Genomic DNA, 54,407 nt, shown 5'->3' on the forward strand with positions numbered 1-54,407 from the left:
CCCCTTATCCCCTACTCCCCTACTCCCCTACTCCCCTACTCCCCTACTCCCCTACTCCCCTACTCCCCTACTCCCCTACTCCCCTACTCCCGGCTTTCCAAACCGCGCTGTCGCCGCCAGCAGCACACCGAGCATCAGCCCGTTGAGGATGTGCCACAGGAAGTGCGTGCCGAGCGGGAAGCTGCCGCAGACCAGCGGATCGATCATCCGGCAGACGACCGATACAACGAAGATCGCCGAGCCCGCCAGATTGTACCAGCCGGCACGGTTGCCGCCCGCCGCCACCAAGGCGCCGAAGAAGGCGAGCGCCAGGAAGGGCGGCAGATAGCCGGTCGTGCCGTTCGACGCCTCGCGCAGCCAGTCCGGCACGGCAAAGGTCACCAGCCCGGCGACGGCATAGAAGGCGACGAAGATGGCGATCGCCTTGCCCCATTTCATGCCGAGAAAACGCCGCAGGTTGAACAGCGTGTAGGCCAGCGTGAACCCGGCGATGGGCAGCACGTCGGCCCAGACCGTGCCACGGTTGGCAAAGGTGTGGAACAGCGACGAGCCGACGCCAATCGCCACCACCCACCAGGCCAGCACTTCGGCGAAGATACCGGTGCCGCGCTTGCGCACCTGCCAGACACCCCACAGCCCGGCGGCAAAAAAAGCCAGATTGCTCAGCGCATTGAGCGGTTCGGCCCAGAGTTCCGGCCCGGTCCGCTCGCAGTACAGGTCGACCGGCGCCAGGAGAGATTGCCACATGCTGATTGCCGCCCGAATCGCTTCCATCGTCTAGTGCAAGTCCACCTATTGCGCCCTTGCCAGCGGTTGCAACGGCAAAATTTCACCGCAACGTGACTTCCCGTTGACTGCCGCTTCTGCCACATATTTCGACAACCAGAACAAAGCCGGCGTCACCGGCGGGATCGGAACGGCCATGCCATCTCGAAGACCATTGCGGCTTGCGGCCCTTGCGCTGGCCCTCTCGGCATTTGCCGGAAGTGCCTTTGCCGAGCCAACCGACAAGCCGTTAGGCGTCGTCGAGCTCTTCACCAGCCAGGGATGCAACTCCTGTCCGCCGGCAGATGAATTCTTCGCCGAGCTCGCCGCCAAGGACGACATCGTCGCGCTCGCCTATCATGTCGATTATTGGGATTACCTCGGCTGGCAGGACACGCTGAGCCGCAAGGAAAATACCGAGCGGCAATACGAGTATATGCGCGCCTTCGGCAGCCGTTCCGTCTACACCCCGCAAGCCGTCATAAACGGCCGCAGCCATGTCAACGGCGCCAGCCGCAAGGAAGTCGACGGCGCGCTGGCCCGCATGGAGAGGGTCGGCGAAGGCATGCGCGTCGGCATCAAGGTCAGCCGGACCAGCGATCGCGTCATGATCGATGCCGGCGACGCCGTGACCGGCCCCGCCGACGCGCATGTCGTCATCGTCTATTTCAACCCGCCGCAGACGATAAAGATCGGCAAGGGCGAAAACAGCGGCCGCAGCATGACCTACTGGAACGCCGTCTCCAGCATCCAGACCGCCGGCATGTGGCACGGCAAGGCGCAGCGCTACGAACTGCCGATGAGCGAGATCGCCAAGAAGGGCGGCTGCGCCGTGCTGCTGCAGTCGGTCGGCAAGGACGGCATGCCCGGTCCGATCCTGGGCGCAGCCTTTATCCGCAAGCCTTAGATAGAGCGCTCCTCCTTCTTCCCTGTGGGAGAAGGGATAACCGCGCTCAAGCCTCCGACGACAGCCTACTGGAGGGATCGCACCGCCACGGCTCGGGCCAATAAAAACCGGCGTCAGCTTGCTTCTGACGCCGGTCATTTAGGTTTTGGGATCGTCGCACCCGATCTTTCCAAGGAAAAACCGAGGTTGGTTCGATCCGACGCAGACCCGTGGGCGGGGGGCTTGGGGTTTACGAGCCGGTGCCGGACCGAACCGTCTCAGGCAACACCGGTAAATTCGTCGGACATTGGGGCATGAGCACGGATAAAAAAAGGCAGGATTGTGGCGAAGCATCACCAATTCCAACAGGCGTTTCGCAAACGTGACTGGACGCTGGAGAAACCGCACGGCGCTGCCCTTGCCCGGCCGGGCCTTGCAATTCGGCAACGAAAGCGCCAACTTTGGTCGGCGTACGATTCATTGCGAGGATCCAGGCATGACTGATCGCAGCAGCGGGATGGAGGATGGGGACGCATCCGCAATACTGATCCCGCTGCATGAGGCAAGACGCGAACGCCTCGACCAGCCGGTGCAGTTCGACCGGCGCGAACTGGACCAGATCCTCAGGCTCTATGGCCGTATGGTTGCCGCCAATGAGTGGCGCGACTATGCCATCGACCATCTCGCCGACCGCGCCGTTTTTTCTGTCTTCCGCCGCACCAGCGAAGTGCCGCTTTTCCAGATCGTCAAGGATCCGAAGCTGGCGCGCCGGCAAGGCGCGTTCGCCGTCATCGCCGCCGGCGGACGCATCCTCAAGCGCGGCCAGGAGCTCGGCCGGGTGCTTGGCGTGTTCGACCGAACGCTGAAGCTGGTCGAAGCGTAACCTCTTATTTTTGTTCGCGGAACTTCTGCTCGGGCAGCGACTGCGGATCAGGCGGGATCGACGCCCCGCCATTGATCGGCAACTGCATGAACACCGTGTCGAGCCAGCGTCCGTGCTTATACCCTGAGCCTTCCAGGCGGCCGGAATGACGAAAGCCGAGCTTCTCGTGCAACCGCACCGAGGCGCTATCGGGCCGGCCGTCGCCGATCACCGCGATGATCTGGCGAAAACCTGCCGCCTTGGCCGCTTCGATCAGCCCTTGCATCAAGAGCAGCCCTACGCCTTGCCCTTTGGCCTCGGGCGCGACATAGACGGAATCCTCAACGACGAAGCGGTAGGCCGGGCGCGGCCGGAACGCCCCGGCATAGGCATAGCCGAGCACGCTGCCGGCCTTTTCCGCAACGAGATAGGGAAAGCCGCCCGCCATCAGGTTGTCGAAGCGCGCGCCCATCTCGGTGCGGCTTGGTGGCTCGAGTTCGTAGCTGGCAGTGCCATTCGTCACCGCGTCGGCATAGATTTCCGTGATCCGGTCGAGATCGGCCGACGTCGCGGCCCGCAAGGTGATGCTGCTCATAATTTAGGCACGTCGTTCATCTGCCCTATATCACAGCAAAAGCCGGCACAAAAGAAAAGGGCGGCCATTGGGCCGCCCTTTCCAAACTCGCTGGTCCAGGAAACCGTATTTAGCGACGGTCGCCCATGAACTGCAGCAGGAACATGAACAGGTTGATGAAGTCGAGATAGAGCCTCAGTGCGCCCATGATCGCCTTGCGGCCGGCGACATCAGTCTCGTCGCCCTCGAAATACATCTCCTTGATGTTCTGCGTGTCGTAGGCGGTGAGGCCTGCGAAGATCAGCACGCCGATCGCCGAAACGGCGAAGGAAAGCGCCGACGACTGCAGGAAGATGTTGATCACCATCGCGATGATCAGGCCGACCAGGCCCATGACCAGGAACGACCCGAATGCCGAGAGATCGCGCTTGGTCGTGTAGCCGTAGAGCGACAGTCCGCCAAAGGCGGCGGCGGTGGCGAAGAAGGTCTGCGAGATACTGGCGGTGGTGTAGACCAGGAAGATCGACGACAGCGACAGGCCGACGAGGCCGGCGTAGACCCAGAACGTCGTCTGCGCGGCCGAAACGCTCATCGACTGGACGCGGAACGACAGGAACATCACCGCTGCCAGCGGGGCAAAGATCACCAGCCATTTCAGCGGCGAGCCGAAGATCGCGTAGCCGAACGAGGTCAGCATCTCGCCGCTTGGCAACGTCGCGACCGCCGAGGCGGGATCGCTGGTCGTGGCCAGCATGATTGTGCCGACCGCGGCAAGGCCGGTGATGAGGAGGCCAAGCCCCATCAGATTGTAGACCTTGATCATGTAGGCCCGCAGGCCCTGGTCGATGGCAGCATCGACGCCAGCGCCGGGCACGGCGCGCGTCTGATAATTGCGAACGGGATCAGCCATGGAAATCCTCATATTGCTTCTGCCCCGTCCGGTGTCAGGTCCATTTGACCCAGGCGCCGCTGGCGGGGCTCCAGCATGCCTGCGCCGAAATATGATGGTTCTTGGTGTAAAGGACAAGACCGTAACCAAACGTAATGCGCCGTGAAGTGCGGGAGATCCGGTTTTATTGGCCTTCCCGCCCGGAACATTAACGAGATTTAATCAAAACCGGCTCTGGCTCAAAGATTCCGCAGCACCGGCGCCGCCTTGTGGCCCAGCACCCGCCACGTGCCGGCAAGGCCGATGCCGACCGTGACCACCAGTGAAAAGCCGATGGTCGCCACCGCCACCTCGGGCATGAAGTGCGATGGCAGCGTCATGATGCGCGCGACGACGAACCATGCCGCCACACCGCCCGCCGCCAGCGCGAAGATCGCGGTGGCAAGGCCGATCAGCATGTATTCCAGCGAAAACGCGGCGATCAGCGTTTTCCTGGTCGCACCCAGGGTCTTCAGCACCACCGCGTCGTGGATGCGAGCCCGGTTGCCGGCGGCGAGCGCGCCGGCCAGCACCAGCACCGAGGCGATCAACGCCACGCCCGCTGCCGCCCTGATTGCTGTGCCGAGCTGCGCCACCAGCCGGTTGACGATTTCGAGCGCGTCCTTGACCCTGACCGTCGTGACCGCGGGAAAGGCACGCGTGACGGCATTGAGAAGATGAGCGTCGTCGGCTGCCGACGCATTCGTCTCGGTAAGCGTCGCCAACCAGCCGTGTGGCGCCCCGGCGAATGTGTTGGGCGAGAACACCATGACGAAATTAATGCCCATGGTTTCCCATTCGACCTGGCGGAAATTGGCGATCTTGGCCGTGATGTTGCGGCCGAGCACGTTGACGGTGACGGTGTCGCCGAGCTTCAGCCCGATCTCGTTGCCTTCCTTGGCGGAAAACGAGACCAGCGGCTCGCCGGCATAGTTCTCCGGCCACCAGCTGCCCTCGGTCAGCGTCGCATTCTCCGGCATCTTTGCGTCATAGGTCAGGCCGCGATCGCCGCGCAGCACCCAGGCGCCCTCGGCCGGAACCTTGACCTTGTCGACAGCGACGCCGTTGAGCGCCATCACCCGGCCGCGCAGCATCGGCACCTTGATCAGCCTGCCCTGCGGCGCCTCTTTGGCGACCAGCGCAGAGAAAGCATCGACGTCGCCGCTCTGGATATCGACGAAGAAGAAGTTCGGTGCCCGTTCCGGCAGGCTGCCCGAGATCTGCCGCCTGAGATTGCCGTCGATCAGCGCCAGCGTCACCAGCAGCGTCAGCCCGAGGCCAAGCGACAGAACCACCGATGGCGTCAAGGCGCCTGGCCGATGGATGTTGCCGATGGCGAGCCTGAGCGCGGTCGAACGCACGCGCGGGCTTTTCTTTGCCGCCCACTGCACCAGCGAGCCGACGACACGCAGCACCAGGAACGACACCACCGTGGCCCCAATGAAGATCGAGGCAATACGGCGGTCGTCGGAAAACAGGATCACCAGTACCGCCAGGAGCAGGGCGATGCCCAATGCCGCGGCGATGTAGAGCGGGTGGGGAAAACCGCGGCCCTCGAAACCCATTTCGCGAAACAGCGCCGTTGCCGGCACGTCGCGGGCGCGGCCGAGCGGAAGCAAGGCGAAAGCCAGCGTCACCAGCAGCCCGAACAGCGCTGCCATGCCGAGGGCGCCGGGATAGAACCCACCTTCCGCCGGCACAGGAATAACCGATTGGAGTGCGGCGCTGGCCGCGAATGGCATCAATGCGCCGAGCACCAGGCCCAGCGTGATGCCGAGGGCGGCGATCATCAGGATCTGGACCAGATAGACGGTAAAGACGAACCCGCCCGAAGCCCCTAGGCTCTTGAAGGTGGCGATGACGCCGCGCTTGCCGTCGAGATAGGCACGCACGGCATTGGCCACGCCGACGCCGCCGACCACCAGCGCCGTCAGCCCAACCAGCGTCAGGAATTGCGAGAACCGCTCGATGTTCGAGGACAACGCCGGCGCCGCGTTGCTGCGCGTGCGGATCGACCAGCCGGCCTGCGGGAACTCTTTTGCCGCCTGCTCCTGGATCGCCTTGATCTGTGCGTCGCCGGTGCCGCCGGGCAGCCGGACCTTATAGGCGTTCTCGACCAGGCTGCCCGGCTGGATCAGGCCGGAAGCGGCAAGCCCGTCGGTCGACACCATCAGCCGCGGCGCAAAGCCGAAGCCATCCGACACCGCATCCGGCTCGTTGACCAGCCTTGCACGCAGCTCGAATGTCGCGCTGCCGAGCTTCAGCCGGTCGCCGATGCCAAGGTTCAGCCGCTCGAACAAAAGGTCCGGCGCGGCGGCGCCGAAGACGCCGGATTTTTCGCCGAACAGATCCTCTCGCGACAGCACCGGCTCGGTCTCCAGCGCGCCATAGAGCGGATAGGCGCCGTCGACCGCCTTGGCCTCGACCAGCGCCTGGTCGGAGCCGTCCTCGAGCCTGGCCATCGAGCGCATGTTGGCACTGTGCGAAACCGTGCCAAGCCGGTCGAGGAAGCTGCGTTCGGCTCTGGTAAGATCGCGCTGGTTGAGCTGGAAGCGGAGATCGCCGCCGAGCAGCGTCTGGCCCTGGTCGGCAACACCGGCGGAAATCGCTTGCGCGACAGAATTGACGCCGCCGATTGCCGCGACGCCGAGCGCGATGCAGGCAAGGAAGATCAGGAAGCCGGACAGCCCGCCACGCATTTCGCGCAGCGAAAACCGAAAGGCGAGCCTCAGTGTTTGCGACAGCGGCATCAGGCGGTCACCTTGCCGGCCCTGGTGGCCGGCTCAGGCGCGTCCTCGATCAGCCCCGACCGCATCGACACCTGGCGCGAGCAGCGCGCGGCGAGTACCGGGTCATGTGTGACCAGCACCAGCGTCATGCCGCGCTCGGCGGCCTTGGCAAACAGCAGGTCGGCGACGTGCCGCCCCGTCGCCTGGTCGAGATTGCCGGTCGGCTCGTCGGCGATCAAGATGCGCGGCGACGGCGCCAGCGCCCGGGCGATAGCCACGCGCTGTTGCTCGCCGCCAGACAATTCGCCGGGGTAATGGGTGACGCGATCGCTGAGACCGACCGCCGCCAGCTCGCGCGCCGCCACGCCGAACGGATCGGCATGGCCGGCAAGCTCCAGCGGGACGGCAACGTTTTCTAGCGCCGTCATATTGGGGATGAGATGGAAAGACTGGAATACGATGCCGATGTTTCGCCCCCGAAACGATGCGATCTGGTCTTCGCTTTTGCCGTTGAGCAGCTCGCCGGCAATTCGAACCGTGCCCGAATCGACCCTTTCAAGCCCAGCCAAAACCATCAGCAGTGTCGACTTTCCCGAACCGGAGGGTCCAACGATGCCTGTCGCCTCGCCGCCCGCCACATTGAGGCTGACGCCCTTCAGCACATGGACCGAGGAGCCACCTTCACCGAGCGTCAGCGATACGTCTTTCAGCGAAATGACGGCTTCTTCCAAAATCAAATCGTCCTATATGGAGGATGAAGGCTAGAGCATCCGATGCTCGACAAAGATGAAAACCTGCCTTCGCCAACAGATGTTCCTGGTTCATATGGGGCCTGCCGCATGGCTTTCAAACACACCTTTGCCGCAGCCTTCGCCGTTTTCCTCGCCGTTTGCGGCGCCATTTCGTCGGCGCGCGCCGAACCCTTCACCATTGTCGGTTTAGGCGACAGCTTGATGGCGGGTTATGGGCTCGGGCCAGGTCAGGGCTTCACCGAAAAGCTGCAGGCGGCGCTTCGCGCCAAGGGCTACGATGTCACGGTCGCCAATGCTGGCGTCTCCGGCGATACGACGAGCGGCGGCCTGTCACGGCTCGACTGGTCGGTGCCGGACGGAACGCAACTCGTCATCCTGGAACTCGGCGCCAACGACATGCTGCGCGGCGTTTCGCCCGCCATAGCGGAAAAAAACCTGGACGCCATGCTGGCAAAACTGAAGCAGCGCAAGATCGCCGTTTTGCTTGCCGGAATGCGCGCGGCGCCCAATCTCGGCGCCGACTACCAGAAGGCGTTCGACGCAATCTTTCCGCGACTGGCTGAAAAATACGGCGTGCCGCTCTATCCTTTCTTTCTCGAGGGCATCGCTGGTCAATCCGTCCTGCAGCTCGAGGACGGCCTTCATCCGAACGCCGGAGGCGTCGACCGCATCGTCGAGGGTATCCTGCCCGGTGTGGAGAAGGCCATTGCAACGGTGCGGGGTAATTCCTGAAGGCGAGGGTTCGCCGCCGCACCACATTCCGTGGGGGAAGCTTTTAGGCAGCCCTGCGACCAACAAACCGCTTGCTCCGTTCGAATATCGATGATTCGCTAGGGCAAGAGTTCGATTCGAGGACAGGAGGCTTCCCATGCCGCGTCTTTTTACCGCCCTCGAAATACCGCGTGATGCCGCTCTTTCGCTGTCCCTGCTCAGGGGCGGCCTGCCCGGAGCCCGCTGGATCGACGTCGAGAACTATCATCTGACGCTGCGCTTCATCGGCGATGTCGAGGGCCATGTCGCCGACGAAATCGCCAACGCGCTCGACCGTGTTCACCGCTCCTCCTTCCCGCTGACGCTGTCCGGCGTCGGCGCCTTCGGCCAGAAGAAGCCGCATGCGGTGTGGGCCGGGGTCGCCGCTTCGCCCGATCTTTCCGCATTGCAGGCCGAGATCGACCGCATCTGCCAGCGGCTCGGCATCCCGACCGACCCGCGCAAGTTCATGCCGCATGTGACGCTGGCCCGCCTGCGCAATTCGAGCCCGCTCGATGTCGCCCAGTACCTGTCGGCACGCGGCAATTTTTCGACGCTGCCGTTCCGGGTCGGCCGCTTCGTGCTGATGTCGTCGCGCGATTCGGTCGGCGGCGGGCCTTACGTCGTCGAGGAGGCCTGGCCGCTTTCAGGTGCCGACAACCGCATCGCCAGCCGTTTGGTCGGCGCCGCCGACGCTTCGCGGATCATGCGGTAGGCGGATATGGCCAGGGAGAAACTAGCAAAAGAGGCGATCCGCGCCGAACTTGCCGGCCTGGAAGGCTGGTCGCTGGCCAAGGATGGCGGCTCGATCACCCGCACCTTTACCTTCAAGAATTTCTCCGAAGCCTTTGCCTTCATGACCCGCGTCGCCCTGGCGGCGGAAAAGATGGACCACCATCCCGACTGGTCGAACGTCTACAAGACGGTAAACGTGACCCTCAACACGCACGACGCCGGCGGCCTGACGGCGCTGGATTTCGATCTGGCCAGGAAGATGAACCGCTATTTCGGCGGCTGAGCCTAGCTGCACCTTGCAGCGAGGTTCGGCTTTCACCACATTTTGCCTCGTGGTCATGCGTGAAGTCACGCGACGGCCGCACGGAGAGATTGATGGTGCAAAAATCCGGTTTTGATTTCTTCGGCCTCGGCAGCAAGCCGGGCAACGAGAGTGAAGTGCGCGACAAGTTCTGGCGTACGGCGAAGAAAGCCGCCCGGCATATCCCGTTTATGGAAGAGGTGGTCGCCGCCTATTACTGCGCCATGGACAAGAAGACGCCGCTTCGCGCCAAGGGCACATTGCTGGCTGCGCTCGGCTATTTCGTGCTGCCGACGGACGTCATCCCCGATTTCATGGTTGGGCTTGGCTTCACCGACGACATCGCCGTGCTGACCGCCGCGATCACAACCGTCAGCGCCCACATCACGCCCGCGCACCGGCTCGCCGCCAAACAGGCCATCGCCGACAAGAGCTGAGCCGGCACGGCGCAAAAAATCGCGCGAGACTTTCCGGCCGTCAAACCCACCGCCGCACCCGCGCCTTGTAGCCGCGATAGGCATCTCCGAACTTCCGCTCGAGATAGCGCTCTTCCGGCGCGATGACGCCGGTATTGGTCACCCACAGCAGGGGGATGACGAGCGCGATAGCCCAAGGACTTCCGGCGGCGACGCCGAGGCCCAGATAGATGAGGGTCGCTCCCAGATAGAATGGGTTTCTGGTCCGCCGATAGATACCGTCAACGACCAGCGCCGTCGTTGGCAAGGTCGGTGGTATGTTGGTTCCAGCGGCCTGAAAGCGGCCCGCCGCCATAAAGATGAACACGAAGCCGCACACCGCGAGCACGGCGCCGGCCAGATAGCGGGCGAGCGCCTGCCCGGCCATGACCGGGAGCGGCGCGAGCACCTCAAGCACGGTTGCCGCCGCCAGGAAGCCGAGGAATATCAAAGGCGGTAGCGCAATGACCCCGGGCACGTCGGACGCGCCCGATCCGCCCGCCGCCTCTCCGCCATCCGACCGGGGCACCGCGCCGCTAGCCGCCGCGCGGGCGGCGACACGAATGCCGAACACGATCGCCAGGACGACTGTGCCGCCCGCGAGGATCAGGACTGTCTCGGAAATGGCCATGGCCAAATCTCCCGTAAGCCGCCAAGGATGGCACCCTGGCCGAGTGCCGTGGCGACGAACGCTGACATGGTACCGCCTGCAGGGAAATTCGTCACGTACCTCAAGAAAAGCGGGAATCGCCGCGAAACCTCGCTGCTTGAAAAGTCAAACTCTTGCCGTTTTCGTGGCCTCCAAGTCGCGGCAGGGACAGTGCGCCAGCCGCTTTTTCGAGCGGCAGCGCGAAGACGGCGGCGGTTTCCTGGCCTGAACATCCTTTTCTTAGGGAAATTCACCGTTTGGTAACCCAGATTAAATCAAAATGAAGCGACGGGCAGGACGCCGAGCCGGCCTGCCGCCGCACCAGTGGAATACGGGAAAAGCGATGCGCGGATTGATTGCTATAGTTTCCAGCCTGGCCCTGGTGGCCCTGACGGCGCCCGCGCTGGCGCAGTCGGCCACCAAGATCGGCCAGCATAATGCCTGGGGCACCTACAGCTATCAGGCGTCGGGCGGCGGCAAGGTCTGCTATGTCCTGACCGTGCCAACCGACAAGCAGCCGCCGACGCTCGATCACGGCGACATGTTCTTCTTCGTCAGCCAGCGGCCGGGGCAGCAGGTGTCCTACGAGCCGCAATTCATTGCCGGCTATACCTTCCAGGAGGGTTCCAAGGCCACCGTCACCATCGACAAGAAGTCTTTCTCGATGTTCACGCGCGGCAAGTCGGCCTGGGTCGAGAACGCCGCCGAGGAGCCGGTGCTGATCGCCGCGATGAAGACCGGCACGGACATGAAGGTGTCGGCCAAGTCCGGCCGCGGCAACACCACCACTTACGTCTTCTCGCTGAAGGGCATCTCGGCGGCGCTGGCCTCGATCGCCAAGTGCAAGTAGGCGGTTAGGCGCGGTCTTCCCTTCCCTCCTTGTGGGAGAAGGTGGATCGGCGCGCAGCGCCGAACGGAAGAGGGGTGTTGGACGGAACGCCGTCGGCGCCAAGCTGGAACACCCCCGACCGAGCTACGCTCGGGCCACCTTCTCCCAGGGGAGAAGGGAAGACCACCTGCATGACTCCGCCGCGAACCTGTGCTATGCGCCGCGCTTCATTTCGGGCACGATGCTGTATTCGGCCGCAAATCGCTTATATTGGCGCAACAATGACCCTTTCATTCGATCTCACCACTGAGGGCGCGCGTGACGCGTTGCGCACCCGCACGACGCCTGAAAAGCCGTCCCTGATCGGCCTGACGCGCGCCGAACTCGGGGCCGCCCTCGTCGCCGCCGGCATCGTGCCGGAGCGCCAGGCGAAAATGCGCGCCCAACAGCTCTGGCATTGGATCTATGTGCGCGGCGTTTCCGACTTTGCCGGCATGTTCAACATCTCCAAGGATCTGCGCGCCGCGCTCGACAGGCATTTCACCGTTGCCAGGCCCGAGATCGTCGAGGAGCAGATTTCCTCCGACGGCACGCGCAAATGGCTGTTCCGCTTTCCGCCGCGCGGCGCCGGCCGGCCGGTCGAGATCGAGACCGTCTACATTCCCGAAGAAGGCCGCGGCACGCTCTGCATCTCGTCGCAGGTCGGCTGCACCCTGACCTGCTCCTTCTGCCACACCGGCACGCAGAAGCTGGTGCGCAACCTGACCGCCGAGGAAATCCTCGCCCAGCTTTTGACCGCCCGCGACCGGCTCGGCGATTTCCCCGACCGCGACACACCCGACGGCGCCATCGTGCCGGCCGAGGGCCGGAAAGTGTCCAACGTCGTCATGATGGGCATGGGCGAGCCGCTCTATAATTTCGAGGCGGTGAAGAAGGCGCTGCTGATCGCATCCGACGGCGACGGGCTTTCCCTGTCGAAGAGGCGCATCACGCTCTCGACATCGGGCGTCGTGCCCGAGATCTTCCGCACCGGCGAGGAGATCGGTGTGATGCTGGCGATCTCGCTGCACGCCACCAATGACGATCTGCGCGACCTTTTGGTGCCGATCAACAAGAAGTATCCGCTGAACGAGCTGATCGCTGCCTGCCGGGCCTATCCCGGCCTGTCCAACGCCAAGCGGATCACCTTCGAATATGTGATGCTGAAGGACGTCAACGATTCGATCGAGGACGCCAAGGCGTTGGTCAAGTTGCTCAAGGGCATCCCAGCCAAGATCAATCTGATTCCGTTCAATCCGTGGCCGGGCACCAACTATCAGTGCTCGGACTGGGAAACGATCGAGAAGTTCGCCGACTACATCAACAATGCCGGCTATGCCTCGCCGATCCGCACGCCGCGCGGCCGCGATATCCTCGCCGCCTGCGGCCAGCTCAAGTCGGACTCCGAGCGCATGCGCAAGGTCGACCGGCTGGCGCTGGAAGCGATGATGATCGCGGGGCATGGCGAGGCGTGAACCGCATCGTCGCCTATCTGATCCGCTTCGCCGTCATCCTGGTCGGCTATGGCGTTGCTTCGCTGGCGGCAAGCGCCTTCCTTAACATCATGGTCCTGGCGTCTCTTGGGCTGATGACGGACGAGACGCAACCGGCGGCGCAGGCTTCGCTGTGGTTTTCAATCCCCTTCGTCGGGCTGTTCGTCGCTTATTTCGCTTTCATGCCGGCGGCGATCGCCATCCTGGTTTCCGAGATCCTTGGCCGGCGGGACTGGCTGTTCTATGCACTGGCGGGCGCGGCGGTAGCGGCGGTCTTCCTCGGCTTCGTCCACCAGACGGCCGATGCCAATTTCGAGGTTACCAACACAAGCGTCATGCTGGCGGTGATCGGCTGCGGTATGGTCGGCGGTATTTTCTACTGGCTGAGCGCCGGGCGCTCGGCCGGAAGCTGGCGCCAGATCAGCGCATGACCCCGAACCAAAGGTTCGGAAAGGATCATGCGCAAAATGAAAGTACCTATTTCGCCTGGGCCGTCAGGATCTTGAGCGCGAAGGCCGAAAAAACTCCGGCAAACAGATAGTCGACGACGCGGGTCACACGCGGGCTGGATTTCATCGCGGCCGAGAATTTTTCCGCCGCCAGCACCATCGGCGCCGTCACCGGGATCGCCAGCACGACGAACATCACGCCGAGGAGGAACAGCTTTCCCGGCGCATTGGGATCATGCGCGGAGACAAATTGCGGCAGAAAGGTCATGAAGAACAGGATGATCTTCGGGTTGAGCAGATTGACCCCGAGCCCCGCGGCCCAGCTGCGGAACAGCGAGATCTGCGGCCCGCTCTTCTTCTCCGGTGAAAACGCCGACCCTTTTGTGATCGCCTGCCATGCCAGGAAGACCAGATAGCCGGCGCCGAAAATCTTCAGCACGAAGAACGCCATCGACGAGGCGACGATCAGCGCCGAGACGCCGACCACCACCAGCGTGGTGTGAATCAGTGTGCCGCACAAGGCGCCGGCCATCGAGGCAAAACCGGTGGCACGGCCCTGGCTCAGCGTGCGCGAGACGAACAGCGTCATGTCAGGCCCGGGTGTGATCGCCAGGATGAAGGTGGCGATGGCGAACTGGATAAGCGTCGTACTGTCGGGGATGAAGGACATGGCTCGTCTCGTAGCGGCAAAAGACGGCGCAGCCATAGCGCAGGACCCGTGTGCTCGCCAGCCTCTGAGCGATACAGCATCTGGTCCAGGCATCGTTCGTCCCTTGCGCTGGCCTAAAACGCCGTGATACCTCGCCCGCGAAGAACCCCTGTCGCGGAACTGCCCACCATGTCGAAAGCAAAAGCCGTCAAGAAAGTCGTGCTCGCCTATTCCGGCGGCCTCGATACCTCGATCATCCTGAAATGGCTGCAGACCGAGCTCGGCGCCGAGGTCGTCACCTTCACCGCCGATCTCGGCCAGGGTGGCGAACTGGAGCCGGCTAGGCGCAAGGCCGAGATGATGGGCATCAAGGACATCCGCATCGTAGATGTCCGCGAGGAGTTCGTATCCGATTTCGTCTTCCCGATGTTCCGCGCCAACGCCGTCTATGAAGGCAGCTATCTGCTCGGCACCTCGATCGCCCGGCCGCTGATCTCGAAACATCTTGTCGAGATCGCCAGGGAGACCGGCGCCGACGCGATCGCGCATGGGGCCACCGGCAAGGGTAACGATCAGGTGCGTTTCGAGCTTTCCGCCTATGCGCTGAACCCCGACATCAAGGTCATCGCACCCTGGCGCGACTGGTCGTTCAAGTCGCGCACCGACCTGATCAACTTCGCTGAGCAGCACCAGATCCCGGTGCCGAAGGACAAGAAGGGCGATGCGCCGTTCTCGGTCGACGCCAACCTTCTGCACTCCTCCTCCGAGGGCAAGGTGCTGGAGGACCCGTGGAGCGAGCCGCCGGAATTCGTCCACCAGCGCACCATCTCGCCGATGGATGCGCCGGATGAGGTCACCGAGATCGAGATCGAATTCCTCAAGGGCGACCCGGTTGCGCTCGACGGCAAGAAACTGTCGCCGGCGACGATGCTGGCGGCGCTCAATGATCTCGGCCGCGACAACGGCATTGGCCGGCTAGATCTGGTCGAGAACCGTTTCGTCGGCATGAAATCGCGCGGTGTATACGAGACCCCCGGCGGCACCATCCTGATATCGGCCCACCGGGCGATCGAATCGATCACGCTCGACCGAGGTGCGGCCCACCTCAAGGACGAGTTCATGCCGCGCTATGCCGAGCTGATCTATAACGGCTTCTGGTTCGCGCCCGAGCGCCTGATGCTGCAGGCGATGATCGACAAGAGCCAGGAAGATGTCGAAGGCACGGTGCGGCTGAAGCTCTACAAGGGCAACGTCATCGTCACCGGCCGCAAGTCGAAGAAGACGCTCTATTCCGATGCGCTGGTCACCTTCGAGGACGATCGCGGCGCCTACGACCAGAAGGACGCCGAAGGATTCATCCGCCTTAATGCGCTGAGGCTGCGGACACTGGCGGCGCGTAGTCGAAAAAGCTGACATCTGAACAGCACCCTGGGGCCGCTCTACCGATCCCGTGAAAGCTGAAACGGTTCGAGAAACCCGGCGGAGACGCCGGGTTTTATTTGTTACTTCTAATATAGCAGAAAATTAAGCCACCTCAAAAGAGTTCTGTTTGACCTTTTGGCGACTTCATCTAAGTTCTCGCTTGCTGTATGGGGGCTTTTGACAATGAAAAATGGTGTTTTTATTCTGCTTGCAACGGTCACCGCCTTGACGGTGTGCCAGTTGTCAGAGGCAAGCGCGAAACGCAACCCGGGCGCGAACTTGGGCGGATGTGTCACCGCTGTCCACCTGTGGAGCATCACGCTCAAGCACGATATCGCCTCTTTCATGGGCGTCTCGCAGGAGCACATGCCGGCCCTGTTCTGCCAGCGCCTTGCCGAAGGGGTGCGCACCGGACGCATCAGCTACTCCGACATAAACAGCCTGCAGCTAGATCAACCGACCGAAATCTGGATGGTCATCAAGGGCAAGTCAAAGGCGGCTGCTAGGGCCACCCCGGCGCCGCGGAACCCCAAATTCCGTACCTGCTCAAATGTTATCACCGGCTCCTTCGAGGTTGCCGCTTCCGAGAAATGCCCCTTGGGCGGCAGCTACTCGCAAGCTACCGGAGTCCCGACGGTGATCGAGGGCAGGCCAAAGGCGGCTCCTTCAACGCCACGGAACTCCAAGTTCCGTACCTGCTCAAATGTTTACGCAGGCTCCTTCGAGGTTCCCGCTTCCAAGAAATGCCCATTGGGCGGCGGTTACGTGAACAATTGAGAGCCCAGGCGCTCGCCTCTCTTGGCATGCCACACGCACCGACAAAAAAGCCCGGCACACGGCCGGGCTTTTTGTCGAACGGACATTTCTAGTCAGCCGCCGTCGATCGCGTCGGCGATCTGGGCGATGGCCTGTTGGTAGACGCTCGCGGAATTCCAGCCGGCAATTGCACCGATATTCGCCTGCGCGCTGGCGCCCGGTCGCCAACCATGACTCTTGAGGAAGTTGGCGGTAGAAGCCAACGCAGTGGCCTTGTCGCGCAGGTTTTTGTTGCCTACGCCATATGTCAAAACATTTCCGGGCAGGAACTGCGTGTGACCAATCTCGCCATGCGCGGCACCGACCGACGAGGCGCTCAACGCTCCGCGATCAACCAGCTTCAGGGCCGCAATGGCATGCGGGTAGAAGAACTCCGGACGGCGGCAGTCATAAGCGAGCGTTAAAATGGCGGAGACCGTATTCTGGTTGCCCATGGCGGAACCGAAGCCGGTTTCCATGCCCCAGATGGCGAGCAACACGCCCGGCGACACGCCGTAATTCTGTTCGATCTTGTCGAACAGCGCAGCATTGGCCTTCTTCAGTGCACGGCCCCTGGCAATGATCGCGGACGCGCCACGGCGCTTCATGAAAGCTTCCACCGAGCCGCTGAAAGCCTTATGGATGGCGCGGTCGACGGAGATCGTCTTTGTCGCGTAGGTTGCGCGAGCCAGAGCGGCCAGACCCTTCGAGCCGACGCCGTCGGCCTTGGCCTCCGCGGCGAACTCCGGTTTCCACGCCTCGAAGCCGGCGCCGCTCTTGCCACAGCTGGCCGCCTGCGCGCCCGTCGCCAGCGCAAGCACCGCCACCACCGTGGCCACTACAAACATCTTCTTGGCAAGAAATGCCATGCTGCTCTCCTGGTTGCCTGAATCACGTTCCCAATTGCGAACTTGCCTGCGAAACACCTGCTTGTCACTGCCCCGGCGCCACGCCGATGCACTCAATACAGCAGGAACCTCAAATCCACCACACTGGCGGACGCCCGGGAATTTGCCTACGATCAAGTAATTATTGTGGCGGGGGCAGAATAAGCATGGAAGACGTTGATGTCGTGATCATCGGCGCCGGTTCAGCCGGGCTTTCGGCTGCCAAGACCCTGCGCGCTGCCGGTTTTTCCTTCAAATTGTTGGAAGCGATGAACCGCATTGGCGGCCGCGCCTGGACCAGCGATCAGCATTTCGGCGTGCCGTTCGACATCGGCTGCGCCTGGTTGCATGCCGCGGACCGCAATCCTTATTTTCCCGAGGCGAAAGCCGCCGCCTGGACGCTTCACCATCACGACATGAATGTCGATCATCTCTACTACCGCGAGCGAAAGGCAAGCGAAGCCGAAGAGGCGGCGATGAAGGTGGCCGACGCAAGGCTGTTCGAACTGGTGGCGGCACATCAGGTGAGGGAAGGCGACGACGACCGTCTTTCGGCATTGCTCGCCAAGGGACACGCGCCGCGCGCCGCCGCAACCTTCGCCGGGCCGATGGATTTCGGCGCCGACGAGGACGAGATATCGATCCGCGACTTTCAGGCCGCCGCCGATCTCGATCCGAACTATTTCACCAGGGAAGGCTTCGGTACGCTGGTTGCGCGCTTCGGCGCCGATGTGCCGGTGGAACTGTCGACGCCGGTGCGCAAGATCGTCTGGGATGGGCCGGGCGTAGCCTGCGTCACCGATCGCGGTACCATCTGCGCCAAGGCGGTTATCGTCACCGCCTCGCCGGCAGTGCTCGCCTTCGAGGAGATTGCGTTCTCGCCTGCACTCCCCGACGCGCATTTCGCCGCCTTCTTCGACCTGCCGATGGGCATGCTGACCAAGCTGCCGGTCGAAATATCCGGTACAAGGCTCGGCCTGGAGCCGTTCGACGATTTGCTGATCGAGCGGCTGGCCAGACACGACATCTACTTCCTCTGCTTTCCCTTCGACCTCGATCTGATGGTCGGTTTCGTCGGCGGCGATTTCGCCTGGGAGATGTCGGCGGCGGGCGAGGCGGCCGGCATCGACTTCGTCGTCGACCGGCTCTGCGGCATCTTTGGCGGCGACGTGCGAAAACATGTCGGACGCGCGATGATGACCAATTGGGGCGCTGAGCGGTTCGTGCGCGGCGCCTATGCGGCGGCGCGGCCAGGCCGCTCGCAAGCGCGCGCCACGCTGATGCAGCCGGTGGCGGAAAAGATCTTCTTCGCCGGCGAGCATTTGGCCGGTCCGCTGATGCAGACCTGCGGCGGCGCCAGGCTATCGGGCGCGGCAGTGGCCAAGGAGGTCGTCGCCCAGCTTGCGGCAAAATAGCGTCGGCCGGCAGGAACGTGGGCAGCTGACAGGCGTTTGGCGTTCTCCTGTTCGTATTGTCCTTCGCATTTCGAATGATTTGAGACGCCAATGAAGCTTTTCGACTGCCCGCATTGCGGCCACCGTCTCTATTTCGAGAACGCGCAATGCCTGAACTGCGCCAGCCTCGTGGTCTACGATCCCGAGCATGCGCGCTTCGCGCTGTCCGGCGACGACGTCTTCCATTGCACCAATGCCGACGAATGCGCCTGCAACTGGATGGCGGAGCCCGGCCACGCCTTCTGCCGCGCCTGTGCGCTGAACCAGCTGATTCCGGATCTGTCGGTCGACGGCAACCGCCGCCGCTGGATCCGTGTCGAGGCGGCAAAGAAGCGTGCCGTGTATTCGCTGCTCGCCTTCGGCCTGCCGGTCGCACCCAAGCAGAATCCCGGCGACGAGATCGGCCTCGCTTTCGATTTTCTTGCCGATCCGATCGGCGGCGGTCCCGGCGGCGAGCGTATCTTGACCGGCCACGACAACGGCCGGATCACGCTCAACGTCGCCGAGGCGGATTCGGCAGAGCGCGAGCGACGGCGCGTCGAGATGGGCGAGAACTACCGCACGCTGCTCGGCCATTTCCGCCATGAACTCGGCCATTATTACTGGGACCGCCTGATCCGCGACGATCCGCAAAGGCTTGCCGGTTTTCGCGCTTTGTTCGGCGACGAGCGCGCCGATTACGAACAGGCGCTGAAGACCTATTATGCCGATGGCGCGCCGCCCGACTGGCAGCAGCGCCATATCTCCGCCTATGCGACGTCGCACCCATGGGAGGACTGGGCCGAGACATGGGCGCATCACATGCACATCACCGACACGCTGGAGATGGTGCATGCCCTGAATTTCCCGCTCGGCCGGTTGGAGACCGTTGAAGCCAACGAGCTGCCGCGCGCCGATACCGGCGGCAAGTTGCAGCCGGCACCATCGGAACCCGCCCCCAGGCCAGAGCCCTTCGAAAGGATTCTCGAGCGCTGGCTGGTGCTGTCGGAGGCGTCCAACTCGATCAACCGCTGTATGGGCCTGCCCGATCTCTATCCCTTCGTCATCTCGGACGTGGCGGCGCAAAAACTTGCTTTTGTTCACGAGCTTTTGACCGACCTGCCGAAAACGACTGGAACAAATCGTGAGCCGGCCGAAGCCTTTTAGCCGGAACGCATGCGGCTTTGCTTCGTTTTCGGTCCCGAGGGACTGTGAAACGGAGAGAAAACCATGAAACGCATATTGTTTCCGGCGGTGGCCGGAGCGCTCATAGCGATGTCGGGCTCTGCTTTGGCCGACACCGCCGTCTCGGCCATCACCGATCTCAATGTACGCGCCGGCCCCGGCCCGCAATATCCGGTCATCGGTGTGCTCGCGGCCGGCCAGTCGGCGACGCTCGACGGCTGCATCGCCAATAGCAAATGGTGCACCATCGCCGAGGCCAACGGCCAGGGCTGGGTCTATTCCGACTATGTGACGGCCGATTTCGGCGGCAGCCGTGTGGTCCTGACACAGCGTCCGGCCAGCGCTGACATTGCCGTCGTGACACCGCCTGCCGATAGCGCCGAATATTCCGACACCTATACCGGAGCGATCGTTGCCGGCGAGGCGATCGAGCCTATCCGCAGACCGCCGGCCGAGATCCGCACCTATGTCCGTACGCATCGGCTCGAACCGGTCTATCTCGAGGGCGAGGTGGTGACCGGCGCGACGTTGCCTGACACCGTCGAGCTGCGCGAGATTCCGGACTATGATTACCGCTATGTCTATGTGAACGGCCAGCCGGCACTGGTCGATCCAGGCACCAGGCGCATCATGTACGTCGAGCGCTGACGATACAAACAGGGCGGTCGCCTATAGCGGCGGCCGCTCGCACTGCCGACACTGCCACAAGCCGGTACTGCCGCTGCAATACCGGTTTCCACATTGCGGCCGATGTTCTAGACCTTGCGAGCCGAAGCACCAGCCAGCGAGCCCGCGTGACGATCGACCCAACCGCCTTCCAACAGTACCGGCACACCACCAACAACAAGACCACTTTGCCGCGGCTTCTGCTTGGAGCGGTGGTGGTCATCCTGTTCTGGCTCGGAATCACTGCCGCCGTGCTGTTCGGCGGCACATATGCCTTTGCCGTTTGGCAGGCGTCATCTGGCACCGCCTCGCCAGGTGGAGGAGCGGTGCAGGATTTCATGGCCTCTCCTGCGGGCATCCTCGCGGCGCTGGCTTCATTTGTCGGAATCTGGCTCGGCCTTTGGGCTGCAATGCGCTGGATCCATCGCGAGAAGCTGACCGCCCTGATTGGCGTCAGCCGGCGCATTTCTTGGGCGGGGTTCCTGAAAGGGTTGACCGCGGTGCTGATCACCTCGCTGCTTTCCGAGATCCTGCTTTATGGTTTGCAGCCCGACATCGCGCGCGGCGCGATCGGCCTGTCCTCGTGGCTTTTGTTCCTGATCCCGATCGCCGCCCTGACCTTTCTGCAGACCTCGTCGGAGGAGATGCTTTTTCGCGGTTATCTGCTCAGGGGCCTGGCGAGCCGGTTCCAGAACCCTTTCATCTGGGCGCTGCTGCCGGGATTGCTGTTCACCGCCCTGCACTGGAGCCCAGGTTCGAGCGCCGCCATCAATGCCTGCGTGCTGGCCTCGATCGCCGCCTTTGCGCTGTTGCTGACCCTTCTGGTCTATGCGACCGGCAATCTCGGTGCCGGCTTCGGCGCCCATCTCGGCAACAATCTGACCGGTTTCCTGCTGATTTCGCACCAGCAAAGCTATAATTCCTTCGCCCTGTTCAACGCCAAGCCGCTCGAATCCGCCGGCTGGACGACTTTAGACGCCGTCCTCATCGCCGTGATCGGCATCGTCAGCAGCCTGTTGACTGTTCTGTTGCTTTTGCATCCGCGCTCACCGCTGAAGGTCGAGCCGGATATGCCGCTCGCCGGCGGCGTGCGCTGATGCGCCTTGCCTGGCCGCCCCGAGCATATTTGGCGCAAAGCCTGACCAAAGCTTGACTCTGCGGCCGATTTCCTGTCTACACGCCGCGAAATCCGCGACGAGTATTCCTCCGAGCAAACCGACCGGGACGCCGAAACCTCCTTGAGGTGAAGTGCTGTAAATCGATCCCGGAGGCCAACACCCGGCAGCGCTGTGCGCCCCCGGGTGCTTTTTGGCTTTGGGCTTTTGCCCGGACCGGCTTTTGTTTGGACAGTTGGCGCGAACGCATTACCTCTCGGGCACATCCGGGTGCCAGGGAAAAGGAAAAAGAATGTTTGAATCGCTACAGGAACGCACAAGAAGCGTGGAGGGCCATCGGCCCGACAGGGATCAAAATCAATCCAAGGCGCTGTCGCGCGGTGGGTTGACCAATGTTTGAGTCCCTGCAAGAGCGCCTTGGTTCGATCCTGAATGGCCTCACCGGCCGCGGCGCCTTGTCGGAGGCTGATGTCTCGGCGGCGCTGCGCGAGGTGCGCCGTGCGTTGCTCGAGGCCGACGTGGCCCTGGAAGTGGTGCGTTCCTTCACCGACAAGGTGCGCGAGAAGGCCGTCGGCGCCGCCGTGGTCAAGTCGATCAAGCCCGGCCAGATGGTCGTCAAGATCGTCCATGACGAACTGGTCGAGATGCTCGGCGCCGAGGGCGTCGCCATCGATCTCAATGCACCGGCTCCGGTCGTCATCATGATGGTCGGCTTGCAGGGTTCCGGCAAGACGACGACCTCGGCCAAGATCGCCAGGCGCCTCACCGACCGTCAAAACAAGAAGGTTTTGATGGCCTCGCTCGACACGCGGCGTCCCGCCGCGCAAGAGCAGCTCCGCCAGCTCGGCGAGCAGGTCAAGGTCGCCACATTGCCGATCGTCGCCGGCCAGACGCCGGTCGATATCGCCCGCCGCGCCGTGCAGGCGGCCAAGCTCGGCGGCCATGACGTCGTCATCCTCGACACTGCCGGCCGCACCCACATCGACGAGCCGCTGATGGTCGAGATGGCCGACATCAAGAAGATGTCGTCGCCGCACGAGATCCTGCTGGTTGCCGATTCGCTGACCGGCCAGGACGCCGTCAATCTGGCAAAAAGCTTCGACGAGCGCGTCGGCATCACCGGCCTCGTGCTGACCCGCATGGACGGCGACGGCCGCGGTGGTGCGGCGCTCTCGATGCGCGCCGTTACCGGCAAGCCGATCAAGCTGATCGGCACCGGCGAAAAAATGGACGCGCTGGAGGAATTCCATCCCAAGCGTATCGCCGACCGCATCCTCGGCATGGGCGACATCGTCAGCCTCGTCGAGAAGGCGGCCGAGAACATCGACGCCGAACAGGCGGCGGCGATGGCCAGGAAGATGCAGTCGGGCAAGTTCGACCTGAACGACCTCGCCGGCCAGCTTCAGCAAATGTCGAAAATGGGCGGCATGGGGGGCATCATGGGGATGATGCCCGGTATGGGCAAGATGAAGGATCAGATGGCCGCCGCCGGTCTCGACGACAAGATGTTCGGCCGCCAGCTCGCCATCATCTCGTCGATGACCAAGGCGGAGCGCGCCAACCCCGATATTCTGAAGCACTCGCGCAAGAAGCGCATCGCCGCCGGCTCGGGCACCGACGCGGCCGAAATCAACAAACTGTTGAAGATGCATCGCGGCATGGCCGACATGATGAAGGCGATGGGCGGCAAGGGCAAAGGCGGCGGCCTGATGCGCGGCATGATGGGCGGCCTCGCTTCCAAGATGGGGCTCGGCGGCATGATGCCTGGCGGCCCAGGCGGTCCCGGAGGCGGCATGATGGGCGGCGGCATGCCGGATCTCTCCAAGATGGACCCCAAGCAGCTCGAAGCCTTGCAGAAGCAGGCGCAGGCGGCCGGGCTCGGCGGCATGAAGGGCCTGCCCGGCGGTCTTCCCGGTGGCGGTGGCCTGCCTGGGCTGCCCGGCGGCATGAAACTTCCCGGCCTGCCGGGCGGTGGCGGGCTGCCAATGCTTGGCAAGAATGGCCTCGGCAAGAAGAAGTGAGGGCGCCATGAACGAAGAGAAGGACATGGCGGACGCACGTGCGGCGCTGGCCAATTATCGCGCCTCGATCGACAACATCGACGCGGCGCTGATCCACATGCTGGCCGAGCGCTTCCGCTGCACCAAGGCAGTCGGTGTGCTGAAGGCGGAACATGGCCTGCCGCCTGCCGACCCGGCGCGTGAGCAGGAGCAGATCGCCCGTCTTCGCCAACTGGCCAAGGACGCCCATCTCGACCCGGATTTCGCGGAGAAATTTCTGAACTTCGTCGTCCGCGAAGTGATCCGCCATCACGAGCAGATCGCCGCATCCAACGGCGTGACGAAAACCGGCTGAGGACCAGCCACCAACCGATCAACCAAATCAGAGCTTTTAGGAGAAGAGAAATGCCACTGAAAATCCGATTGGCCCGTGCGGGCTCGAAGAAGCGTCCCTATTACCATGTCGTCGTCGCCGACGCGCGTTCGCCGCGTGACGGTCGTTTCATCGAGTCGCTAGGCTCGTGGAACCCGCTGCTGCCCAAGGACGGCGAACGCGTCAAGGTCGACGCCGAGCGCGTCAAGCATTGGCTGTCGCATGGCGCCCAGCCGACCGACCGCGTGCTGCGCTTCCTCGATGAAGCCGGCATCGCCAAGCGCGAAGCCCGCTCCAACCCGAAGAAGGCCGAGCCCGGCAAGAAGGCGCAGGAGCGCGCAGCCTTGCTGAAGAAGGCGCAGGAAGATGCCGCCGCGGCCGTTGCCGCCGCTGCAGCCGCGCCGGCCGAGGCGGAAGCCGCCAGCGCCGAATAAATCATCTCCACAACCACGAAACGGCGGGCCTTGCCCGCCGTTTTGCTGTTCGTCCGCATGGTGCGGCCCGATCAATAGCCCTCTGGGCAACTCGCAACGTACACACGACCGTTACGATCGCGATAACGGCACTGGCCGCTTTCGCTGGCACGGCCGATCAGCGCACCGGCCAAAGCGCCGGCCGCACCACCGATCACCGCGCCCTTGGTTGGGTTGCCGGCCACCGCGGCGCCGACCGCCGCACCGCCCAGGCCACCAACTGCCGCGCCTTGCTCAGTGCGGGAGCAGGCACCGAGCGGTACCAGCAAGGCCATCAAGATCATCACCTTTTTCATTGTCGTTCCTCTCCAACAGGGTGCCGTCCTCGCCGCTGAACCTCCTAACTCGCAACCAGGCGATTTGATCCAAAGAAGAAGATCGGCTGCCGCCCGGCGGCGCTCGATTTGATCCAACTCGATTTGATCCAAAGAGTAGAAAAGCGGCGGCAGATCGCGCCCGCTCTGGCGGCGTGGCCATCATCGAACGGCTTTCGAAGTCGCCGCTATTGGTTGAATGGGAACAACCCGCGCACCCTTGGATCGCGCAGATACAGGCCACCCCAGAGGATGGCGCCGAGATAGACGCCGAACAGTATGTGCGAGAACAAAGGGCTGCCGATCCGCACATGCGTGGCGACGGCGCCGCCGAGATAAGCGGTGAGCAGGATGGCGCCGAGCACCGAGGTGCGCGGCAGCGCGTAAAGCGCTGTCGAGACCAGTCCGATGATGCCGAGAATGCGCGAGACATTGGCATCGGCCGGCCAGCCGAGCTGCACCATGGTCTGGGTGACGATTTCGAGCGGCGGTAGCTTGATCACGCCGTCGAAGATCATGAACAGCACGACGACGGCGCTGAGCACGCGGCCGGCCCACAAGGCACGCGATGAGACGGGTGCTGCCTGAGACATGGTCATTGATGTTCCCTCCGGTCGTTGTGAGCACTGGCTCCTCCGCCAGCTCGAACCAAGGACGCGGCCCATTACGGCGATCCGACATGCCTCCAGTTCTTTTCACTCCAGCGGCGAACCTTGGGTGTGTACGTTCAGTCAGCAACGAACCTGGCCAAGTCCACCTTGCGGGGTGAGGTGGAGGGCGTTATCGAAAATCCATAGAAGTGTCTTCGAGCGCTCGACGCAGCAGCCGCCTAGTCGCACAACGAAAGCAATCGATGGCCGGAGAGACCGACCTGAAACAGTTGCTGGCGGCAATGACGCCGGAATTGCTTGCCGGGGTTCATGTGTTCACCACGTTGCCACGATGCGCCCGTTCCCGACAGGCTCCACCCGGTGATGCTATTTCGCGAGCGCGAGGGCATTACGCTGATCGTGCATGAAGACCATGCCAAGGCCGCTGGACTGAAAACCGTGTTCCGCTGCCGGATGCTGACGCTGAACATCCATTCGTCGCTGGACGCGGTCGGCTTCCTCGCCGCCAGCACCGCGCGGCTGGCCGCGGCCGGCATCGGCGTCAATCCGGTCTCGGCCTTCTACCACGATCACCTGTTCGTGCCCGCCGACCGGGCGGAGGAGGCGCTGGAGTTGCTGTTGGACTAGCGGAGGAGAACCGGCTGTGACGCCGGCACCTTGCTGGCCATTTGAGACGCCTGCGCTGCCCCTCATCCTCCTGCCGGAACCTTTTCCCCGTGAGCGGGGAGAAGGGCGCTAACGGCCGAAGGCCGAGCCCGCGACTGCGGGCCGCCGGCCTTCCGGCGCCCCCGCGGAGGGCCAGCCGCGATAGCGGCGATGCGGCCCGTGAGCGAAAAGCAGGCTGAGCAAAAATCGCGGCCGAAGGCCGTGCCTAAGACCGCAGGCCGCCGGTCGTCCGGCGCCCTGCGGAGGCCAGCCGCGTTAGCGGCGATACGGCCCGTGAAAAGCAAGCTGAGCAGAGATCGCGAAGGCCGTGCCTGCGACCGCAGGCCGCCGGTCGTCCGGCGCCCCCGCGGAGGGCCAGCCGCGAAGCGGCGATGCGGCCCGTGAGCGAAAAGCAAGCTGAGCAGAGATCGCGAAGGCCGAGCCTGTGACCGCAGGCCGCCGGTCGTCCGGCGCCCCGCGGAGGCCAGCCGCGTTAGCGGCGATACGGCCGTGAGCGAAACTACGCCGCCTTCTTCTTTGGCTGGATCAGCCCGCGCTCGACCAGCAGCTCGGCGATCTGAACCGCATTGAGTGCCGCGCCCTTGCGCAGATTGTCGGAGACGATCCACATCGAAAGGCCGTTGTCGATGGTCGAATCCTCGCGGATGCGCGAGATGAAGGTGGCGTCCTCGCCGGCCGATTCCAGTGGCGTGATGTAGCCGCCGTCCTCGCGCTTGTCGATGACCTGGCAGCCCGGCGCCTCGCGCAGGATCTCGCGCGCCTCATCGGCGGTGATCGGCTTTTCGAACTCGATGTTGACCGCTTCCGAATGACCGATGAACACCGGCACCCGCACGCAGGTCGCCGTCAGCTTGATCTTGGGGTCGAGCATCTTCTTGGTCTCGGCCACCATCTTCCACTCTTCCTTGGTGAAGCCGTCGTCGAGGAAGACGTCGATATGCGGGATGACGTTGAAGGCAATACGCTTGGTGAACTTCTTGACGTCGACGGTGTCGGCGACGAACACCGCGCGCGTCTGCGTGAACAATTCGTCCATGCCTTCCTTGCCGGCGCCGGAGACCGACTGGTAGGTGGCGACGACGACGCGCTTGATGGTGGCAGCGTCATGCAGCGGCTTCAGCGCCACGACCAGCTGCGCCGTCGAGCAGTTCGGGTTGGCGATGATGTTCTTGCGCGTGAACAGCGAGATCGCATCCGGGTTCACTTCCGGAACGATCAGCGGCACGTCCTGATCGTAACGGAAGGCCGACGAATTGTCGATGACGACGCAGCCCTGCTTGCCGATTTTCGGCGACCATTCCTTCGAGACGTTGCCGCCAGCCGACATGATGCAGATGTCGGTGTCTGAAAAATCATATTGGTCGAGCGCCCTGACCTTCAGCGTGCGGTCGCCGAACGACACTTCCGTGCCCTGGCTGCGCCGCGAGGCCAGCGCCACCACCTCGCTCACCGGAAAGCCACGTTCCTCCAGTATGTTGAGCATTTCCCGGCCCACATTGCCCGTGGCGCCGACGATCGCAACCTTGAAACTCATCGAAATCTCCTGTCCCTCTCCGCTCGGTTTCTGGAGAAAACCCGCCGGCCGATGCGGGTTTCAACCCCCGGGCCGGACCCGGGAGAGGGTGGTTAGGCCAAGGGAATCAGACCGTTTTGGTGGTCGTTTTGCCGGTTTTTTTGAGCAACAACGTGGGTTTGCTGGAACGAGGAGACGCACCGACGCACCCGGCCCAATGGTTCGCATTGGGGCCGGGGATGTCGAATGCAAGGAGCGCCATCAGAAGGCCGCGCATCGAAACTATCCCGTTCGGTGCCGGCTTTTACGCGGTTTGCGTCCAGAGTCAATCGCAACCAGGCCGACCCGCCCGCCCTGTACAATGACATCGGCACCAAGTACGAACGGGTATCGTCTGGCTCGTGGCGCCCGTCCGTGGCGCTTGCCGACATTTACCCGTCGCCGGGTATTTAAGAATCCGAATTTCGAAAGAGCAAGATGTCCAATTTCGAAGCTATTGTTCCCGCGCTGGCAAAGGCGCTGGAAAAACGCGGCTATGTCGAGCTGACGCCGGTGCAGAAGGCGGTTCTCGAGCTTGGCCAGGCCGATGCGCTGGTTTCGGCCCAGACCGGCTCCGGCAAGACCGTCGCCTTCGGGCTGGCTTTGGCGCCGACCCTTCTCGATGGCGCGGAGCGCTTTTCCCACGCGGCGGCACCCCTGGCACTGGCCGTCGCGCCGACGCGGGAGCTGGCCCTGCAGGTGACGCGCGAGTTGGAATGGCTTTACGAACTGACCGGCGCCACGGTGGCGTCCTGCGTCGGCGGCATGGACATGCGCACCGAGCGGCGCACGCTGGAACGCGGTGCCCACATCGTCGTCGGCACGCCCGGCCGCCTGCGCGACCACATCACCCGCAACTCGCTCGACATGTCGGCGCTCAAGGCAGTGGTGCTCGACGAAGCCGACGAGATGCTCGACCTCGGCTTTCGCGAGGATCTGGAATTCATCCTCGATGCTGCCCCTGCCGATCGCCGCACGCTGATGTTTTCCGCCACTGTGCCGCGCTCCATCGCCACGCTGGCCAAGGGCTACCAGCGCGATGCGGTACGCATCTCGGCTGGTGGCGAGGAGAAACAACATCTCGACATCGAATACCGGGCGCTGAGCGTCGCCCAGGCGGATCGCGAAAACGCCATCATCAACGTGCTGCGCTTTTACGAAGCCAAGAACGCGCTGGTGTTCTGCAACACCCGCGCCGCCGTCAACCATCTGACGGCGCGCTTCAACAACCGCAACTTTTCCGTCGTGGCGCTGTCCGGCGAGCTTAGCCAGAACGAGCGCAGCCACGCGCTGCAGGCGATGCGCGACGGCCGCGCAAAAGTCTGCATCGCCACCGACGTCGCGGCACGTGGCATCGACCTGCCCAACCTCGAGCTGGTCATCCACGCCGACTTGCCGACCAACCCGGAGACGCTCCTGCACCGAAGCGGGCGGACGGGACGGGCAGGACGCAAGGGCGTCAGCGCGCTGATCGTGCCCAACAATGCCCGCAGGCGCACCGAACGCCTGCTGCAAAGCGCCGGCCTTGCGGCGACGTGGGCGAGCCCGCCTTCGGCCGACGACGTCTTGCGCCGCGACGACGAACGCATCCTCGCCGACCCGGTCTTCAGCGAGCCGGTGACGGACGATGAGCGCGGCTTCGTCAACGCGCTTCTCGACCAACGTGGCGCCGAACTGGTGGCGGCGGCCTTCGTGCGTCTCTGCCGCTCCAGCCGCTCGGCGCCCGAGGATCTCTTGGACGTCGCTCCGTTCACGCCGTCCGGCGACAGACCCGCTGGCGACGGAGCCGCCCGCCGCGACGAGGCAGCGAGCCGCCGCGACGATTTCGGCGACAGCGTCTGGTTCTCGCTGTCGGTCGGACGCCGGCAGAACGCCGAGCCGCGCTGGCTGATCCCGATGCTGTGCCGGACAGGCGGCATTTCCAAGCGCGAGATTGGCGCGATCAAGATGCAGCCGGAGGAAACCTTCGTGCAGATCGCGGCGGACTGGGCCGAGCGCTTCCTCGCTGCGATCGGTCCCGACCGCAAGCTGCAGGGCAACATTGCGGTCAAGCGGCTGGACGCTACGCCGGATTTGTCGCGAGCCGGCTATCAGGAACCAAGGCCCGACAAGAAGCCGCACCGCGGCAAGCGCACCTTCGATCAGCATGCGCCCAAATTCGAGAAGCGCGCACCGGCCGACCAGCGCCCGGCATTCGAGGCGAGGCCCTGGGCCGGGAAACCGGCCAAGGCGAAGTTCGAAGGCGGACCTGCGAAACACAAGAAATCGAAGAAACGGCCGGGGTAAATAGCCAACACTCTCCATTTCCGCACGCCCCTTGCGGTCTGCCGGAACTTTGCACAGTCTGGGGCGGGGAAATGGGGTGGGCAGGACATGCGCGGCGAAGTTCTTCATTACGACGAAGACCAGGGTTTTGGTTTCATCACCGGAGCCGACGGCAACCGCTACACTTTGGCGCGTGAAGATTTGCGCCGCGAAGCATCGGTTGCCGGAGGTACGACCGTCGAATTCCAGCCGGCTGGCGGACGGGCACGCGATGTTTTTTCGATCCAACCTCGCAGTGCGCCTGCCGACGCCTCCACTGCAACCGCCGCGCCATCTCAGGCCGGCAATGCGCCAGCGGCACGTCAGCCGCAACATTTCGGCCGTTCCGCTGAACAAAGTCCGGCCGAATCCGCCGGCCTGTGGAACTATTTCTGGCTGGGTCTGACCGAGAATTACTTCAACTTCGCCGGCCGTGCCCGCCGCAAGGAATATTGGGGCTATTGCCTGTTCTGGACGATCGCGCTGATCGTGGTCATAGGACTCGGCGTCTTCATCGATGACGCCATGGGCAATCTCGACAACAGTGAATTGCCGGCAGTAACGGTCGGCCTTTTCGGCGTCTTCCTGCTGGCGACAGCCCTGCCATGGTTCGGGCTGAACGTGCGTCGCCTGCACGACATCGGCCTGACCGGCTGGCTCTTCCTGCTTTTCCTGATCCCGACCTTCGGCACCGTGATCATCCTGATCTTCGCGCTGATCCCGACACAGGCACGTGAAAACCAGTGGGGTCCGGTGCCGGCAGGCGTCAGGGTTTAGCCGGCGCCGTGCCTAGCAGCCGCTCCATTCGCACATGTAATGCGTGCATATTGCAATTGAAAACAACCTTGGATAGTATCCGTACGGCACAGTATTTGGGGGCAAGCAATGCGCGGCGCGATTTATCATTATGACCAGGATCAGGGTTTCGGATACATCAATGGAGCCGACGGCAAGCGTTACATCGTCGGGCATGAGGATCTGAGTCCCGGCGTGGCGTTGGTCAGAGGCGCACCCGTCGAGTTCCAGCCGGACGATGGGACTGCGCGCGCCGTCATTGCAGGAAGGCCAAGGGCTGCCGAATCCCGCAGCCTCATTCCCAACGGCGTTGAACCTGCCCAATCCACCGGATTATGGGCTTATTTCTGGCGCGCATTCAAAGTGAGACATGTCAGCTTCACCGGCCGCGCCCGCCGCAAGGAATTTTGGGGCTTTTTTCTGCTCACGCTGACCGTGTTCTTCGCGCTTCTTGCGTTCGGCGTCCTCATCAATGCAGCGATCACAGCTGTCAGAGGCGACCTGGAATTTGGAGCTTTGGGTTATGCGCCAGCCTTCGTGTTCCTGCTACTGACTGTCCTGCCGTGGTTTGCCCTTATGGTACGACGCCTGCACGACATCGGCCTGAGCGGCTGGTTCGTTTTGCTGTACTTCGTTCCCGGCTTCAACACGCTGGGTCTGTTGGCGCTTGGGCTTATCCCATCCAAGGTCGGTGAAAACCCTTGGGGGTCGGTGCCGGCGGGCGTCAGGGTTTAGCGGTCGCCTTCAGCGCCTCGCTCGAAAGCCTGAGGAAGACCTTCCGGCCCTGGCGCTCCGCCCCGAGTCTGACGTAGAAGCGCAGCGCACGCTCGTTCCAGTCCTCGGTGGTCAGGTCGATGCGGCCGATGCCTTGGCGCAGGCAATGGCCGGCAAAGAATGCCATCAGCGCTCGACCGACACCGCCATTGCGGGCATCATCGCGTACGAATAGGTCCTTAAGGAACAGCAGCCGTTCGAGATCGATGCCGGGATGCGCGATCGCAACCGAGGCCAGCCCGCAAACTTCACCATCGACGAAGGCGAGCGCAAAATGCGGTTAGGCCGGACTTTCGTCGCCAAGCCATTTCTGCGCCGCCGACAAAGCTTGGCTGGCGTCGAGTGGCGGCTGCCGGTAATGCACCGCCATTTCGCAAAGCATGGCGGCCGCGGCATCCCCGGTCGTCGCCCAGCGGACGTCGACCGACACGGGATCAGCCCAGGAACTTGGCGATGATCGCGTCGCCCATCTCAGCGGTGCCGACCTCGGTCATCCCCGGCGAATGAATATCCCTGGTGCGCAAGCCCTGGTCGAGAACGGCGGCGATCGCGCCTTCCAGCCGGTCGGCCTCTTCAACCATGCCGAAGGAATAGCGCATGCACATGGCGAAGGAGGCGATCATGGCGATCGGATTGGCGATGCCCTTGCCGGCGATGTCGGGTGCCGAGCCGTGCACCGGCTCGTAGAGCGCCTTGCGCTTTTTTGTCTTCGCATCCGGCGCGCCGAGAGAGGCGGACGGCAGCATGCCGATCGAGCCGGTCAGCATGGCGGCGATGTCGGACAGCATGTCGCCGAACAGATTGTCGGTGACGATGACGTCGAACTGCTTCGGCCAGCGCACCAGCTGCATGCCGCCGGCATCGGCCAACATGTGATCGAGCTTGACGTCGGCATAGCGCGCCTTGTGCGTCTGGGTGACGACCTCGTTCCACAGCACGCCAGATTTCATCACATTGCGCTTTTCCATCGAGGTGACGTGGTTCTTGCGCGTGCGTGCCAACTCGAAGGCAACGCCCGAAATGCGCTCGATCTCAAACGTATCGTAGACTTGGGTGTCGATGCCGCGCTTCTGGCCGTTGCCGAGATCGATGATCTGCTTCGGCTCGCCGAAATAGACGCCGCCGGTGAGCTCGCGCACGATGAGGATATCGAGCCCTTCGACCACCTCCTGCTTGAGCGAGGAGGACGCCGCCAGCGCCGGATAGCAGATTGCCGGCCTGAGATTGGCAAACAGCTCCATGTCCTTGCGCAGCCGCAGCAGACCCGCCTCCGGGCGCACCTCGTAAGGCACCGCATCCCATTTCGGTCCGCCGACGGCGCCGAACAGCACTGCGTCCGCGGCCATCGCCTTGGCCATGTCGGCATCGGAGATCGCCGCGCCATGCGCGTCATAGGCGCAGCCGCCGACAAGGCCCTCATCGGTGACGAAATCGCTGCCGAGCCTGTCGTTCATGGCGGCGATCAGCTTCTTCACCTCGGCCATCGCCTCGGGGCCGATGCCGTCGCCGGCAAGCAGGAGAAGATTTTTCGAAGCCATGAGAACCGTCCCGATTGTTTAGCGCATGAACGCGGCCTTGCTAAACGCCAAGCAGCCGGCGCGCAAGCCTGCGGTTCAGAGCATCGGACCCAAAAGTGGAAACCGGGTTTGGCAGAATCCGATGCTCAAGCCAAAACGCCTACAGATGCGAAAGAATATTGACCAGCCTGCCGAACGGGTCGCGTACGAAGAAGCGCCGCACGCCCCAGGGTTCGTCCGCCGGACCGTATTCGATGGCAAAGCCGGCCGTCCTCATGCTTTCAAGCGCGGCATCGACGTCGTCGACTTCGATAGAGATGTCCGGCACCGGCGTTCCTGACCCCCCTTCGGCCATGAAACTGACCTGCACGGACATCGTCTCTTGCGAGCCGTAGGTAGCGATCCAGCCCATATCCATCTTGAGATCGAGGCCGAGCACATCCTGATAGAAGGGTTTTGCCGCCGCGATATCCTGCGTGTCTATGTTTGCAACGATGCGCCTGATCTTCACCATGGGCCGATCCTCGTGCTAACCGTGTCGTTGTCGCAACCGTGACAGGCATCAGGCTGTGCGCCGCAGCGCCGTCACCTCGATCTCGATCTTCATCTCCGGCTTGTTGAGCTGGCACACGATCATCGTTGCCGCCGGCCTGATCTCGCCAAAGGCCTCGCCGAGGATCGGGAACACCACATCCACGAAAGCCGCATCGGTGATATAGTAATGTGCCCGCACCACATCGGCCATCTCGAAGCCGCCGTCTTGCAGTGCCTTGGCGATGGTAGAGAGGCAATTACGCGTCTGTGCCTCGACCGTCTCCGGCATCGTCATAGTGGCATAATCGTAGCCGGTCGTTCCGGAGACGAAACACCAGTCGCCCTGCACCACGGCGCGCGAATAGCCGGCGGTCTTCTCGAAGGGCGAACCGGTCGAGATGAGTGTGCGCATGGGGCGGCCTCGTTGGGTTGCTGAGCGTCGTCTAGCAGAGGGGCCGGGCGGGTCATGAGCCAAGCTAGGCAAATTGTTGTCACGAGGCGGCAAGACGCAAACCTTGGAGATTGGCCGGAGCATCTATCCGTCGTCATCCTATGGCGGAGCAAGGAGCGTAGCGACGCAGCGTAGACCATAGGATCCATGCCGAGACATCATGGGCTTTGCCACGGTGCAGAATTTCTGCTCAGCCGCGCCTTCCGACAACGGTCGCGGCATGGATCCTCGGCTCAAGCCCGAGGATGACGAATGCGCAGTTGCGACCCCTTGTCGAAACCTTAATTCGCCGACCCCAGCGCCTTGTCCAGCGCTTCCTTGACGTCGGCCGGCCATGTACTCACCGCCGGCCACGCGTCCGGCTCGGGCTTGTCGCCGCGGCGGGCGAAATAGAGCTTATGGTTGACCGGGTCGACGGCCATGAAACCGTCATTGCCGCCGCAATCATGCGGCACGCAGCCGCTGGCAAAAAAGGCGCCCGAAGCGGTCTCCGCAGTACCGCCGCCGACCAGCAGGCTGGTCGCCATGTCGGGCATGTCCTTGCCGAGCAGCGTCTCGGCTAGCCTGTAGACGGCCTCGTTGTGAAAGGCATCAATGATGTTGTCGTATTTCGACGGATCGACGTCTTTCCAGTCCGTGCCCGGCTCCGGCATGTAGGTCAGATTACCGGACGTCGTCAGCCCGTCCGTCGGCGACCATTGCAGCGCCGGCTTGGAATCGCCCGGCAAAAGATAGGGTACGAAAAAGATGGCGCTGTCGGAGATCGCGGCCGGTGGTGCGCCGCATTCATCCTGCTCGACCGTGGTCGTCTGGATCGTGCCGCCTTCCGGCTTCCACACGATCACCTTGGCCGGGCCGCATTGATTGCCGCCGTCGCCGACATCGACCAGCGCCACCTTGACGCCGCCGACCTCGACGATCTTGTCGAAGAAGACGTCGTAATTGCGCGCCAGTTCCTTGCCGTCGAAGGCGAGCACCCGTTCCCCGTACTCTTCCTCCTGGGTGATGGTCAGCTGGCCACCCTCGAACGGGATCGGCGCCTGTTTGTCATTGTCGGCTAGGGCCGCATTGCTCAACGCGCCCTGGTCGGCCCCGCCGGACGCATCGTCAGCCGGCACGAGCACCATATCGGTCTGTGCATGCGCGCCTGCCACTGGCATCAGAATCCACGCCAGCGCGCAGGCCCCTGCAAGAAGCGAACGTGTCATGACTGTCCCCTCCGTTCAGCCGCCACGAACCCGGTCTGTCGCGGCCAGGTCATCGTACCGCTCAGGCCCAGGGGCGCTCAGCAGCATTCTTCTTCTCGAACGAAGCGATGGCGCCAGCCTTCTCCATGGTCAGACCGATATCGTCGAGCCCGTTGAGCAGGCAGTGGCGCTTGAACTCGTCGAGGTCGAACTTGACCACGCCGCCGTCCGGCCCGCGGATTTCCTTGGTCTCGAGATCGACCGACAGCGTCGCGTTGGAACCGCGCGACGCATCGTCCATCAGCTTCTCCAGGTCTTCAGCGCTGACGGTGATCGGCAGGATGCCGTTCTTGAAGCAGTTGTTGTAGAAAATGTCGGCGAACGAGGTCGAGATGACGCAGCGGATGCCGAAATCGAGCAGCGCCCACGGCGCATGTTCCCGGCTCGAACCGCAGCCGAAATTGTCGCCGGCGACCAGGATTTGCGCCTTGCGGTAAGCCGGCTTGTTGAGCACGAAGTCCGGGTTTTCCGAACCGTCGTCCTTGTAGCGCATTTCGGCGAACAAGCCGGTGCCGAGCCCGGTGCGCTTGATCGTCTTGAGATAATCCTTGGGGATGATCATGTCGGTGTCGACATTGACGATCGGCATCGGCGCGGCGACGCCGGTGAGCTTGGTGAATTTTTCCATGGTTCTTGCCCGTCTTCTTCTCGTTGCGGGGAATTGCTGGCGCCCGGTTTACACAAAGCCGCGGGCAAATAAAAGGCGGCTGTTTCTGGACTTCCGTCGTCGATCGAAACACAAAACGCTTCAAAACCACCGGCCCATGGTGCACTTTTATCGACATGACAACGCGATCCATGATCCTTTACGCCAGCGAACCGGGCCTCGGCATCGCCGAGTTCCGCCGCGTTCTAGTGGAATCCGGCCTCGGCGAGACACGGCCCGTCTATGACAACACTCGATTGAAGGCGATGTTGTCAGCGGCCAATTTGGTGCTCACCGCGCGTCTCGACACAGAAGGCAAGCCGCTGGTCGGTGTCGCTCGCGGCATCACCGACTTCTCCTGGGTCTGCTATATCTCCGAGCTCGCTGTTTCTGCATCGGCGCAAGGGCTGGGTATTGGCAAGGGTCTGATGGATGAGGCACGCCGGCAACTCGGACCGTCCGTCGCCATCAGCCTGATCTCCATGCCCGACGCCGTCGGCTTCTATGAGCGTATCGGCATGGAGCGCATGCCCAACGCATTCTGGTTCGGCCGCAAGCGCTGAAATCCACTTTCAGCGACCTCTGCCTGCGCATCCTCGGCCAAGGTTCTGCCTCTTGACATGCAACCAGATGGTTGCATATTAAGGTCATGAGCATGGATGCCGTCTTTCGCGCCTTGGCCGACCCGACACGCCGGCGATTACTGGACAGCCTTCATGCAAGGAACGGGCAGACGCTGAACGCGCTGTGCGGTGAGATGGACATGACGCGCCAGGCGGTGACCAAGCATCTGGCGATCCTGGAAGAAGCAAACCTCGTCACCACCATCCGCAAGGGACGCGAGAAGCAACATTATCTGAATCCGGTTCCCATCAACGAGATCGCCGAACGCTGGATCGGCAAATTCGAGCGGGGGCGACTGGGCGCCCTCAGCGATTTGAAGAAACGCCTCGAAAGGGAAGACTGATGAGCAACATTTTCGTTTATGTCACCTACATCCGCACCTCGCCCGAAAAACTCTGGCAAGCGCTGACCGAGCCGGAGTTCCATCGGCAATATTTCCTCGGCGCCCAGATGCTAAGCGACTGGAAACAAGGTTCGGCGTGGAAGATGGTTTACACCGACGGCCGCGTCACCGACAGCGGCGAGGTCCTCGAGATCGATCCACCCAAGCGCATCGTGCTCAAATGGCGCAACGAGTTCATGCCCGAGGTCAAGGCGGACGGCTACACACGCTGCACCTTCGCCATCGAGCAGGAGGGCGAGATGGTGAAGCTCGCCGTCACACACGAAGCCGATGGACCGCACAAGCTGCTTGGCCATGTGGCGAACGGCTGGCCGCTCATCCTGTCCAGCCTGAAGAGCCTGCTCGAAACCGGCAAAGGCCTGTCACGCCCGGCGTCGAAGACTTGAGGTTGTTTCGATAGCGAAACGTTTCTGGAGACAGGCGATGTACAGTTCCGCGGTGCACAGCATGACCAATGGCAAGACCGTTATGGCGAGCGCCGATGTTTGCGCGCCGGCCGAGCGGATCTTTGACGCGCTCGTTACACGTGAGGTCGAGCGCTGGTGGGGGTCCGCCAAGACCTACCGGATGACCGGATGGACGGCCGACCTCCACGTCGGCGGCCGCTGGAGCGTCACCGTCGAGACGGCGGCCGGCAGACACCTGCCCGCCAGCGGCGAATTCCTGGAGATCGAAGAGCCGCGCCGGATCGTGCAGACGCGGAGATACGGCTGGGACCATCCGACGCTTGGCCGCCGCGAAACCAAAGTCGCCTGGCTGCTGGCGCCGATCGCCGGCGGCACACGCGTCACCATCTGCCATGGCGGCTTCGCCGGCCTCGCTGCTGCGGCGACGAAGCATGCCGAAGGCTGGGCCCAGGTGCTGGGCTGGCTTCAGGCGTATCTTGGTAAGGACGGCTTGGTGGCGGCTTAATCCACCAAGCAACGGTAGCATCCCTTCGGGCTAGCGTTAAATTACATTCAATTCCCGAAACGGCCGCCCATCGGCGATCCGGCTATACCCGAACGCCGAGCAATCCACCGTGCGATAGCCGCCATGCACGATCAGTTCGGCCAGCGCCTTGCCGACCGCTGGAGCCTGCTGCAAGCCGTGACCGGAAAACCCGTTGGCGAAGAGGAAATTACCGACCTCGGGATGCGGGCCGATCACCGCATTCTGGTCGAGCGTGTTGTAGTCGTAATGGCCCACCCAGGCGCGCGTCGGCTTGATCGCCTCGAAGGCTGGAATGCGGGTCGCCAGCACCGGCCAGATCACCTCTTCGAACAGCGGCCAGTCGGGGTCGAAGTCGGCGGGATCGGCTGGTCCTTCGCCCTCTTCCGGCTCGGCGCCGCCGGTGATGTAGACCGAGCCCTCCGGCCGGACATAGATGCCGCTCGGGTCGACCAGCAGCGGCATGTCCTCATATTTCTCGCGCGCCTCAAAGACGAAGACATTGCGCTTGCGCGGCTCCACCGGCAGCGCCAGCCCGGCCATTGCCGCCACCTTGCCGGCATTCGGCCCGGCGGCGTTGACGACCGTGCCGGCCTCGAGCCGCTCGCCATTGTCCAGAAATACACCAGTGACGCGGCCGCCTAGCCGCTCGATACCCGTCACCGACGCCGTGATAAAGTCGATGTCCTTCGTCCGCAGTGCCTTGCGGAACAGCATCAGCATCGCATGCGCGTCGAACCAGCCTTCGCCGCTGCGGCCATATGCGCCGGCGGAAATGCCTTCGACCGACAGCCACGGAAAGCGGCGGACGAGCGCCTCCGCATCCTCGAGCAGGATGTCGGCGCCCTCGGCCATCTGCGCTTCGTGGTTGGCCCGCAGGATAGGCAGCCCGTTTTCGCCGGCAAGGATGAGATAACCGCCTTCGCGAAAGCCGATATCGGCATCCGCGCCAAACTCCTCCCTGAGCCGCCGGAACAGTTTCAGCGTGAACTGCGACAGACGGATGTTTTCCGGGATCGAAAACTGCTGGCGGATGGAGGCGCAGGACAGTGTGGTCGCCGCATGAGAAAATTGCGGGTCGCGCTCGACAAGTGCAATCGAGCCCGAAAACCCTTCCTCGCGCAGGTAATAGGCAACCGACGAGCCGACGATGGCTCCACCGATGATGACGATGTCGTAATGCACCTTTTCGCCCTTCTGGTCTGAATCGCCGAGTCACGCCGCCGGCAGGATGATCTCGAAGCGCGTGCCGCTCGCGGAGTCAACCAGCCGGATCGTGCCATCATGCGCTTTCAGGAGGGCCAGCACGATGCCGAGGCCCATGCCGGTGCCGCCGGAATCGCGGCGCGTGGTGAAGAACGGCTCGAAGATGCGGCCTCGGTTGCTGGGCGAAATGCCGGCGCCGTCGTCGTCCACCAGAATGGTGGCCTTGCCGTCCGCGCTTGCGGCCGTGATCGAAACCAGCGTTGCGCCGTGCCGCGCCGAATTGTCGATGAGATTGGCCAGCACGATCGCCGCGTTTTCGGCCGATATGCGCAGACCGATCCGGGCGCCCGCCTCGAGGCGCACCGCCAGCCTGTCGTCGGCCGGCAGCAGCGCCAGCGCAGCAGTGAGCGACGTGCTTTCGCCGCTGGGCTCGAGATTTTCGGCGCGCGCCAAGTCGAGCAGGCGGCGCACCAGCAGATTGAGCCGGCCGGCATCGGTGACGATATTGTCCGAAAAGCGCCGCCGTTCGGCCTCGTCCATCGCGCTGCCCGAATCGCGCAACAGTTCGGCGGCGCCCTGGATCGCCGTCAGCGGCGATTTGAGCTCGTGCGAGACGTGGGTGGCAAAAGTCTGGATGCCGTCGGAGCGTGCATGCAGTTTTTCGGCCATGTCGAGGAAGGCGGCAGAAAGCGCCGCCATTTCGCGCGTGCCGTGGTGATCAAGCGGCCTGATCGCCGCGCGGTCGCCGGCGGCGATGCGATTCGTGCGTTCCATCAGCGCATAGATCGGCCGGCTGACGGTGCGCAGGAAAACCAGCCCGATCAGCAGCGTGCCGCCTAGAATGGCAATTGCCGCCAGCGCCACCTTGCCGCGCTCGCCATAGAGATGCTTGACGATGTTGTTTGGCGTCCGCGACAGATAGACCACGCCGGCGACCTTGCCGGAAACGGCAACCGGCATGGCGACAAAGACGCGAACCTTGGTGCCGCGGCTGACCGAATAGAGCGGCGGCGAAGGCTGGTCCGGAACCCGCAGCCTGAGCGCGCTGGCGTAGCGGCCGGCAAGCGCTGCGCGAACTTCTTCGACAGCGGCGAGCGACAGGCCGGCCTCCTCACGGCCGGCGATGACCACGCCTCTGGGATCGAGCAGCCGGAAGCCGGCAAGTGTGGTTTTCTGCGTCTCGGCAAGAATGCCCGACAGCCGCGCGCCGATTGCCGCGAAGGCAGGATCGACGCTGGCCGCCGTGGCCGCTGGTCGGGTTGGCAGGATCCTGTCGGACGCAAGATCGAGGCGCGGTTCGATTGGCTGGTAGGGAGAAGCCCGATCCCCTGTACTGGGTGGAGGCATGGATGTGCCGAGCTTTTCCGGGGCAAGGCCGGCCTCACGAACCTCTTGCGCATAGATCGCGGCGAGGGCGGCGCCTTGTGCGATCAGCTCGGCCTCGGTCTGGCGGATCAGCTGGTTCTCGTAGAGCCGGAAGAAGAACAGGCCGGCCAGCGGCAGCGCCATCACCATGATCAGGATGGCAATGACGACCGTGGCAAGCCGTGGCCGCCATTTGCTGCCAATCCATTTTCGGGCGCTCAACTCCCGCATCGACCGAGCCGGAAGCCGACGCCATGCACGGTCTCGATCGCATCGACGCAGCCGATGGCCGCGAGCTTGGCGCGGATGTTGCGGATATGGCTGTCGACGGTGCGGTCGGCGACGTGGATGTTGGCGGCATAGGCATTGGCCATCACCATGTCGCGGCCGAGCACATGCGCCGGCCGCGCCAGAAACCCTTTCAGGATGGCGAATTCGATCGAGGTCAGCGCCAGCGGCTTGCCGTCGAAGCTGGCTGTATGGCTTGCCGGCACCAGCGCCAGTCTGCCATGAGAGAATTGCCGGTCGTCGGCTGGTTCGGGCGCAGGCCGGGCGCGGCGCAGGATGACGTTGACGCGGGCGACCAGCTCGCGCGGGCTGAACGGCTTGGTGACATAGTCGTCGCCGCCCATTTCCAGCCCCAGTATGCGGTCGATCTCCTCATCCCGCGCGGACAGGAACAGCACCGGCACGTCGGATGTGTGGCGAAGCCGCCGGCACACTTCCAGCCCGTCCATTTCCGGCATGCCGATATCGAGCACGACAAGATCGGGAGCACGGCGTTCGATCGCCAGCAAGGCAGCTGCGCCGTCCGGCACTGCCAGCGTTTTCATGCCGGCCTTTTCGAGCGCGAAGCAGATAATTTCGCGAATGTGCGGATCGTCGTCGGCGACCAGTATGTGGTGCGGCATCAACTCAGCGGCCCGGCATGAAGGGTTTGGACATCGGAGGAACCACAAACGGGCCACGCCTGTCGAGGGCGCGGTTGAGCCGCCAGTCACGAAAGCTCCAGCCGCGCCAGTTTTCCTGGCCGGCGCGGAAGCGTGCTTCGTCCTGTGCATACCAGCCGGCGAGTTCGCGGATGGAGGCATCCTGCGCGGAAACCGTCCTGCTCTGGTGCTGGACGAAGCGATCGAGTGCCGGCAAGGCGCCGGGCCCGAGCGAGCGCAGGTACCAGACGTCGAGCTGGGTGCCTTGGCCGGTCATTTCGAAGGAATGGTCGACATTGTAGTTGGCGATCAGCGCGGCAAAGTTGATGAACGAGCAGGCATAGAGCGTCGCCGATAGCGTCAGAAGATTGGCGGAAAGCAGCCATTCGTTGGACTTTCCGCGCGCGATGCGGGCTATGATCAGGGCAAGGCCCGCCGCCACCAGCCCCATCCAGACGAAGGCGGCGACACGCCAGTAGGTCAGCGCATAGATGCCGATATAGAGATCGAGCCGCAGGATCGACGAGATCACCAGAACGATGTTCTGCGCCACCCAGACATAGACCAGCCGGCGGATGAGCGGATCGCCGGAGGTCGCGCTGCCCGGCCGCAGCGCCGCCAGCACGAAGCCGGCGGCCAGCAGTGCCGTGACGATCAGCAGGTAGGCACCGCGATGCGCGTAGGCGGCATAGGTCAGCCCGTCGGGAAGCGCGATGCCGCCCCACAGATAGGTGGCGTCGAGTGCGCTCTGCACCGCGAACAGGATGTTGAAGACGACGAGCGCGCGGAGGATAGCGGCCTTGCCGAAGACGATGTCCTCGATCGTGGTCCTGGTGGCCGGCGTCGCCGCTGCGCTGGCTGGCGACACCCTGCGGCGGCGGAGAAACCGCGGCAGGCGCGGCCGCAGAAAGGCCCATACGCCGACGAGCACGAATAGCCAGAAGGCAAGACGCGGCAACTGCACGAGGTTGAGCAGGGCGAAGAGGTCAATCAGCGAAAACCAGTATTCGATGACCGGATTGGCGGCGCCGAACAGCGCGAGAAACACTGCGCCGAGGCTCAGCGGCATGACCCAGACGGCGATCGCCGCAAGGCGCATGCGTCGTCGGCCAAGCCGCCGCGCCGCCTTGCGCCAGCGGAAGAAATCGCGGATGAACCGAAAAGGCGCTGCGAGCAGGAAGGTCAAAAGCTGGCCGGCAACGCGGGCAAGCCCGTGTCGCAATCGCCCTCCCAGCGAAAGCACGAAGACGGCCATCGCCGCCAGCGCAATGGAGACGGACAGTGCGCTGACATTTTCCACAAGCGGCAGCAGCCCCGCAAGCAGCGCAACCGGCTTGAACAAGAACTTGCCATCGTTGAAGACGCCGAGAGGATGGAGAGCCATGCTCGCCGCGGCAATCGCAACGCCGAACAGGAAAAGCGTGATGCCCGCCGGTTGGCCATAGAAGAAGAAATCGGCCAACGCGACGAGCAGGACGGCAACGCCGAAGCGGCTGCAATAGCTCGGCGCCGCCGAGAGGAATACTGTCATGATCGGGCTTTCTCGGCGGCTTTGATGCGGCCGGTGGGCAGGCATTTGCGGACGAAAGGGAGGAGGGTTGCCAAAGTCTGGGGCGGATCGACGAGCCACCAGCTTTCGCGGCGAAGCCGGTACGGCACGGACCAACGGGAGTTCGTTTGCTCTTGCATGCCGCCCTTGTCGCATTCTGCCGGGTGGCAAGCGGGGCGGAGACGAGGAGATTTTCCGAAACTGCGTGCAGTTTTTATGCACGGCTTGCCTCGGCTGGCTGCAGGCGGCATAGATCGAACATGATCACCGAAAGCTACCGCCCGCGCCGCTCGGTGCTTTACGTTCCGGCCTCGAACGACAAGGCGCTGGCCAAGATCCCGTCGCTGACCTGCGATGCCGTCGTCATCGATCTCGAGGACGCCGTCGCCCCGGCCGACAAGCTTTCCGCGCGCGAAAAACTGGCCGGGAATTTCGCCGGCCGTTCCAACCGGCGCTGCGAAATGGTGGTGCGCATCAATGCGCTGTCGAGCGAATGGGGCGCCGACGATCTGCTGGCCGCGGCAAAATGCGCGCCCGACGCCATCCTGCTGCCCAAGGTCGACACGCCGCGCGACATCCTCGAGGCCGGCGACGTGCTAGACGACAATTTTATCGCGGACGAGGTCAAGCTGTGGGCGATGATCGAGACGCCCAAGGCGCTGCTCAATATCGGGCCGATCGCCGAGCTCGGCCGCGACCCTGCCTCGCGCCTGGTTTGTTTCGTTGCCGGAACGAACGACCTGGTCAAGGACACCGGCATTCTCGCCACGCCCGATCGGCGCTATCTCGTGCCATGGCTGATGCAAATGGTGCTCGCGGCGCGTGCCGGCGGCCTCGATCTGCTCGATGGCGTCTTCAATGATTTTCGCGATATGGACGGGTTTGCGCGCGAGTGCACGGAAGCGGCCGCCATGGGTTTTGACGGCAAGTCGCTGATCCATCCAGCCCAGATCGAGGCGGCGAACCGCGCTTTTGCACCGACGCCTGACGCATTGGCCGAGGCGCGCGCGATCAAGGAAGCCTTCGCGCTTGCCGAAAATGCCGGCAAGGCGGTGATTGCGCTGAACGGAAAAATGGTCGAGCGGCTGCATCTGGCGCAGGCCGAAAAAATGCTGGCGAAGGCCGCCGCTGTTCGCGCATGATTATCGTAACTGACGACAGGATTGAAAAATGAAACTCTACCGCTTTCTGTCCGGCCCGGATGATGCCAGCTTCTGCCACAAGGTGACGGCGGCGCTGAACACGGGCTGGCACCTGTTCGGCTCACCGACCTATGCCTATGACAAGGAAGCCAAAACCATGTGCTGCGGCCAAGCGGTGGTGAAGGACATCGAGGGCCAGGAATACGGCCCCGACACCAAGCTCAGCGATTGGTAGGGAGGTTCGCTGAAGCGCTCGTCATTCGTCATCCTAGGGCGTAGCAGTCGCGAAGCGACGTCGCGGAGTACCCTAGGATACATGCAGTTACCTATGCGAAGGGCACGGCGGATCAGGATTAGTGTGATCTACCACCCCCGTTACCCAGAACGGGATGATGAGCGTTCGGTTCTGCACCGCCGGAGCACTGCACCACGATCACGGCATGGATCCTGGGGTCTGCGCCGCGTCGCTTCGCTCCTTGCTCCGCCCCAGGATGACGAGGAGCGGGGTCGCTCACTCTGCCGCCTCTTCGATCTTCTCCATGTCGTCGTCCGACAGGCCGAAATGGTGGCCGATCTCGTGGATCAGCACATGGGTGACGATGTCGCCCAGCGTTTCCTCGTTCTCGGCCCAGTAGTCGAGGATGGCGCGACGATAGAGCGTGATGCGGTTCGGCCCCTCGCCGGTCTGCGGATTCCAGCGCTCGGCGATGCCGCGCCCCTCGAACAGCCCCAACAGGTCGAAGGGCGTTTCCAGCGAAAGGTCGTCCATGATCTCGTCGGTCGGGAATTCGGCGATCTGAATGACGATCTCGCCGGTCAATTTGCGAAAGTCCTCCGGCAGATGGGCATAGGCCTCCAGCGCCAGGAACTCGATTTCCTCCATCGTTGGCGAAAGCTGGTCGTGCCAGATGCGTGTTTGGTAGATGCGAGCCATGCTTTGTCCTTTGATCCCGGCATATAGGCTTTCGGGCCGGACTCGGCAAATGGCCGGGCTGGGGTGACCGTGCCACGCCCCTACTAGAGGAATAAATTCCCCATGACTCCGCTTGACTCTTTGGCCGGCCTCTGGAATCTATAGGAACATAACAGGAACAATTGTGAGTGGAAGCTGACCGTCATGGCGACAAGCGCCGTGGCGCGGGAGACTGTTTTTGCCCTGCGCCGCCAGATCGCGAAGATCGAGGGAACGCTGTCCGAACGTCTGGAGGCGTCGGCCGGCGCAGCCCCCGTTGATGCGGATGTCAGCTCCCAGACTCTGACATTGCCTCGAAATCTAACTATTGTCCGGCGCGGCCTCGCCGTGGCTTCGCAGGATGCGTTTTTGTCCACCGGCGCGGAGCGCCTCGATGCTGCGCTGAGCGGTGGCCTGCCGAAGGCGGCGCTGAGCGAGTTTCATGGCGCCGCGACGCGCGATGCCGGGGCCGTCGCCGGCTTTGTGCTCGCGCTCGTCAGCCTGATCCTCAGCCAGGGCCCGCGACTGCCGGTGCTGTGGATCGGCACATCCGAGGTTTTCCGCGAGGCGGGCTTCCCCTACGCCAGGGGGCTTCACGCCTTTTTCGGCATCGAGCCGGAGCAATTGCTGTTTTCCGAGGCGCCAAGGCTGCTCGATGCGCTGTGGGTCGCCGAGGAGGCTGCCCGGATGACGGCGCTGGCCGCTGTCATCCTCGAAATCCGCGGCAGCCCGCAGCGGCTGGATCTCACCGCGACGCGGCGGCTGCACGCCCGGGCGCAGAGTGCCGGCCGGCCGCTGTTCCTGCTGCGCCAGGCCGGCGAGCCCGAACCGACGGCAGCGCCCGTCCGCCTCATCCTGTCGGCGGCACCGGCGGCAGCGCGCCAGACAATCGCCGGGCCGCTCGCCGGCTCGATCGGCCGGCCCGCCTTCACCGTCGCCATCGGCAAGAGCCGCACGGCCTTGCCCGGACAATTCACACTGGAGTGGAACCCCGATGAACGCATATTCGAAGAAAGACGGGGCGAGCAAGGAAGGTCTCAGGAATCGGCCCCAGAACGGCCAAAGAATCCTGTCCCTGTGGTTTCCGCATCTCGCCGCCGAGAGGATCCTGCGGCAGCGTCTGGGGCGGTCCTGGCGTTCCCGGCCCTCGGATCACCTGCCGCTGGTGATCAGCCATCGCCAAGGGAACGCCCAGCGCATCGCCGCCCTCGACGAACGGGCTGAGGCGCTTAACCTGAAGCGCGGCATGGGCATAGCCGACGCATGCGCCATGCATCCCTCGATCGACATCGTGGAGGCCGATCCGGAGGCCGACCGGCGCCTGCTCGAAGGCCTCGCCGACTGGTGCGACCGCTATACCCCGCTGGTGGCGCTCGACGCGACCGACGGCCTCTATCTCGATGTCACCGGCTGCACGCATCTTTTCGGCGGCGAACGCTCGATGCTGGACGATATCCTGTCGCGTTTTTTCCATCAGGGCTTCGATGTCCGCGCCGGGCTTGCCGCCACACCTGGTGCTGCCTGGGCGGCGGCGCGGTTTGCCGGCGACCGCATCGTGCCCGATGGCGAGGAGGAAGCGCTTCTCGCGCCCATGCCGCTGGCGGCGCTGCGCATCGACCCGGAGGTCCGCGCCAGCCTCGAAAGCGTCGGCCTGCGCACGGCCGGCGCCGTCATGGCAGCACCGCGCGCGCCGCTGGCCCGCCGCTTCGGCGCATCGCTGCTCTTGCGCCTCGACCAGGCGCTCGGCCGCCTCGACGAAGCCGTGTCGCCGCGCCTGCCGGTGGCACCGCTTTCGGTCGAGCGTCACCTTGCCGAGCCGATCCTGCTGACCGAGGACATCGAGCGGCTGACCGGCATGCTGGCGACCACCTTGAAGAGCGACCTCGAGCGTCGCGGCGAGGGCGCAAGGCGGCTGGCGCTGCTGCTTTTCCGCGTCGATGGCGGCGTCAGCCGCATCGCCGTCGGCACCTCGCGGCCTCTGCGCGAGCCGCGGCTGATCCAGAAATTGTTCCACGAAAGGCTTGCTGCGCTCGAACGGGATATCGACGCCGGCTATGGCTTCGATCTCGTGCGCCTTTCGGTGCTGACCGCCGCCGCCTTCGACATGCAGCAGGCAGACCTTGCCGGCGAGACGAGCGACGACGGTGCCGATATCGCGCTTTTTGCCGACCGCATTCGCGCCCGGCTCGGCGAAGGCGCGGTCTTGAAGCCGGTCGCCGTCGAGAGCCATTTGCCGGAGCGCGCCGTCGCCACTATCCCCTTCACGGAGGCGCCGCAGAGAAGCTCGCCGCCGAAGCAGCCGGACAAGGCGAAGGACGCTCCCACGACCGTCTTCCAGCCTGAACGACCGATCCGGCTTTTCCGTTCGCCCGAGCCGATCGAAGTGCCAGCCACCGAAATGCCGGAAGGCCCGCCTTTGAACTTCCGCTGGCGGCGCGCGCTCTACCGGGTCGCGCGCGCCGAAGGGCCGGAGCGCATCGCGCCGGAATGGTGGCGAGAGGCGGCGGGACGAGAAGATGCCCCGACCCGGGATTATTTCCGCATCGAGGATGCCGACGGCCGCCGCTACTGGCTCTATCGTCAGGGCCTTTACGGCGCCTCTCAAGTCCCGCCGCGCTGGTACATGCATGGGATCTTCGCATGAATGCGCTGACGGCCATCCCCTATGCCGAATTCGGCATCCAGTCGAACTTCTCGTTCCTGCGCGGTGCCTCGAAACCGGAGGAGCTGGTGGTCGCGGCAAAATTCCTGGGGTTTTCGGCGATCGGTCTCGCCGACCGAAACACGGTGGCGGGCGTGGTACGCGCCTGGCAGCAGGCCAAGGTGGAGGGTGTTTCCTATCATCCCGGCTGCCGCCTGGTTTTTTGCGACGGCACGCCGGACATCCTCGCCTACCCGCAGGACCGCAAGGGCTGGGGGCATCTCTGCCGCATGCTGACACAGGCCAATCTGCGCGACGAGAACGAAAAGGGCGCAACGCTTCTCAAACAGAGCGATCTTCTCGAATGGGGCGATCTCCTGTCGCTGGCCATACTGCCGGATCTGTCGGCGGACGCGGAAGCTGGCCTCGCACTGATTAGCCGGCTCAGGGATCGCTTCGGCGAAAACCTGAGGCTGGCGGTTTCGCCGGATTACCGCGGTAACGACCGCTTCCGTATCGAGCAGGCGGCGGCGATGGCCGAGCTGGCCGGCATCCCGCTGATGGCCACCAACGACGTTCTCTACCATACGTCGGAACGGCGCCCGCTGCAGGACGTGCTGACGGCGATCCGCCTCAATGTGCCCGTCGCCGAGGTGGGGCTGGAGCTGGCGGCCAATGCCGAGCGCCACTTAAAGCCGCCGCTGGAGATGGCACGGCTTTTCCGCAGGCATCCGCAAGCGCTGGCGGAAACGCTGCGTTTTGCCAGCGAGCTGACCTTCTCGCTCAGTGATCTGCAATACAACTATCCCGACGAGCCGACGGAATCGGGCCTCGGGCCGCAGGCCGAGCTGGAAAGGCTAGCCAAGGAGGGGGCCGCCATCCGCTACCCCTCGGGCGTGCCCGCTTTTGTGACGCAACGCATCGAGGAGGAGCTCGCCCTGATCGAGCGCCTGAACTACGCGCGCTATTTCCTGACTGTCCACGACATCGTCAAATTCGCCCGCAGCCAGAACATTCTCTGCCAGGGGCGCGGCTCCGCCGCCAACTCGATCGTCTGCTTCTGCATCGGCATCACCGAAGTTGGCCCGGACAAGATCGACACGCTTTTCGAGCGCTTCATTTCCGAGGAAAGAAACGAACCGCCCGACATCGACGTCGATTTCGAGCATGAAAAACGCGAGGAGGTCATCCAGTACATTTATTCCAAATACAGTACCAAGCGCACCGCGCTGGCCGCTGCCGTCGTCAGCTACCGGGGCCGCTCGGCGATGCGCGAAGTGGCTAAGGCGATGGGCCTGTCGGACGACGTCCGCAGCGCGCTGTCCAGTTCGATCTGGGGCTGGTCGACCTCGGAGCTCGGCGAAAAGGAGACAAAAGCCGGCGGCCTCGATCAGACAGATCCATCGACAAGGCACGTGATCGAATGCGCCAACGAGATCATGGGCTTTCCCCGTCATTTGTCGCAGCATGTCGGCGGTTTTGTCATCACCAGGGACCGGCTCGACGAGATCGTGCCCATCGTCAAGACGGCGATGGACGAGCGCAAGATGGTCGAGTGGGACAAGGACGACCTCGACGCGGTGAAAATCCTTAAAGTGGACGTGCTGGCGCTCGGCATGCTGACTTGCCTGCAGCGCGCCTTCACCCTGCTCCGGGATCATTATCCGGAGGCGCGGGACGATTACGGCCAACCCTATGTGCTGGCCACTCTGCCTGCCGAGGACAAGCATGTCTACGACATGATCTGCCGTGCCGACACGATCGGCGTCTTCCAGATCGAATCCCGCGCGCAGATGTCGATGCTGCCGCGGCTGCGGCCAAAAAGCTTTTACGACCTCGTCATCGAGGTGGCGATCGTGCGGCCCGGCCCGATCCAGGGCGACATGGTCCATCCCTATCTGCGCCGCCGGCAAGGCAAGGAAAAACCCGAATACCCCAAGCCGGAACTGGAAAAAATCCTCGGCAGGACGCTGGGCGTGCCGTTGTTCCAGGAGCAGGCGATGAAGATCGCCATCGTCGCCGGCGGCTTCAGGCCGGGCGAGGCCGATGAACTGCGCCGCGCCATGGCGACGTTCAAGCGCACCGGCACGATCGGCAATTACCGCAAGAGAATGGTCGACGGCATGGTCGCCAAGGGCTACGAAAAAGACTTCGCCGAGCGCTGCTTCAAACAGATCGAAGGCTTTGGCGAATACGGCTTTCCCGAAAGCCACGCCGCCTCCTTCGCTCTGCTGGTCTATGCCTCCTGCTGGTTCAAGACCTTCTATCCCGACGTGTTCTGCGCCGCGATCCTGAATTCCCAGCCGATGGGGTTTTACCAGCCCGCTCAGCTTGTCCGCGACGCGTATGACCACGGCGTCGAGATCCGCGAGGTCGACGTCAATTTTTCCGGCTGGGATTGCGCCTTGGAGAAATCGCCTTTCGATCCGGATCGTATCCTTGACCGCCATGCCCAGATGCGCGGCGTCATCCGGACCAGCCATGCCGTCCGGCTTGGTTTTCGCCAGGTCAAGGGCCTGTCGAAGGAGCGCATGGAGACCTTTGTGCTGAGACGCGGCGACGGCTACGCATCCGTGCGCGATGTCTGGCTGCGCTCGGGCCTCAACGTCGACGAGATCGAAAAACTGGCACAGGCCGACGCTTTCCGCTCGCTTGGATTGAACCGCCGCGACGCTCTATGGGCGGTCCGCGCGCTCGACGGCAAGAGTGCCGCCGAAAAGCTGCCGCTGTTCGATCAGCCGGCGATCCGCTTGCGCGATCTCGAGCCTGAAACCCGGCTCCCTGCAATGCCGCTCGGCGAGCACGTCGTCCACGACTACCGCTCGCTCGGCCTGTCGCTGAAGGCGCACCCGGTCGCCTTCCTGCGTCAAAGGCTGGATCGGTCCGGCGTCACGCCCAATGCGCAGCTCGGCCAGGTGCGGGACGGCCGCCGGGTTTCGGTCGCCGGCCTCGTGCTGGTGCGGCAGCGGCCGGGCAATGGCAAGGCGATTTTCCTGACGCTGGAAGACGAGAATGCGGTCGCCAATATCATTTTCTGGGAAAGAACCTTCAACCGCTTCCGCCCCATCGTCATGGGCGCGCGTCTCATCCGCGTCACCGGCAAGCTGCAATCGGAATCGGACGTCATCCATATCGTCGCCGAGAAGGTCGAGGATCTGACGCCGTGGCTGTCGGTGCTGCTTGAGGAGGCAAGGCTTGTGGATGAGCCTTCGAGCGGCCCCGAGGAGAAACGGCCCGACAGCATCGCGCAAACGGAACTATTGGGAAAGGCAGAGAAGGTCATGCCCAAGGGGCGCAATTTTCAGTAGAACAGTGGCTGGCTATTGGCCTCTTCTCTTCGTCAGGACGTTCCGCCCAGGCGCGGTGGCGTGGGCACGGTATCGTCAATGGTGATCGTACGTGCCTCCGAGGGCAGCATGATCGGAATGCCGTCCCGCACCGGATAGGCAAGCTTTGCTACCCGCGAGATAAGCTCGCCGCGCTCCGGATCCCAGGCAAGCGGCCCCTTGGTCAGCGGGCAGGCCAAGAGTTCCAGCAGCTTGGGGTCGACAGTCCTGTTCCCGTCACGTCCATCCGCCATTCGATCCATCTTTTCCACAAGGCGACCGCTTCAGGTTTTTGCGCGCGGCCTCTCCTTCTCCCTTGTGGGAGAAGGAGGGCCAACCTACTGCAAACTCGAACCGAAATCCTCATTGTCGCGCGCCAGCGCCATTTCGGTGATGGCGATCAGGGTCTCGGCGCGTGTCTTCAGATCGGCCGCTTCGAGCAGCGCCTGTTTCTCGGCCGGACCGTAGGGTGCCATCATCGACAGTGCGTTGACCAGCATGGCGTTTTCGGCGCGGCTGACGCTCTCCCAGTCGGCCTCCAGATCGTTGGCCTGCAGATAGGCGCGAAACGCTTTGAGCAGCGCCGGCCGGTCGATCTCGGCGTCTGCCTGCTCCTCGTCGAGATCGGCGAGAAAAGGTGCGAACCGGCACTGGCGGAACGGCGTCTTGACCGTGAGTTCCTGAACAATGCGGAACCGGCACACGCCCTGCAGCGAAATCAGGTAACGGCCGTCGCCGCTCTCGGACAGCGCAATGATGCGCCCGGCACAGCCGACATTGCAGAGCTCCGGCTCGCCGTCTGGACGCAGCGCACCGTCGAGGCTGGGCTGGATCATGCCGATCAGCCGCGGCCCGGCGATCGCTTCGTCGACCATCTGCAGATAGCGCGGCTCGAAGATGTTGAGCGGCATGCGGCCTCCCGGCAGCAGCAATGCGCCCTCGAGCGGAAAGATCGGCATGGTCGACGGTAAGTCCGCAGCGAGCCGGTAATGCGCGTTTCCCGCCTGCACCTCAATCCTCCGATCGCTTTGTCAGGAAGCGCACCAAATCCGTCTCCTCCCGGCCGGCACAAGGCGCAACACCGGAAACCTGAAATCGAACGCCGTCCGAAAACCTAATCTGGCGCAGCTGCCGCCCACCGCAAGCCCGCGCGACAAAACAGTCTGCGCCGGCTCAGGAAAACAGCAGCGACGACAATTTGCGCCGTGCCGACAGCGTTGCTTCGTCGGTCATGCCCCATGCCTCGAAGAGCTGCAGCAACTGGGTTCTGGCGCCGTCGTCGTTCCACGAGCGGTCGGCCTTGATAATCGCCAGCAGATTGTCGGCCGCCGCCATGCGATCACCCTTGGCGTTCTGGATCATGGCGAGCTCGAACCGTGCCTGGTGATCCCCGGGATTTTCGGCCAGACGCCGTTCCAGTTCCGCCGGATTGCCGAGCACTGCTGCTTGCGCGGCGAGCGCCATCTTGGCCCGCAGCGCGGCGAGCTGGGGCGCATCCTTCTTCGCTTCCGGCGCCCGCGCCAGCACCGTCTCGGCACCTTCGGTATCGCCAGCCTCGAACAGCAGATCGCCCAAGCCGGCGATCGCCTCAATCGTCTCCGGCGCCTGTTCCAGGATGGCATCATAAATGTCGGCAGCGGTCTGCACGTCACCGGCGTCGCGCGCCTCGGCAGCGGCGGCCAGTGCCTCGGCCACTTGCGGCGCGCCACCGTTCTTGCCGCCGACCTTCTGAATGAATTGCGTGATCTGGCTCTCGGGAATGGCGCCCATGAAGCCGTCGACCGGCTGGCCGTCCTTGAAGGCAATGACCGCCGGTATCGACTGGATGCCGAGCTGGCCGGCGATCGATGGATGGTCGTCGATATTCATCTTGACCAGCTTGACCTTGCCACCGGCGGCTTTCACCGCCTTCTCCAGCAGCGGCGTCAATTGCTTGCAGGGGCCGCACCACGGCGCCCAGAAATCGACCAGCACCGGCTGGCGACGCGATTCCTGGATGACGTCTGCAGCAAATCCAGCGGTCGTTGTGTCCTTGATGACGTCGGCCGGCGCCTCCGCAAGCGCGACCTTCTCACGCGCGGCATCGGTGCCGCCATATTGCACGGTGGTGGCATACTGGCCGCCATTGCTGCCAAATGGGCCGCCAAAGGGGTTGCTATCGCTCATCTCTCGTCGCCTTTCGGTCGCGCCGCCGGCCAAGGGACGGGCGCAACATCCTTCTTTAGAACCCGGTTTCAGTCACCCCGGTCTTAGTCACCCATGTGGCGATCATGCCGAGACTTTCAAGATAACAGCATCATGTCCGGTTGCCTCGACGAATTTGACCAGGTCCGCGGCAGCAATGGAAGTCGTCGCTTCATTGGTCAGCGGGTGGGCATTGACCACCGCATGGCTCATCAGCTTCTCGTCCAAAACGACCTTGACCCTTCGCTCGGTGTCGTTGATCAGCCCGAACACCGTGACCGCGCCCGGGACGACGCCGAGAAGCTCCATCAGCATCTCCGGCCGGCCGAAAGACACGCGCCCCGCAGCGCCGATCAGATGGTGGATCTGCTTGAGATCGACCACCGCCTCCTCGTCGACGCTGACCAGGAAGAAATTGTCCTTCTTGTCCTTGAGGAACAGGTTCTTGGTGTGGCCGCCGGCAATCTCACCGCGCAGCGCCTGCGAATCGGCGACCGTGAACAGCGGCGGATGCCGCCGCGTCGATACCTCGATCCCGAGTCCGGCAAGAAAGGCGAAAAGTTCGGCTTCGGTCTTCGGCATCGGTCTTTCTTCTGGTGGCCCGCTTTCAACGGCTTGTTCGGCTAACGCCGTTTACGGCCAATGATGCGGCCAAGACAAGTCCGTCGCGCAACGCGGGGGGTGATTGCCTTGCGACGTCCGGAGGAGCACTTCTCCGCATTGCCGGCGAAGCAAAAAAGCCTGCGAATTCCCTGTTGCAATCGCCGCGCTCTTCAGCCATATAGGCGCGGCTTGCGGCCCAAAAGCCGCGCGAGCGGGTGTAGCTCAGGGGTAGAGCACAACCTTGCCAAGGTTGGGGTCGAGCGTTCGAATCGCTTCACCCGCTCCATTTCTCTCAAGGGAAATCAAGCATCGAAAAGCCGCGGTCCGCCGCGGCTTTTTCGTTTTTGCGCGCCAACAGGGCGCAGCGCGCCGAATCGGCTGGCCGCGCGCGCAAGTTCATTTGCCACGAGATTCATCCGCAGACCGCTCAGGTGCTTTTGAGCGTTCCGTTCATTCCGTTCGGGTAGAAGCCGCCCTTGCTGACGCCTTTCTGGTCGGTCAGATAGACGATCCGAAGCACTTCTTGCGGCGTCCTCGTGAAGGCGATTGCATCCGGGGTCGATGGAACGATATTGGCTTTGCCGTCCACTCGGATGCCCTGGTCCTTGTCTTCCGGTCCATCGATCTTGTCGCGGGCGTCGGAAACCGCATTGGCGGCCTTCCAGGCATCCTCGCCCATTCGGTAAAGCGACGATCGCGCCATCCCCATGTGGTAGGCCTCAACGGCCAGAATGCCAGCGGCGGCGGCCTGGAAATCCTTGTTTTTCAGAAGGGGCGCGGCGCCGGCATAGGCAGTGACGCCGACATCCTCGAACAGCATGCCGCCGAGCACGAAGTTCATCTGGTTGCCGAAAGGATCGAAGTCCGCTCCGAGCCCCGCCGCCTTGGCAACCGCCGCAAAGCCCGCATCGAAATCGATTGCCGGCCGGTCGACGGCATCGCTTCCAA

Annotated in this window: 59 protein-coding genes, 1 tRNA gene and 2 pseudogenes (1 of these 62 running past the window's edge); 33 read left to right on the forward strand and 29 right to left on the reverse strand. The window is 63.5% G+C overall.

All coding sequences use genetic code 11. The annotated features are described in order from the left end of the window. Positions 1–75 precede the first annotated feature (75 nt). Entirely contained in the window at positions 76–747 is a 672-nt protein-coding gene (locus NKJ35_RS25960) for a ceramidase domain-containing protein (protein WP_352650225.1), read from the reverse strand. Between the two features lie 175 nt (positions 748–922). Here NKJ35_RS25960 and NKJ35_RS25965 point away from each other — a divergent pair, with 175 nt between their 5' ends. Both NKJ35_RS25965 and NKJ35_RS25970 read left to right on the forward strand, forming a co-directional pair. Further along, positions 923–1,672, forward strand: coding sequence for a DUF1223 domain-containing protein (locus NKJ35_RS25965; RefSeq protein WP_352479678.1), 750 nt, complete (start codon positions 923–925; stop codon positions 1,670–1,672). 475 nt (positions 1,673–2,147) lie between these two features. After that, positions 2,148–2,534, forward strand: coding sequence for a DUF2794 domain-containing protein (locus NKJ35_RS25970; protein WP_254817869.1), 387 nt, complete (start codon positions 2,148–2,150; stop codon positions 2,532–2,534). Between the two features lie 4 nt (positions 2,535–2,538). Here the strand turns inward: NKJ35_RS25970 and NKJ35_RS25975 are convergent, their stop codons facing one another. From NKJ35_RS25975 to NKJ35_RS25990, 4 genes are all read right to left on the reverse strand, one after another. Then, positions 2,539–3,108, reverse strand: coding sequence for a GNAT family N-acetyltransferase (locus tag NKJ35_RS25975; RefSeq protein ID WP_352650226.1), 570 nt, complete (start codon positions 3,106–3,108; stop codon positions 2,539–2,541). A 109-nt stretch (positions 3,109–3,217) separates the two neighbouring features. After that, positions 3,218–3,997, reverse strand: a complete 780-nt coding sequence (locus NKJ35_RS25980) for a Bax inhibitor-1/YccA family protein (protein ID WP_254817871.1) — start codon at positions 3,995–3,997, stop codon at positions 3,218–3,220. Between the two features lie 218 nt (positions 3,998–4,215). Continuing rightward, positions 4,216–6,765: an ABC transporter permease gene (locus tag NKJ35_RS25985; protein WP_352650227.1), complete on the reverse strand. Its 2,550-nt coding sequence runs from the start codon at positions 6,763–6,765 to the stop codon at positions 4,216–4,218. After that, positions 6,765–7,475, reverse strand: coding sequence for an ABC transporter ATP-binding protein (locus NKJ35_RS25990; RefSeq protein WP_352479681.1), 711 nt, complete (start codon positions 7,473–7,475; stop codon positions 6,765–6,767). The genes NKJ35_RS25985 and NKJ35_RS25990 overlap by 1 nt, the downstream gene beginning before the upstream one ends. 108 nt (positions 7,476–7,583) lie before the next feature. On the opposite strand from NKJ35_RS25990, the gene NKJ35_RS25995 reads away from it, so the two are divergent. The 4 genes from NKJ35_RS25995 to NKJ35_RS26010 all read left to right on the forward strand — a co-directional run bounded on the left by NKJ35_RS25995 (position 7,584) and on the right by NKJ35_RS26010 (position 9,719). Then, positions 7,584–8,228: an arylesterase gene (locus tag NKJ35_RS25995; RefSeq protein WP_352650229.1), complete on the forward strand. Its 645-nt coding sequence runs from the start codon at positions 7,584–7,586 to the stop codon at positions 8,226–8,228. Positions 8,229–8,364: 136 nt separating this feature from the next. Beyond that, complete coding sequence (gene thpR, locus NKJ35_RS26000; protein ID WP_352650231.1) at positions 8,365–8,961, forward strand: RNA 2',3'-cyclic phosphodiesterase; 597 nt, start codon at positions 8,365–8,367, stop codon at positions 8,959–8,961. Between the two features lie 6 nt (positions 8,962–8,967). Next, on the forward strand, positions 8,968–9,264 hold the full coding sequence (locus NKJ35_RS26005; RefSeq protein ID WP_254817876.1) for a 4a-hydroxytetrahydrobiopterin dehydratase: 297 nt from the start codon (positions 8,968–8,970) through the stop codon (positions 9,262–9,264). A gap of 92 nt (positions 9,265–9,356) precedes the next feature. Then, entirely contained in the window at positions 9,357–9,719 is a 363-nt protein-coding gene (locus NKJ35_RS26010) for a YkvA family protein (protein ID WP_352650233.1), read from the forward strand. Between the two features lie 40 nt (positions 9,720–9,759). On the opposite strand, the gene NKJ35_RS26015 is transcribed toward NKJ35_RS26010, so the two are convergent. After that, positions 9,760–10,368 (reverse strand): methyltransferase family protein, encoded by a 609-nt coding sequence (locus NKJ35_RS26015; protein ID WP_352650234.1) that lies wholly within the window; start codon positions 10,366–10,368, stop codon positions 9,760–9,762. A gap of 361 nt (positions 10,369–10,729) precedes the next feature. Here NKJ35_RS26015 and NKJ35_RS26020 point away from each other — a divergent pair, with 361 nt between their 5' ends. The 3 genes from NKJ35_RS26020 (at position 10,730) to NKJ35_RS26030 (ending at position 13,178) form a co-directional block, all read left to right on the forward strand. Beyond that, positions 10,730–11,236, forward strand: a complete 507-nt coding sequence (locus NKJ35_RS26020) for an invasion associated locus B family protein (RefSeq protein WP_023721899.1) — start codon at positions 10,730–10,732, stop codon at positions 11,234–11,236. A 260-nt stretch (positions 11,237–11,496) separates the two neighbouring features. Next, positions 11,497–12,729 carry a dual-specificity RNA methyltransferase RlmN gene (gene rlmN / locus NKJ35_RS26025; RefSeq protein WP_352650235.1) on the forward strand — a complete coding sequence of 411 codons (1,233 nt, stop codon included), beginning with the start codon at positions 11,497–11,499 and terminating at the stop codon, positions 12,727–12,729. Continuing rightward, positions 12,726–13,178, forward strand: a complete 453-nt coding sequence (locus tag NKJ35_RS26030) for a hypothetical protein (RefSeq protein ID WP_352650236.1) — start codon at positions 12,726–12,728, stop codon at positions 13,176–13,178. The genes rlmN and NKJ35_RS26030 overlap by 4 nt, the downstream gene beginning before the upstream one ends. Before the next feature lie 46 nt (positions 13,179–13,224). Here the strand turns inward: NKJ35_RS26030 and NKJ35_RS26035 are convergent, their stop codons facing one another. Beyond that, entirely contained in the window at positions 13,225–13,866 is a 642-nt protein-coding gene (locus NKJ35_RS26035) for a LysE family translocator (RefSeq protein WP_352650238.1), read from the reverse strand. 168 nt (positions 13,867–14,034) lie between these two features. Between NKJ35_RS26035 and NKJ35_RS26040 the strand changes: the two genes are divergently transcribed. Beyond that, on the forward strand, positions 14,035–15,258 hold the full coding sequence (locus NKJ35_RS26040) for an argininosuccinate synthase (protein WP_352650240.1): 1,224 nt from the start codon (positions 14,035–14,037) through the stop codon (positions 15,256–15,258). Between the two features lie 192 nt (positions 15,259–15,450). Beyond that, entirely contained in the window at positions 15,451–16,044 is a 594-nt protein-coding gene (locus NKJ35_RS26045) for a hypothetical protein (protein ID WP_352650242.1), read from the forward strand. Between the two features lie 92 nt (positions 16,045–16,136). On the opposite strand, the gene NKJ35_RS26050 is transcribed toward NKJ35_RS26045, so the two are convergent. After that, complete coding sequence (locus NKJ35_RS26050) at positions 16,137–16,931, reverse strand: lytic murein transglycosylase (protein ID WP_352650244.1); 795 nt, start codon at positions 16,929–16,931, stop codon at positions 16,137–16,139. A gap of 185 nt (positions 16,932–17,116) precedes the next feature. Here NKJ35_RS26050 and NKJ35_RS26055 point away from each other — a divergent pair, with 185 nt between their 5' ends. From NKJ35_RS26055 to rpsP, 7 genes are all read left to right on the forward strand, one after another. Beyond that, positions 17,117–18,364 carry a flavin monoamine oxidase family protein gene (locus NKJ35_RS26055; protein WP_352650245.1) on the forward strand — a complete coding sequence of 416 codons (1,248 nt, stop codon included), beginning with the start codon at positions 17,117–17,119 and terminating at the stop codon, positions 18,362–18,364. Positions 18,365–18,454: 90 nt separating this feature from the next. Next, entirely contained in the window at positions 18,455–19,549 is a 1,095-nt protein-coding gene (locus NKJ35_RS26060) for a zinc-binding metallopeptidase family protein (protein ID WP_352650247.1), read from the forward strand. Between the two features lie 63 nt (positions 19,550–19,612). Then, the gene (locus NKJ35_RS26065; protein WP_352479695.1) at positions 19,613–20,215 is read left to right on the forward strand and encodes a DUF1236 domain-containing protein; all 603 of its coding nucleotides are present in this window, start codon (positions 19,613–19,615) and stop codon (positions 20,213–20,215) included. Positions 20,216–20,361: 146 nt separating this feature from the next. Continuing rightward, positions 20,362–21,330, forward strand: a complete 969-nt coding sequence (locus NKJ35_RS26070; RefSeq protein ID WP_352479696.1) for a CPBP family intramembrane glutamic endopeptidase — start codon at positions 20,362–20,364, stop codon at positions 21,328–21,330. 410 nt (positions 21,331–21,740) lie between these two features. After that, a complete protein-coding gene (ffh, locus tag NKJ35_RS26075) occupies positions 21,741–23,369 on the forward strand; it encodes a signal recognition particle protein (protein WP_254817889.1) in 1,629 nt (542 codons plus the stop codon). Positions 23,370–23,376: 7 nt separating this feature from the next. After that, the gene (locus NKJ35_RS26080; protein ID WP_254817890.1) at positions 23,377–23,703 is read left to right on the forward strand and encodes a chorismate mutase; all 327 of its coding nucleotides are present in this window, start codon (positions 23,377–23,379) and stop codon (positions 23,701–23,703) included. Between the two features lie 50 nt (positions 23,704–23,753). Continuing rightward, entirely contained in the window at positions 23,754–24,155 is a 402-nt protein-coding gene (rpsP, locus tag NKJ35_RS26085) for a 30S ribosomal protein S16 (protein WP_254817891.1), read from the forward strand. 71 nt (positions 24,156–24,226) lie between these two features. On the opposite strand, the gene NKJ35_RS26090 is transcribed toward rpsP, so the two are convergent. Next, a complete protein-coding gene (locus NKJ35_RS26090; protein WP_023680734.1) occupies positions 24,227–24,490 on the reverse strand; it encodes a YMGG-like glycine zipper-containing protein in 264 nt (87 codons plus the stop codon). Between the two features lie 206 nt (positions 24,491–24,696). Next, positions 24,697–25,107 carry a DoxX family protein gene (locus NKJ35_RS26095; protein ID WP_352479698.1) on the reverse strand — a complete coding sequence of 137 codons (411 nt, stop codon included), beginning with the start codon at positions 25,105–25,107 and terminating at the stop codon, positions 24,697–24,699. Positions 25,108–25,400: 293 nt separating this feature from the next. On the opposite strand from NKJ35_RS26095, the pseudogene NKJ35_RS30965 reads away from it, so the two are divergent. After that, a pseudogene (locus tag NKJ35_RS30965) lies at positions 25,401–25,512 on the forward strand (ACT domain-containing protein); the annotation flags it as partial. A 60-nt stretch (positions 25,513–25,572) separates the two neighbouring features. Continuing rightward, complete coding sequence (locus NKJ35_RS30970; protein WP_502904675.1) at positions 25,573–25,746, forward strand: ACT domain-containing protein; 174 nt, start codon at positions 25,573–25,575, stop codon at positions 25,744–25,746. A 538-nt stretch (positions 25,747–26,284) separates the two neighbouring features. On the opposite strand, the gene NKJ35_RS26105 is transcribed toward NKJ35_RS30970, so the two are convergent. Both NKJ35_RS26105 and NKJ35_RS26110 read right to left on the reverse strand, forming a co-directional pair. Beyond that, positions 26,285–27,319: an aspartate-semialdehyde dehydrogenase gene (locus NKJ35_RS26105; protein ID WP_352479700.1), complete on the reverse strand. Its 1,035-nt coding sequence runs from the start codon at positions 27,317–27,319 to the stop codon at positions 26,285–26,287. Between the two features lie 106 nt (positions 27,320–27,425). Further along, a complete protein-coding gene (locus NKJ35_RS26110; RefSeq protein ID WP_352650252.1) occupies positions 27,426–27,575 on the reverse strand; it encodes a hypothetical protein in 150 nt (49 codons plus the stop codon). A 200-nt stretch (positions 27,576–27,775) separates the two neighbouring features. Between NKJ35_RS26110 and NKJ35_RS26115 the strand changes: the two genes are divergently transcribed. From NKJ35_RS26115 to NKJ35_RS26125, 3 genes are all read left to right on the forward strand, one after another. Continuing rightward, positions 27,776–29,623 (forward strand): DEAD/DEAH box helicase, encoded by a 1,848-nt coding sequence (locus NKJ35_RS26115; RefSeq protein WP_352650253.1) that lies wholly within the window; start codon positions 27,776–27,778, stop codon positions 29,621–29,623. Between the two features lie 87 nt (positions 29,624–29,710). Further along, a complete protein-coding gene (locus tag NKJ35_RS26120) occupies positions 29,711–30,418 on the forward strand; it encodes a DUF805 domain-containing protein (protein WP_352650254.1) in 708 nt (235 codons plus the stop codon). A 108-nt stretch (positions 30,419–30,526) separates the two neighbouring features. Beyond that, a complete protein-coding gene (locus tag NKJ35_RS26125; RefSeq protein WP_352650255.1) occupies positions 30,527–31,171 on the forward strand; it encodes a DUF805 domain-containing protein in 645 nt (214 codons plus the stop codon). Here the strand turns inward: NKJ35_RS26125 and NKJ35_RS26130 are convergent. The 7 genes and pseudogenes from NKJ35_RS26130 to leuD all read right to left on the reverse strand — a co-directional run. Continuing rightward, a pseudogene (locus NKJ35_RS26130) lies at positions 31,161–31,475 on the reverse strand (GNAT family N-acetyltransferase); the annotation flags it as partial. The gene NKJ35_RS26125 and the pseudogene NKJ35_RS26130 overlap by 11 nt on opposite strands. Before the next feature lie 15 nt (positions 31,476–31,490). Further along, on the reverse strand, positions 31,491–31,640 hold the full coding sequence (locus NKJ35_RS26135; protein ID WP_352650256.1) for a hypothetical protein: 150 nt from the start codon (positions 31,638–31,640) through the stop codon (positions 31,491–31,493). A 4-nt stretch (positions 31,641–31,644) separates the two neighbouring features. Further along, positions 31,645–32,748 carry a 3-isopropylmalate dehydrogenase gene (gene leuB / locus NKJ35_RS26140; protein WP_254817899.1) on the reverse strand — a complete coding sequence of 368 codons (1,104 nt, stop codon included), beginning with the start codon at positions 32,746–32,748 and terminating at the stop codon, positions 31,645–31,647. 139 nt (positions 32,749–32,887) lie between these two features. Next, positions 32,888–33,238, reverse strand: a complete 351-nt coding sequence (locus tag NKJ35_RS26145) for a VOC family protein (RefSeq protein WP_352650292.1) — start codon at positions 33,236–33,238, stop codon at positions 32,888–32,890. A gap of 51 nt (positions 33,239–33,289) precedes the next feature. After that, entirely contained in the window at positions 33,290–33,673 is a 384-nt protein-coding gene (locus tag NKJ35_RS26150) for a RidA family protein (protein ID WP_352650258.1), read from the reverse strand. Between the two features lie 320 nt (positions 33,674–33,993). After that, positions 33,994–34,920 carry an Ivy family c-type lysozyme inhibitor gene (locus NKJ35_RS26155; RefSeq protein WP_352650260.1) on the reverse strand — a complete coding sequence of 309 codons (927 nt, stop codon included), beginning with the start codon at positions 34,918–34,920 and terminating at the stop codon, positions 33,994–33,996. A gap of 61 nt (positions 34,921–34,981) precedes the next feature. Then, positions 34,982–35,587 (reverse strand): 3-isopropylmalate dehydratase small subunit, encoded by a 606-nt coding sequence (gene leuD, locus NKJ35_RS26160; RefSeq protein WP_254817902.1) that lies wholly within the window; start codon positions 35,585–35,587, stop codon positions 34,982–34,984. Between the two features lie 155 nt (positions 35,588–35,742). Here leuD and NKJ35_RS26165 point away from each other — a divergent pair, with 155 nt between their 5' ends. The 4 genes from NKJ35_RS26165 (at position 35,743) to NKJ35_RS26180 (ending at position 37,544) form a co-directional block, all read left to right on the forward strand. Next, positions 35,743–36,168, forward strand: coding sequence for a GNAT family N-acetyltransferase (locus tag NKJ35_RS26165; protein WP_352650294.1), 426 nt, complete (start codon positions 35,743–35,745; stop codon positions 36,166–36,168). 92 nt (positions 36,169–36,260) lie between these two features. Further along, entirely contained in the window at positions 36,261–36,572 is a 312-nt protein-coding gene (locus NKJ35_RS26170) for an ArsR/SmtB family transcription factor (RefSeq protein ID WP_031213186.1), read from the forward strand. Then, on the forward strand, positions 36,572–37,018 hold the full coding sequence (locus tag NKJ35_RS26175) for an SRPBCC family protein (protein WP_352650262.1): 447 nt from the start codon (positions 36,572–36,574) through the stop codon (positions 37,016–37,018). Before NKJ35_RS26170 ends, NKJ35_RS26175 begins: the two co-directional genes overlap by 1 nt. 37 nt (positions 37,019–37,055) lie before the next feature. Then, positions 37,056–37,544 carry an SRPBCC family protein gene (locus tag NKJ35_RS26180; protein WP_352650264.1) on the forward strand — a complete coding sequence of 163 codons (489 nt, stop codon included), beginning with the start codon at positions 37,056–37,058 and terminating at the stop codon, positions 37,542–37,544. Between the two features lie 36 nt (positions 37,545–37,580). Here NKJ35_RS26180 and NKJ35_RS26185 read toward each other — a convergent pair whose 3' ends face one another. The 4 genes from NKJ35_RS26185 to NKJ35_RS26200 are packed head-to-tail and all read right to left on the reverse strand — an operon-like array spanning position 37,581 to position 42,593. Continuing rightward, positions 37,581–38,747: an NAD(P)/FAD-dependent oxidoreductase gene (locus NKJ35_RS26185; protein ID WP_352650265.1), complete on the reverse strand. Its 1,167-nt coding sequence runs from the start codon at positions 38,745–38,747 to the stop codon at positions 37,581–37,583. A gap of 30 nt (positions 38,748–38,777) precedes the next feature. Beyond that, a complete protein-coding gene (locus NKJ35_RS26190; RefSeq protein WP_352650267.1) occupies positions 38,778–40,364 on the reverse strand; it encodes an ATP-binding protein in 1,587 nt (528 codons plus the stop codon). After that, positions 40,352–41,044, reverse strand: a complete 693-nt coding sequence (locus NKJ35_RS26195) for a response regulator (protein ID WP_352479713.1) — start codon at positions 41,042–41,044, stop codon at positions 40,352–40,354. Before NKJ35_RS26195 ends, NKJ35_RS26190 begins: the two co-directional genes overlap by 13 nt. A 4-nt stretch (positions 41,045–41,048) precedes the next feature. Then, positions 41,049–42,593, reverse strand: coding sequence for a DUF4153 domain-containing protein (locus tag NKJ35_RS26200; protein ID WP_352650269.1), 1,545 nt, complete (start codon positions 42,591–42,593; stop codon positions 41,049–41,051). Between the two features lie 281 nt (positions 42,594–42,874). Between NKJ35_RS26200 and NKJ35_RS26205 the strand changes: the two genes are divergently transcribed. Together NKJ35_RS26205 and NKJ35_RS26210 are read left to right on the forward strand one after the other, a co-directional pair. Then, positions 42,875–43,753, forward strand: coding sequence for an HpcH/HpaI aldolase/citrate lyase family protein (locus NKJ35_RS26205; protein WP_352650298.1), 879 nt, complete (start codon positions 42,875–42,877; stop codon positions 43,751–43,753). Positions 43,754–43,781: 28 nt separating this feature from the next. Continuing rightward, positions 43,782–43,988, forward strand: coding sequence for a DUF1737 domain-containing protein (locus tag NKJ35_RS26210; RefSeq protein ID WP_352650271.1), 207 nt, complete (start codon positions 43,782–43,784; stop codon positions 43,986–43,988). A 276-nt stretch (positions 43,989–44,264) separates the two neighbouring features. Here NKJ35_RS26210 and NKJ35_RS26215 read toward each other — a convergent pair whose 3' ends face one another. After that, on the reverse strand, positions 44,265–44,687 hold the full coding sequence (locus tag NKJ35_RS26215; protein WP_254817911.1) for a metallopeptidase family protein: 423 nt from the start codon (positions 44,685–44,687) through the stop codon (positions 44,265–44,267). 183 nt (positions 44,688–44,870) lie between these two features. On the opposite strand from NKJ35_RS26215, the gene NKJ35_RS26220 reads away from it, so the two are divergent. From NKJ35_RS26220 to NKJ35_RS26230, 3 genes are read left to right on the forward strand one after another with little or no spacing between them, the layout of a single operon-like run. After that, positions 44,871–45,929: an ImuA family protein gene (locus tag NKJ35_RS26220; RefSeq protein WP_352650273.1), complete on the forward strand. Its 1,059-nt coding sequence runs from the start codon at positions 44,871–44,873 to the stop codon at positions 45,927–45,929. Continuing rightward, entirely contained in the window at positions 45,871–47,349 is a 1,479-nt protein-coding gene (locus tag NKJ35_RS26225; protein ID WP_352650274.1) for a DUF6504 family protein, read from the forward strand. Before NKJ35_RS26220 ends, NKJ35_RS26225 begins: the two co-directional genes overlap by 59 nt. Next, entirely contained in the window at positions 47,346–50,654 is a 3,309-nt protein-coding gene (locus NKJ35_RS26230; RefSeq protein WP_352650276.1) for an error-prone DNA polymerase, read from the forward strand. The genes NKJ35_RS26225 and NKJ35_RS26230 overlap by 4 nt, the downstream gene beginning before the upstream one ends. A 32-nt stretch (positions 50,655–50,686) precedes the next feature. Here NKJ35_RS26230 and NKJ35_RS26235 read toward each other — a convergent pair whose 3' ends face one another. From NKJ35_RS26235 to NKJ35_RS26250, 4 genes are all read right to left on the reverse strand, one after another. Further along, positions 50,687–50,926, reverse strand: coding sequence for a Trm112 family protein (locus tag NKJ35_RS26235; protein ID WP_352479720.1), 240 nt, complete (start codon positions 50,924–50,926; stop codon positions 50,687–50,689). An 84-nt stretch (positions 50,927–51,010) separates the two neighbouring features. Then, a complete protein-coding gene (locus NKJ35_RS26240; RefSeq protein WP_352650278.1) occupies positions 51,011–51,682 on the reverse strand; it encodes an LON peptidase substrate-binding domain-containing protein in 672 nt (223 codons plus the stop codon). Between the two features lie 163 nt (positions 51,683–51,845). Then, positions 51,846–52,838, reverse strand: coding sequence for a thioredoxin (trxA, locus tag NKJ35_RS26245; protein WP_352650279.1), 993 nt, complete (start codon positions 52,836–52,838; stop codon positions 51,846–51,848). A gap of 102 nt (positions 52,839–52,940) precedes the next feature. Continuing rightward, positions 52,941–53,438: a prolyl-tRNA synthetase associated domain-containing protein gene (locus NKJ35_RS26250; protein WP_254817917.1), complete on the reverse strand. Its 498-nt coding sequence runs from the start codon at positions 53,436–53,438 to the stop codon at positions 52,941–52,943. A gap of 232 nt (positions 53,439–53,670) precedes the next feature. Here NKJ35_RS26250 and NKJ35_RS26255 point away from each other — a divergent pair. Next, positions 53,671–53,745: transfer RNA gene (locus NKJ35_RS26255), tRNA-Gly, on the forward strand. Between the two features lie 141 nt (positions 53,746–53,886). Here NKJ35_RS26255 and NKJ35_RS26260 read toward each other — a convergent pair. Further along, a protein-coding gene (locus NKJ35_RS26260; protein WP_352479722.1) for a ferritin-like domain-containing protein crosses the window boundary here: on the reverse strand, positions 53,887–54,407 show its 3' portion. 352 nt of this gene lie beyond the right edge of the window; 521 of the gene's 873 nt are visible here — the last part of the coding sequence; its start codon lies beyond the right edge, outside the window; its stop codon occupies positions 53,887–53,889.

The organism is Mesorhizobium sp. M0136 (genome assembly GCF_040322515.1).
In the GTDB taxonomy this organism is placed as follows: domain Bacteria; phylum Pseudomonadota; class Alphaproteobacteria; order Rhizobiales; family Rhizobiaceae; genus Mesorhizobium.

Excerpts from the sequence above, each read along its gene's own strand:
- rlmN (WP_352650235.1), top strand. The coding sequence starts at position 11,497 with ATGACCCTTTCATTCGATCTCACCACTGAGGGCGCGCGTGACGCGTTG.
- NKJ35_RS26005 (WP_254817876.1), top strand. The coding sequence starts at position 8,968 with ATGGCCAGGGAGAAACTAGCAAAAGAGGCGATCCGCGCCGAACTTGCC.
- NKJ35_RS26155 (WP_352650260.1), bottom strand. The coding sequence starts at position 34,920 with ATGACACGTTCGCTTCTTGCAGGGGCCTGCGCGCTGGCGTGGATTCTG.
- NKJ35_RS26060 (WP_352650247.1), top strand. The coding sequence starts at position 18,455 with ATGAAGCTTTTCGACTGCCCGCATTGCGGCCACCGTCTCTATTTCGAG.
- NKJ35_RS26170 (WP_031213186.1), top strand. The coding sequence starts at position 36,261 with ATGGATGCCGTCTTTCGCGCCTTGGCCGACCCGACACGCCGGCGATTA.
- NKJ35_RS26065 (WP_352479695.1), top strand. The coding sequence starts at position 19,613 with ATGAAACGCATATTGTTTCCGGCGGTGGCCGGAGCGCTCATAGCGATG.
- NKJ35_RS26110 (WP_352650252.1), bottom strand. The coding sequence starts at position 27,575 with ATGCGCGGCCTTCTGATGGCGCTCCTTGCATTCGACATCCCCGGCCCC.
- NKJ35_RS25965 (WP_352479678.1), top strand. The coding sequence starts at position 923 with ATGCCATCTCGAAGACCATTGCGGCTTGCGGCCCTTGCGCTGGCCCTC.
- NKJ35_RS25975 (WP_352650226.1), bottom strand. The coding sequence starts at position 3,108 with ATGAGCAGCATCACCTTGCGGGCCGCGACGTCGGCCGATCTCGACCGG.
- NKJ35_RS26150 (WP_352650258.1), bottom strand. The coding sequence starts at position 33,673 with ATGCGCACACTCATCTCGACCGGTTCGCCCTTCGAGAAGACCGCCGGC.
- NKJ35_RS26010 (WP_352650233.1), top strand. The coding sequence starts at position 9,357 with ATGGTGCAAAAATCCGGTTTTGATTTCTTCGGCCTCGGCAGCAAGCCG.
- trxA (WP_352650279.1), bottom strand. The coding sequence starts at position 52,838 with ATGAGCGATAGCAACCCCTTTGGCGGCCCATTTGGCAGCAATGGCGGC.
- NKJ35_RS26125 (WP_352650255.1), top strand. The coding sequence starts at position 30,527 with ATGCGCGGCGCGATTTATCATTATGACCAGGATCAGGGTTTCGGATAC.
- NKJ35_RS26215 (WP_254817911.1), bottom strand. The coding sequence starts at position 44,687 with ATGGCTCGCATCTACCAAACACGCATCTGGCACGACCAGCTTTCGCCA.
- rpsP (WP_254817891.1), top strand. The coding sequence starts at position 23,754 with ATGCCACTGAAAATCCGATTGGCCCGTGCGGGCTCGAAGAAGCGTCCC.
- NKJ35_RS25960 (WP_352650225.1), bottom strand. The coding sequence starts at position 747 with ATGTGGCAATCTCTCCTGGCGCCGGTCGACCTGTACTGCGAGCGGACC.
- NKJ35_RS25995 (WP_352650229.1), top strand. The coding sequence starts at position 7,584 with ATGGCTTTCAAACACACCTTTGCCGCAGCCTTCGCCGTTTTCCTCGCC.
- leuB (WP_254817899.1), bottom strand. The coding sequence starts at position 32,748 with ATGGCTTCGAAAAATCTTCTCCTGCTTGCCGGCGACGGCATCGGCCCC.
- NKJ35_RS26035 (WP_352650238.1), bottom strand. The coding sequence starts at position 13,866 with ATGTCCTTCATCCCCGACAGTACGACGCTTATCCAGTTCGCCATCGCC.
- NKJ35_RS25980 (WP_254817871.1), bottom strand. The coding sequence starts at position 3,997 with ATGGCTGATCCCGTTCGCAATTATCAGACGCGCGCCGTGCCCGGCGCT.
- NKJ35_RS25970 (WP_254817869.1), top strand. The coding sequence starts at position 2,148 with ATGACTGATCGCAGCAGCGGGATGGAGGATGGGGACGCATCCGCAATA.
- NKJ35_RS30970 (WP_502904675.1), top strand. The coding sequence starts at position 25,573 with ATGCTGACGCTGAACATCCATTCGTCGCTGGACGCGGTCGGCTTCCTC.
- NKJ35_RS26195 (WP_352479713.1), bottom strand. The coding sequence starts at position 41,044 with ATGCCGCACCACATACTGGTCGCCGACGACGATCCGCACATTCGCGAA.
- NKJ35_RS26250 (WP_254817917.1), bottom strand. The coding sequence starts at position 53,438 with ATGCCGAAGACCGAAGCCGAACTTTTCGCCTTTCTTGCCGGACTCGGG.
- NKJ35_RS26020 (WP_023721899.1), top strand. The coding sequence starts at position 10,730 with ATGCGCGGATTGATTGCTATAGTTTCCAGCCTGGCCCTGGTGGCCCTG.
- NKJ35_RS26230 (WP_352650276.1), top strand. The coding sequence starts at position 47,346 with ATGAATGCGCTGACGGCCATCCCCTATGCCGAATTCGGCATCCAGTCG.
- NKJ35_RS26190 (WP_352650267.1), bottom strand. The coding sequence starts at position 40,364 with ATGCGGGAGTTGAGCGCCCGAAAATGGATTGGCAGCAAATGGCGGCCA.
- NKJ35_RS26050 (WP_352650244.1), bottom strand. The coding sequence starts at position 16,931 with ATGGCATTTCTTGCCAAGAAGATGTTTGTAGTGGCCACGGTGGTGGCG.
- NKJ35_RS26175 (WP_352650262.1), top strand. The coding sequence starts at position 36,572 with ATGAGCAACATTTTCGTTTATGTCACCTACATCCGCACCTCGCCCGAA.
- NKJ35_RS26165 (WP_352650294.1), top strand. The coding sequence starts at position 35,743 with ATGACAACGCGATCCATGATCCTTTACGCCAGCGAACCGGGCCTCGGC.
- NKJ35_RS26045 (WP_352650242.1), top strand. The coding sequence starts at position 15,451 with ATGAAAAATGGTGTTTTTATTCTGCTTGCAACGGTCACCGCCTTGACG.
- leuD (WP_254817902.1), bottom strand. The coding sequence starts at position 35,587 with ATGGAAAAATTCACCAAGCTCACCGGCGTCGCCGCGCCGATGCCGATC.
- thpR (WP_352650231.1), top strand. The coding sequence starts at position 8,365 with ATGCCGCGTCTTTTTACCGCCCTCGAAATACCGCGTGATGCCGCTCTT.
- NKJ35_RS26180 (WP_352650264.1), top strand. The coding sequence starts at position 37,056 with ATGTACAGTTCCGCGGTGCACAGCATGACCAATGGCAAGACCGTTATG.
- NKJ35_RS26200 (WP_352650269.1), bottom strand. The coding sequence starts at position 42,593 with ATGACAGTATTCCTCTCGGCGGCGCCGAGCTATTGCAGCCGCTTCGGC.
- NKJ35_RS26220 (WP_352650273.1), top strand. The coding sequence starts at position 44,871 with ATGGCGACAAGCGCCGTGGCGCGGGAGACTGTTTTTGCCCTGCGCCGC.
- NKJ35_RS25985 (WP_352650227.1), bottom strand. The coding sequence starts at position 6,765 with ATGCCGCTGTCGCAAACACTGAGGCTCGCCTTTCGGTTTTCGCTGCGC.
- NKJ35_RS26115 (WP_352650253.1), top strand. The coding sequence starts at position 27,776 with ATGTCCAATTTCGAAGCTATTGTTCCCGCGCTGGCAAAGGCGCTGGAA.
- NKJ35_RS26210 (WP_352650271.1), top strand. The coding sequence starts at position 43,782 with ATGAAACTCTACCGCTTTCTGTCCGGCCCGGATGATGCCAGCTTCTGC.
- NKJ35_RS26105 (WP_352479700.1), bottom strand. The coding sequence starts at position 27,319 with ATGAGTTTCAAGGTTGCGATCGTCGGCGCCACGGGCAATGTGGGCCGG.
- NKJ35_RS26055 (WP_352650245.1), top strand. The coding sequence starts at position 17,117 with ATGGAAGACGTTGATGTCGTGATCATCGGCGCCGGTTCAGCCGGGCTT.
- ffh (WP_254817889.1), top strand. The coding sequence starts at position 21,741 with ATGTTTGAGTCCCTGCAAGAGCGCCTTGGTTCGATCCTGAATGGCCTC.
- NKJ35_RS26120 (WP_352650254.1), top strand. The coding sequence starts at position 29,711 with ATGCGCGGCGAAGTTCTTCATTACGACGAAGACCAGGGTTTTGGTTTC.
- NKJ35_RS26235 (WP_352479720.1), bottom strand. The coding sequence starts at position 50,926 with ATGGCGGATGGACGTGACGGGAACAGGACTGTCGACCCCAAGCTGCTG.
- NKJ35_RS26080 (WP_254817890.1), top strand. The coding sequence starts at position 23,377 with ATGAACGAAGAGAAGGACATGGCGGACGCACGTGCGGCGCTGGCCAAT.
- NKJ35_RS26040 (WP_352650240.1), top strand. The coding sequence starts at position 14,035 with ATGTCGAAAGCAAAAGCCGTCAAGAAAGTCGTGCTCGCCTATTCCGGC.
- NKJ35_RS26090 (WP_023680734.1), bottom strand. The coding sequence starts at position 24,490 with ATGAAAAAGGTGATGATCTTGATGGCCTTGCTGGTACCGCTCGGTGCC.
- NKJ35_RS26015 (WP_352650234.1), bottom strand. The coding sequence starts at position 10,368 with ATGGCCATTTCCGAGACAGTCCTGATCCTCGCGGGCGGCACAGTCGTC.
- NKJ35_RS26095 (WP_352479698.1), bottom strand. The coding sequence starts at position 25,107 with ATGACCATGTCTCAGGCAGCACCCGTCTCATCGCGTGCCTTGTGGGCC.